The organism is Clostridium sp. DFI.5.61 (assembly GCF_024462915.1).
Lineage (GTDB): Bacteria > Bacillota > Clostridia > Oscillospirales > Oscillospiraceae > Lawsonibacter > Lawsonibacter asaccharolyticus.
This window is the reverse complement of the sequence record NZ_JANGBZ010000011.1, coordinates 1-57,122: the sequence shown is the minus strand read 5'-3', so window position 1 is coordinate 57,122 and position 57,122 is coordinate 1. Positions and strand designations below refer to the sequence as shown.

The window sequence follows — 57,122 nt, the reverse complement described above, 5'->3', positions numbered from 1 at the left end:
ACAAAGTTTTGGAGGTCCATAACTTCGATGCCAAGACTTTCTGCGAGGAAATCGGCCGGGAGGCATGGGGGTATATTGATTTTGAGTCGCCTCTTACCCAGGAGCAGGCCGACAACTATGAACTGATCGCCCCTGGCGTTGGCTGTACAGGCTGTGTCAATGAGACGGCAAGCCGCGATATGGACTGCTGCTGGAACTGCAGCAGGAACCGGCGTTCCAAGAAAGACCTGTATAGGCGCAGGCCAGCAGGGGGATGCAGTCGTGATCGACTATGCAAAGATCCTCACGGAACTGGAAGAAGAACGGGCCGCCTGCCAGTACGTATACGGCGGCATGATCCCGGCGTTCTATACGCAGGCGCTTCACAGGGCCATTGAAGCCGTCAAGGAATGCCAGGACTGCGCGGCGGAGGCCGGGCGCATGGCTAAGGAGGTATCCCGGCATGACATGGCGTGACGAAATCGACATGGAGATCCGCCGGCAGGCCATACGGCTCTACCCGGACTGTGCCGCCCTGTTTGAACTGCCCCGCAGAGTCTACGCACAGATCATGCAGGACAACAGCATGAGGAGAAAGCCCTACCGGGTGAGCGAGGTGAAGATCAGGAAGATCATTGCTACAATGCCAGAATTTCAGTGAGAGGGTGGAGCGCGACATGTATCAAAGAGTTTCCACTGAGGAGTTCTTCAAAGTGATAGGGCCGCTTAATGTAACCCTTGAGATCAGAGGAAATTATCCGTATAAGACCCTGTTTCGTTTGAAACAGGGTGGAAAGCTGGTCGGATTTGAGGAACACGAGAGATATTACCTGAATGTGGAGGATACCAGATCATGAACCAATATAGGGAACTTCTCCAGAAGCATCAACAGGAAGTCAACGTACTCCCAATCCGCTATGCGTTTGGAGAGCAGCAATTTCGGGAGATGATGAATGCCTGGGGCCTTGACCCGGAGAAAGACCTCGACAAAATTTACAGGCTTGGAGATGCAGGCGGTTTCTATCTGAGAACTGATGCGCGGCTTGTCTGTGATACCTTCTGCAGGCTTAAAGAAGAGCGGGAAGCCGCCATTGCAGAGGACAAGACCGGGGATGGCTTTATCTATCAGATGTTCCTCTGCGAGTTGTCCAACCACGAATACAACTATACCGAGGATGTGGAAGAAACGCTGGACGCACTTGGGTACACATGGGAGCAGATCATGGCAGATAAAAGGCTCCTGCATGGACTCAAAATGGCGCAGAAGAAGATCACAGGGCAGGGATAATGGCATGTATTGTAGTTGCCATACGGTATGGACGGAGAGACCGGTACTGTAAATGTGGTCCTGCTGATTGCCAGAACCAAAGTTATCAATCACTTTGCCGGCGAATATTTCTTTCTGAGCAATTTCTATACCTGCCGTGTGGCATTTTACGGCATGTGATTCCCATCAGTAGAAGCCGCTTTCCAAGCGGCAAAGTGTGCGGCCCCAACGACCGGGTGCAATTTCTGCACTTGGCGGCCAACCAGGCGAAGAGGCGCGGGCGTCAGATCAAGATGCGTCCAGATTGGGAGGACCGCAAACTGACCATCATGCACAACCTGCTCGTCCATAAGTTCAACGAAAACCTTGAACTGATCCCCAAACTGCTGGATACCGGCGGCGCGGTGCTGGTGGAGGGCAATACTTGGCATGATAATTATTGGGGATGCTGCAGCTGCCCCGGTGCGGAGGCAATCGCGGACGGAACAATCTGGGACGCCTGCTGATGCAGCTGCGCGCCGACTATACGGAGTCTATCAGGAGGTGAGTAAGGATGCAGTACTGTATGACAATGGAGCAGACCAGGCGCATAGCCGTTTTCTTCGACTCAGACGATGATGAGGCGGCGATAGAAAAAGCCAATCAGATATTGAAGGAAACACCATCTGAAGATTATGAATCTGGGGACAAAGAATATGATTATGCTCTTTGCAACGTGGATACCGAGAGGACCATCCTCGATTGGGATTAAAGAGTATGGACAAAGGAACGGCGAAACCAAGCTGAACATGGCTGCAGCATAATGTTTACAATGTAGAAAGGATGGATCACATGAAGCGTGGAATCAGCGTTACCCGTGATTACGACTACCATAATACCCCATGTGTTGTCATCACAAAAAAGCGTGGGAAACTGACGATCCCTGAGATTACCGATATCCTGCATTATGAAGACCAACAGCGATGGAGTGGCCGTTATGCCCTTCTCCTCGACTGTACAGAGGTAACAATGGGAGGTAACGGTTGCCTGGATATGATGGATGAACGGCCCGGAGATGCTGTGGTGCTCTACGAACTGGAGGAGGGTGAGCCCTGTCCGGTATGTAATGCCTCATTGCCGCCGTTCCAATACTGCCCCACATGCGGCAGTGCGTGGGCGGAGAACGGAACGAATATTGAAACCCACTTAGCTGACATGCAGCAGGAGGCAAGCCGGAGCATCAAAAATCCGGACGCTTCAGAGGCATCACGCTTGGCGTGGTACTGGTCGCACATCGGCTCTATTGACCTCGCCCGGCAGTTGGGCCTCATTTCAGAAAAGCGTCGGCAGGAACTCTATGAAGAGATGCGGCCGCTCAAACCGGCCATAACAGTTCCTGTGGATACAGAAGGGGTGAACAGGCATGAATAAGTCCAATGAGATCATCCAGATCACCAGTTCCGTGCTGGAGCGGTATCGCAGTTCCATCCCCCGAAAGGCATTTGCCGAGGCGATGGAGCGTGTCATTGAGTTAGTGCTGGGGCCGGGAGAATGTCCGGCAACATCAGACTGTCCCGGGCTTGTTATGCTCCGGTCGCCGAATATGGAGGTAGAGCATATGGCACAGCTGATCTGCGGTGCCTGTCCGCCGTTCCCGCTTGAGTCTGGCGATTTCACATGTGACAAGTACAATTGTAAATCGTGCTGGGAAGCCTGGCTGACAACTGGCAAACCTCCGCAAGAAGAAATGGAGGCCGTAGGGTGAAGCCATTCCAGAATACCGCTCTGCTTCGGCCGTTGACCATCGAGGAATTACGGTTGGAGGATCCGGAGTGGGTGGATGATCACACCATTACCTTCTATATCCCCTGTTGGTTCCATGTGGATTCCGTTTTTGCAGGCATTCATGTGGAAACGGATCAAAATGATGACTACATCAACCTCTACTGCATTTACGACACCCGGGTACAGAGCGTCCGTCTGTCCATGATCTATGTCAATAACAGCGCAAAGAATGGGGAGCAGGACTTTGAACTTGAGGTGGAGATCGATGCGACAACTTCGAAACTCCTTCTGAATCAGGCTGTTGAATGGCTCCAGGCAGAAAAAGCGTATTGAGAACTCAGTTTTTGCCTGGACCATAGATGCAACCAGTGCTGTGCGGAGTATAGGGATATCTCCATGCTCCGCACAGCATTCAGGATATTCCGAATAACCAGATTTGGGAGAAATCAGACCATGTACAACGAGAAAACAAAGAAGATGAGGTATGTGCTTAAAATCGGCCAGCTGACCACCACCTACGACAACTTTGACGATTTTGTCGAGGCTCTCCGTGAGGAGGCCGAGGACCGCGAATTCAATCGGCATATCGACCTCTACGTCAAAGTCACCAATTTATTGTAATGTTGGATAGGCGTTTTCTGCCATCGCAGAGATATCCGTTGACAATGAAAAAAGGAGGGAAATCTTTTATGATTCTCAGCCCCAAATGGCAACAGACCTATGAAGAAGCTCTGCAGGCCATGAAAGATACTACTTACTCCCAATATTCCCTTGCGGATGTATCTACTCACCATCATACAGAGGAACTGTTAGAAGCCGCGCTCCGTAACAACCGGTGCAGTCTGCGCGATATTCCTGTGGAAAAACGCACACTGAGGCTTTGTCATGTTGCGCTTGAGTGTTGCCACTCGATAAATGTTCAGTATATTCCAAAGAAATATTTTGATTATAATTTTTCGTTAAAAGCGGCTAGTTACTGCCCCGCCACATTGAGTACGATTCTCTATTTCTTCCGCGATGGGCGGTGGAAGGAACCCTACACAGCAGAAGACATACGTATCATTGCAGAGGCAGCCTGTCCGGTTGGTCTTGGACAAGTCCGTCTCAACCAATTCCGCAATAAAGAACAAGAGTTGAATGGGCGCACATTCGAACGATATTGCTCTGACGAATACGGATTTGTACATCGGGCTCATTCACATATCATCCGGCAGGCTTTGGAACTTTACCTCCACGATGCTGAAAATAAAAAGCATTTGACAACGGAGGCCCCTCTTGCAATCGGTGGATAATCCGGCTATAATAAAATTATATAGTATCCGTTGTTTACCACAGGTGAACATAGTAGCCGTGTTTCAAAACTCCCAGGGATCATGTGATCTTTGGGAGTTTTTTGTTTTCGGCCATATATAGGCCGTCCATATGGATCAGGCCAATCAGGCACCAAGCGCATGGATCAAGAACAGATCCATGCGTTTGTTTTTATATAGTCCCAAGCAGAACACTGAAAAATTTATAGGAGATGTATTACAATGTTGAAAATGCTGAATGCACACAACGCGATGCGAACTGTTCTTGAAAACCGTCGAATTACGCTGGAGTTGGCGCTCCGGCAACTGGCGCAAACGGTGGGCGGCCAGGCTCCTGATCAAGAGGAAATTGCCGCATTCTTTCATGATTTCATGGATGGGTACTGGGATGCCTTTGAAGAGGCGACTTCCCATGATTCCGATGATCTGAGAGAAATCGACAGACAGATCCTACAACTGCAGGAAGAAATCTCGCGGGCTTTGGGGCCGGAACATCAGGATGTGCTCAGCCAGTATGAATGCCTTGCAAACAGCCGTATGACCAAGGAGTTGGACCATGCTTTTTTAATTGGCTACCAGACCGCCATCAGGCTCCTTTTAATGGGTGTCCTGCCATTGCCGGCTCTTGTAGCCGATAATAGCACAGGCGAAGAAAACGGGAGGTGCAACGACAATAAAACCTGATTGGATTATCCACTACATTCTCAGTGAGAGGCCGAGCAGCCATACGCATGGTCTCAACCGATACGGCAGTTTGGAACTGGAACTTAATTTGCCCGTAGTGCAGAAAAAAGCGGCCATGATACTCAATCTGGTGGGTATAGAGATTGCGGAAAAAGGAAAGCGATACCATTCTGGTGACCGGGAGGATGATGTGTTCACACTTCCGTGCTATCTGTTCGAAACAAGTCCCGCAGTGCCGGATGCTTACTTTAAGCGTGTGCTGCGGGTTCTGATCTGCGATCCGGACGGGAAATATCCCTGGGAGGATGGGTGTGATCCCGGCTACGCCGCACAACTCAGCGGCGGCGAGAAACGGGAAATGGCGCGGATATACCAGCAACGGTATTGCCAGATACAGAACTGATAACGATGAGCAAACCGTATGTAATCCAACAAATATATTTGGGGCTGGGCGTGTGATAGTGCATCCCAGTCCCGAGCCTTTTATTAGGGAGGAGTCCATGAATCATAACAAAGAATTTACCAGTCTACTCGCGCAGACTGCTGAAATCACCCGCGGCAGGATCCACAGGCGTGAGGTCTATCGGGATTTTATCGACTACTGCGCATTAAACATTTCTGTTCAGACTGACCACGTACATCAGGAACGGAAGACATCCTTGGACAAACTGCTGAAGCGGTATAAGGAAGAAGAACGGACCGCGTTTGCACACACATTTCGGGAACTCGCTCACACTGTTGTAAGGAATGTGGAAGGTGGCATCTATGAGGATCTGCTGGGCTCGACTTACTGTGAGTTCGGCGCAGACAATCGCGCACTAAAGCAGGATTTCACTCCGCAGGATGTGGCAAGGCTGCTGGCGAAAATCACAACCATCGGCAACCATTATGAACTGCCCTCTGAGGGGTTCTTTACACTAAATGACCCTAACAGCGGTAGTGGGATATTGTTGCTTGCAGCGGTGGAAGAAGCAATAAGAAATGGGCTCAATCCATCCGAGCAGCTTGTCATTCAGGCATCTGATTGTGACATTGCCTGTGCGCAAATGACCTACATCCACCTTTCGCTCTATGGGATTCCCGCTGTTGTTGTCCAAGGGGATTGCATCTCCATGAAAGAATATAGCCGCTGGTACACGCCAGTCTATCTCTGGAGAAAATGGGTATGGCGTGCTCCAATGTCCTTTGGCACCAGAAGGAACCCAAGTGATGAACAACTCAAAATGTTGACGGAGCCGATGTATGCGCAATGCCGGAAACTGGATCAGTTTTTCAGGAAGGAGGTGAGCCAGCGTGGAGCATGAACTTGTTTTTTGGCTGGAAGTTTCCTTTCAGAACGGGCCACCGCGCATCGAGGCTGTCCAGGCCCGGGATAAACTTGACGCGCATAGGGCGGTTGCTCAAAAGTATGGGGCGCAGTATGCAGGATCTGGCATCCTGGGGAATACACCGCAGAGCAAATTGATCTATATCGCATCACCCTATGCCGGGGACATCGCGGGGAACACACAGTTTGCTATTCAGTGCTGCCAATTTGCCATCCAACGGGGTTATACGCCAGTCGCCTCCCATCTCATCTACCCGCAGATACTTGACGATACGATCCCAGAGCAGCGGGAACTGGGTCTCACATTAGGATATCACCTTTTGGCGGCCTGCAGCGAGATGTGGGTCTGCGGAGAGCGTATCAGCGACGGCATGGCAAAAGAAATCCACCATGCGGAGAGGCTGGGAATTAACATCCGGTATATCCGAAAAATTGAGGAAAGTTGAGGGGGAATAGGAAATGAGCGAGCGATTTGCAGAACAACATGGGGCCCAAGGCGGACGCACCACCGGAGTGAATCGCTGTGCGTCTTCCGGCACAGAGCGCCAAGGTCAACTGGCTACGATCCGGGAGGTCCTGGAACTGCTCCGGAACGGCGGCGCAGACTTCACGGATCTGGAACCAATTCGGACACGGTATCGACAGCAGTTTGGCGATGAACGGTGTCAGGTCTGTCCTGTCTGCCATAATGGCTATCTGGGCGTTGTGTTCCTGCCCGTACAAGAGGGCACACTCTGTCTGCCGTATGACGCTGTTACCAGCGATATGATGGAGCAGTTTGTGCTGGATGAAGCGCATCTGCTGGACTGTGAGGAGTGCGGCCAACTCTTACAAGAACTGAACACCCAGTATGCTTCCCTCTCTACAGAACTAGAGACAATTCATGCAAAATTAAAGGGGGACACCTCGGGCAGGAAGGAAAAGAGTCATCTGGAGTCTGTTTTGGAAGAAGTAAATAAATATGTGTTTGAGGCAGGCCACTGTGTCTCCGTTCAGAGGCCAATCAACGACATAAGCAGAGAACTGGTGCAGGCGATGGCAGAGGCGTATGAGACGCCAGTTTATCTTGGGACCTATGAGAGCGACCAACTGACTCCCTACACAGGCCAGCAGATCTGCAATTTCCAATACAACTTCTGCGTGCCTGTAGACAGCAAGGAGTTAAAATGCCGGCTCCGCTTCGGGATTCATAGCGCAATGGAATTCGAGGGTTTCTATCAGCTGCTGATATCCCTGGGCGGCCATATCTTATTTTGGCGGTAGAACAAATTGGGCGGTCCACCGAACATTCGGTGGGCCGCCTATCAGCGTACCGCAAAAGAGGTGTCCGTATAACTGAGAAGCACCGGAACATGGTTTGCGGTATTGTCGGTGACGGTTGGAAACCAACACCGGATAGTACGAAAGGGCGGTGCAGAGAACCGGTGAGCAAAGCTGCTTTAATACGAACCGCTGTCATGTTCGACGCAGAGGCATTTCTTTAGACTGAAAAAAGGAGAGATACTGTGCAAAAATTAACGATCCTAAAAAAGGTACGAGGTGTTATGACTCGGTTCGAACCTTTGACAGAGGAATTCATTTCAGCACAGTCTGAGGATGGATTAACCTACTCAGAATTATCTGCTGTGCTTTCCTCCTATGGACTGGATATCAGGAAGGTGGTCCATGACCCAACAAGACAAATATTCAACACCTATTACGCAGACTACGATCAAGGCAAATATGCAGCTATTTTTCTGCAGCGTCAATACATCCAAGATACTGGGCAGGCAGAGTTACGCGCCTTGACCAAGTATGGTGGGATCTGCCCTGAACTAGCAGCTGGAGAATGGAAGAGTTTTTATTTGAAATGCGTACCGATGGTCATGCTGATTTATGACTTTCAGCGGAGATACCGCGATATTCCTCGGGAGCAGGTGTTTTCCATCTGGCATGATATTTATAAGCGAATTGACTATGCGAATGATATGTGGCCGCCGGAGGTGTTGGAATATGTGTTTCAATACGCACCGCCCACTCCGCTGCCTCGGCCTGATGCAGACGGCCGTATCACAATCTACCGCGGCATGGGCACACAGTCTCTGCCGCCCGAGCGGGCGATCTCTTGGAGCAGTCACCCGGGAAATGCACTCTGGTTTGCCAATCGTTCTGGGCAGGGGACCCGCATTGCAGTAGCCCATGTCAAATCAGAACAGATTATCGCCTATTTTCCTGGGTATTCAATGGAAAATGAGGTGGTTGTTCTGCCGGGTACCATATCGGACTATGGGTATGAGGATATGATCCCTGCCGCAAAAGAGACTGTCCCTCAAATTCTGGCCCCAACACTGGCGGAGTTTCAGTATTATGGAAAGCAGGCACGGTTGCTGGGCTACCAAGAGGAGGCATTATTCCAAGTTCATGGCCTGAAGCATATCCTGCGGGTGCTGCTGCTCTCGCTTATTTACATTCACAATGCAGGGGATCCTTTGAGCGAGGCGGACCGGCAAATCCTGATTTATTTCAGCCTACTCCATGACATCGGACGGACAACGGATGACCGGGATGATAGCCATGGGGAACAGTCTGTTGCTCTGATCCGTAAAAAGGGAATCCGCTTGCGTGGAATTCGGTTAAGTCGAAAAGAATACCGAATCGCGGAACTGGTGATCACCCACCACTGCCACGATGACATCACTGGTGTTGCGGCGATTATGTCTGAGCCTGGACTCTCACGTAAGGAGAAAGAGCGGGTGATTCACCTATACTACATCTGCAAGGATATGGATGGTTTGGATCGTGTTCGGTTCAATGGTTTGGACTATCGTATGCTGCGCACAGCGTATGCCAAGCGGCTGCCGCTGGTCGCTGGCTGTCTGCTGGAAGAAGATATTCTGGCGGCGTTGGATATGGAGATACCAGAGTCGTAAATAGGAATAGCGCGGGGGTCCGAACAGGTCCCCCGCGCTATTTTTGCGTTCATTTGGTGCAAATACAAATGATTGCAAACCGGCCTCAATCGCATACCGTATGATAAAAGGCTTCGATCTCTTGGAGATCAGTGGTGCGGCGATGGATAGGCAGCGAGTTCCAAGTAATATCGTGGTATCGCTCCGGCTGGGTGTCCCTGAGACGGCTGTCGATGATGGACACGATCCCGGTGTCGCTGAAATTACGGATCAGTCTGCCGATTCCCTGCTTGAGTTTAATAATCATTTCTGGAACCCGGACATCCATCATGGCGTCCTTGGCAATGGAGGCCTTATACTCAATAATAGGATCGGGTACCGGGAATGGCAGGCGGAAGATGACAAGATTGGATAGACTCTTGCCCTCAATGCTGATTCCCTCCCAATAGGCCCCAGTCCCCAGAAGGACAGAATTAACATCATTTCGGAACGCCTGCAGAACACGTTCTTGGGAGGCACCGTTTTGCTGAATGAGAATTTTGTATGGAAGATTTCTGCTTTGAAGCGCTGCATAGACTTCTTCCATATCCGTCTTGGCGGTAAACAGCACCAGAGCCTTCCCCTGAGATATATTAAGGACCTGAATAAGCCGCTCAACACCCTTCTCAATGAACGCCTCATGATCCCGCGTTGGGTGGGGCAGATCATCGCAGAAATAGATCATGGCATGCTCATCATAGGGGTAAGGAGAAGGATGGGGCTCAGACAAGATACCAGTTCGGCCCACAGGAAATCCGGTGTTGTGCAGGAAGTAGGCGTATTGATTTTCTAATGGCCCGCCTACTGCTGAAGTCAGTGTGGCAGAGGTCAGGATGACTCGGATTTTACTGCTGAAATAGAGTTTTTTCAGAATGTCTTTGGTGTTTTTGGGGCAGAAAGACAAATCCGCGGTCTGGCCTCGGCGTTCCAGCCACAATAACTGCCTGTCAAAATCTGACGCCAGTTCTTTGAATGACTGTGTAGCGGCGTCCAACTCGTCGGCGCCAGATGAACTGTCACCTCTGCGATAATCCCTGCTGCCAAAGACCTGGACGGAACTGGACAATTTTTGCAGTTGCCTGGAAACTGCTCGGATTAAGTCAACTGCACCATCCTCATCGCGGAAAAAGAAACGGTCGGCATATTTCATGTCACGGGCCGGCTGCGTAATCTGCATACGCATCTGCGAGTTCAAGTTGCTATAAAGGGCACGAACGGAACAGACCACATCATCCGCGTCCTCAAGGATAAATTCCCGCTCCTCGCCTCGAACTGATTTTACTGCGGAATTGATTGCGTGGATCAACTGGCGCTCCCCAAACCGCTCTGTGGTTGCGCTTCGCACCTTATCCTCCAGATTGTGGGCCTCGTCAACCACCACAAACTGAACCAGATCGCTTAGCAGGCCACCTTGGTCACGGCTCCGCTTGAATAGGTGCGCCGTCAACAAATCCTGATTGCACAGGATAATACCGTTTGTAAATTTCAGTTCGTCACGGAGTCTGGCATATTGACACTGCGATGAGAACGGGCAACCAAGACAGGCACGGCGGCTGTATCGTACAATATTGATTTTCTCCCAGACATTGGCTGGGATCGGGGGAGAGAAAGCGCGACGGTCTTGGCAGCCCTCAACAATCTTCTGTTTCAGCCGAGCAAACTGCTGGCCTTCCGGGGAAGCAAAATAATCGTTGGCCCGCAGTTGACAGACATAGTGTGTTTGGCCTTTGGCCAAAAGCACATCGGGTGTGACATTGAGCATAGGACTAAGCCTCTTTATGTCATCCATCAACTGTTCCTGCAGTGCGATTGTAGATGTGGCAATGATAACTGGGAGGCCTGTTTTCTTATTATATAGAAGCAAAGGAACCAGGTACGCGAATGACTTCCCAATCCCTACACCAGCTTCAACTGCGAAGTGGTAATTTCCGCGGACGGCGTCCAAAATTGCAAACGCCATATCCTGCTGGCCTTCCCGGGCTTCCAGTCCATATTTATCTGGAGCCTCATCCCAGAAAAAAGCTGACACGAATTCACTGATTTCGTAGATAATAGAGTCCCATTTCTGCTTTTGATTCTCATTTGTACGGAAGATAGAAAGATAACTCACAGGCAGGTTTCCTCTCTGCGCCCAATTGACATGAAACTATTATAGCACAATTTGAAAAGAATGAAAGTGGCGATTCTCTTTAGGCGTTGCAGACAGAGACGGGCATCCTTGGCAAAATTCGCCATCCAATGATGTAAATATGCTTGCTGCATGGCGACATAAAAAGAGCGGGGGCCGACTGGCACCCCGCTTAGCAATTTAGGCCGATGCAATGTAAATGCAGAATTCTGGTCACAATACCCGTATCACAAATTTTATTGGGACCCGTCGTGAGTGTTTTGGGGCTTGTTGAATCGCGTACATCTACAGTGACCGTATGGGTCACTGGTCCTAAGCCAGTAACTATCGACTTGGACAATGCGGCCGCAATTCCGACACAAGCACTTCCACCGGACATCGTGGCTTCGAATGTGCGGATTTGTCACACGCCCGATGACAAGGAGATACCCAAATTCCTGACCAGTCAGGTCATACTTGACTGGAGACTGAGAGCAACCGCAGGACTTTGTTTTCCCATTGCGAAGGCTGGAAGATAAAACAGAAACCGTATTACCACACTTACATTGGCAAATCCATTTTATGCGGCTGCCGGGTGCCGTTTCATCCCTGCGTAGCACTTTCAGGCGTCCAAAAGTTTGACCTGTCAGATCAATCAGGGAGGGGGAGCGCTGGTGTTTGAGACAGCCACATGACCTTGTGCCGTTAGGCCGCATGAGGCGGGTGGATGATACAGTTGTCAAATTACCACACTCACATTGGCACAGCCACGTTGGGCGTCCGGCCTTCTGATCTTCTACTCTTTTGATAACTGTCAATTTCCCGAATGTTTGGCCGGTAAGATCCTTGAATTTTCCCATGGTTCTACCTCTTTGTTCGTAGAATGGAATGTGGATATAGATGAGAGGCGCAGACTTGATTCGGTATCTATGCCACAGAGATCTGGCGGGTCATAGAGATTCTGCATGATTATCACCCTGGTTATAACTGCCGTAATAGACAGTGTCTTCCTCTGTGGAGCAATAGACGCCGATGCACAATTCCTGCCCCAGTTCTTTTTCAGGATTGTGTTCAACGAAGCAGACTCGCTCGTTTTCACCATCTGCTTGCACGAGGTCAATGTTGATGCAAGGGTATTCGTCCTCAGAGCATATTTTGACCTGGAGTACAGTGCCATTTGGCATGATAAGAGTGTCTGCGGGGGTCTTGGCTGTTTCCGCTACCGGCTCAAACGCAACCGGGATAAAACTGGCGGCAGAACAAAGGAAAAATTGGTTTTCCAACTGTACTACGTCGCCCACGGACAGACTGCGGCTGGTCATCGGATTTGGGCGGTCATCTCGGTTATAGAGACAATAGAACTGCTCTAAGATATAGGATGTGCGCAATTGAGGCTCCTTGGGTAGCATACCGCGGATCTCAATCTCTCCGCTGAACACAGGCATATAATACTGTGACGGGACAGGACCGGAGAAGGGCTGCTCACAGTCATACATCTTTATAAGTAGCCCGTGCTCGTGCAGAGAAGCAAACGGTGCCTGGAAAAGCGCGATTTGAACATGCTCCACTGATTCAGAAATGTCACCAGTCTGGCCCGCGCTATATGGAAATTCAGGCGTAGAACAACCAGTTTCCTGCCGCTCAGCCAAGCAACTGCGACAGATATCGCCACCGATAAAATCACTGGATGCCTGATAATGACCAGATCCCTCAGGATGCTCCCAGGTTAGCATAGCACCACAGATTTTGCAAAATACAATGTTTGGGCCTTTTGTGATGTTTTCCATTATAAATCAAACCTCCAATTTTGATTGTGCGCATGTATTTTCGTCAGTTATCGGTGTTTTTGCAAGCATATTCGTTTTTTCGCGCACGGGCCGTATCCCAATAAGGCAGATATTTCACACCGCTCAGCGTCAAATAGAAGCAGTTGCTGGTAAGACCATCGTCGATCTCTACAATTTCCCCTATTTTGACCATGACCCCCAAAAGTTCAGATGCACCTTTTCGCTTCGCCATGGAAAAGAATGCTGAAGGAGTCAAGTTTACTGTCCCAGATAACCGCACGGCGTACTGGTACCCGTCGGGAGGCGATTTGCGTTTGAGTAGGGTGTGCAAGTACCATGTGTTTGCGTCCTTGAAATCATAAACACGAAATTCACATGGCTTTTTTAGTTTTGGACACCAATTTGGCGGGTAGATTTTGGGATCTTTTTTCTTAAACATACGGTATTTCTTTCCGGCTGTGCAATACTGCTGACCAAACTGCAGCACGATATACCCTTCCTGACGGGGTTCGCCCTTGAGATAAGTCAACCGATGCGGGCACCTTGAACAGTGGAATCTCTGAATCCCTTTTGTACCCATATTAGACACCGCCTTTATTGTCTTTCTGCTTTTCAGAAGGACCGGAGGTGCCATGATTGCATTCCGGCGTTGGAAAAGGAACTCCTACAGCGAGTTTTTTCGTGTCATAGAGGTAGATGGGCTGGATCACCCAGTCCCAATTACCCGCAGAACCAGCATTGAGCCAGGCAGAGGATCGGGAGGCTTCAAACTCGTTGCTGCTGATTTGACCGTTGCCGTTATCAAAGGCGGTCAGCACATCGTCATACTCCAAGCGGCCGTGGGTACATAAGTCCTGCAACATGGACTCAATGGCCTGCCGCTGGGTTGGATAAAGAGACGGCTGTAAGAATTCCCGGTCACTGACACATTGCAACTGATAAAAGATCAGGCAGCACTCGCCGGGGACCCAACCATTCGGCTGACGCATATAGTGTTCCAGTCTGACATGGGGATCTTTGCCGTTCAGGCATGTACCAAAGATGGAGAAACCGAGGCGGTTGGGCAGGAAGGCTTTGTTATTGCTGCTGACCGCGTAGGTGCGGTCGAGTTGTGTATAACTGGGATTTTCGAACGGACCAAAGTCAGAGAACGTGATCAGCCCATCCAGATGATATCGTGGATGATTTGCCTCATGTGCGGAAAAAATCTGCGCCAAGTCGAGATATTTCATGGTACCAGTCCTTTCATTTTTAGATGATCTGAGGCTTTTATAATGAACGGGCCTTGCGGCCCGGAGCAAAGGGAATGCTTCCGAGCCGGAAGCAAATCTATATAAAAAAGTGAGCAGGGATAGGGATATCCCGCTCACTTTGTTGCCAGTGTTGGCAAAAAACAAAAATGCCATCGCCCCCAGGGTGATGGCATGGATGAAACACGGTGTACTTTGCCATATGGCACAGATACTGATATTTATAATATAACGCATTCAAGCACAAAAAGCAATCCTCGCTCGATATGGAGAGGTAATCGGATAAGGCTTGCATTTCATCTTGTGGTCAGGTATAATAATGCCATAAAGTATCCGTTGACTGTATCTACAGTCATCAGTAGTCGTGTTTCAAAGCGCCTAAAGGCAGACTTGCCTTTGGGCGCTTTTTTATATATATGGGCCTTCGGGCCACAAGGAGGGGCGCCGAGGTGCGTCCCTCTTTTCATTTCTTGTGAGGGGGGGTGAATGATTTGGAAACTGAGCCGAACGCAGTGAAAGGCAAAAAGCAGTCAGATAAAACTATCTTTGTCGTGGTCGAAGACGGGCGTGTCCAAGAAGTATACGCCTGTGCATCCTTGACCGGTGTCGAGGTTGAGATTCTGGACAAGGATGATGCCAAGGTATCTGAAGATGCCGCATGGCGCTCCACGCTCCAGCGCATCGCTGAGGTAGCGGAGCAATACACACAAATCTATTGATGAGGGATCAGGGAAAGCCTGCACAGAACAGGAGTTCCTACAGATGTTGGCTGATGCCGGCATCGAAGCCCGAACAGTCGGAGACCATACAGAGCACAATCATTGCGGGAGTATCCGAGTAGCGGATGCTCCCGCAGTCTATTAGTAAGGAGAATGGCTATGGATATCAGAGCATTGTTGAAGCAGGGCAGTTCGCTGGAAGAATTGGAGCAGTCTCTATTGGATTTGGACTCGGAATTTGACTTCAAATGCCGCCATTGCGGCAAGTGTTGTAAAAACCAAGATACCGTTTTGTTTACTGCCCGAGATATCTACAATATCGCAAAGAAACTTGGTAAGACCACAGAGCATGTCATCCAGGAGTGCGGAGAGGTATCGATTGGATATTCGTCCCGGATTCCGCTGGTCCATATGGTGCCAATTGGCCCGCAACGTCGTTGTCCATTGCTACGGGATGATGGACGCTGCAGTGTCCATGACTGCAAGCCTACAGCCTGCGCACTGTTTCCTGTAGGGCGTGTCGCATCCATTGAAGGTGTTTTGGACAAAAACATGGAGGTCACAAAAGATTGCGTCAAGGTTCGCTATGTGCTCAATGACTTTAATTGTGGGTCAGCAAAAAGGCATAACACAATCCGCAGTTGGTTGGCTAGGTTTCAGATACCGGAAGAGGATGATTTTTTCCTTGAATGGACAGTAGTAACCGCAAATCTAAGTGTGATGGTGAATAAAATGGAAAATCTCCATTTTCCATCGAGAACGCTTGAGATGGTGTGGAACATCATCTTTAGCCTTCTCTATGTTAACTATGACACGGGAAAAGAGTTTATGCCCCAGTTTGAATCGGCAGCGGAACAGCTCAACGCACTGTGCAGAAAATTTTGGAGTTTGGAAGCGGAAGAAACTGAGGACAGTTCCATCGACAAACCGAAAATGCCGGATTTATTATAAAATGGAAACGAGTGATCTGATATGGAGAATGACAGCAAAACCATGTCCGCAGATAATTGGGGTCAAATCATTCGAAAAGATGCAAGAGGTTGCTTTGTGGAGATCAAAAATGACTGTTTCCATCTGGAAAAAGTCCATCTGCAATTTGTATCCTATGATACGTCACTGCCGAAAGGTAGCCGATACACCAGTAATATCAATATCTACATTGATGTGCCAGAATTTCTCGCATTGACTCAGGAGGCTGCCTCCGGCACCCTGCATATGCGGATGCAGCAATATAAGCAGGAAAAAAAGCAGGAGCCGCTATATGAACATCTGGGCGGCACCTCGGCAAAACAGCTGGCCAAGTACGGCAAATCTCGGTCAGACGGGAAGAGCCTGTCCCGGGTCGTAAAACTGACGATCTCAAGCAAGTCCGACTACTTTCTCACTGCGGATAGCGGACCAGGGGAGGAGAACAAAACCGGACTGATTGTCCCCAAGTTTGGGGCAAACCCTGAACAGCATGTTTCTGTGATCCTCAGTTGGCGCCAGCTCAACGAACTACTGCTGACCACGGCGGAGCACTACCGCGCCTGGCTCTCTGCCAAATACACTGCGGAGTGGGGGGCAATCCATGGGCCACGGATCAATGAGCGAGAGAAAAAGTCGTCTGGACGGTCAAAAGCACAGGCACCGCCGCAGCCAGCACAAGACTCTGCATCGAGGAAACCACCGGAGCAGCCGGTGCCGCCGGCACAGCCACCTCAGTCGGTACAGCCAGCACGGCAAGTAGGATTTGCGAGTGTATTTGGCAGTATTTATGGCAGTGGAACTGGCAAGTCTGGCGCGGGTGACAGGCGGATGTTTTGATGTTATAATCATAATATCTACTCCTATGTTAAGCGACGGACAGCGATTACGCTGGAAATCAAATTGGAAGAAGGAGTCGGTATTATGAAATTCTGTCCCTATTGCGGCGCTTCCCTTGTAGGAGGCGCCGCCTCTTTTTGCGCCGAGTGCGGTAAACAAATCCCAGTACATGGGGCAAAAAGCACATCCATGCCTCCGCTTCGGAAACATCGCTCTATAGGAGCAGAAAAGCGGCAGGGCTCCCACCCCGCATCGAAGCACCCACCAAAACAGAAAAAGAACCCTATGGATATCAACTATGATGGGTACTATAACGATGTCAAGCCCATTGACGCTGGGCAGCAAAGAGACCGTTTGGATCCGGAGTTGATTAAGAAGGTCATCTTATTGGTGGCAGGGGCGCTTGGAGTCATCCTGCTGGCCATTGCATTTATGGCACTGTTGTAAAAAGGACCCCACTCTTGTGTAATAGGGCAAACGCAAATAAAGATGGGGTGAATAACATGATGTACTTATCCAAGGGATTAGCCGTTCAGAAATCAACCGAAGAATTTCGAGTGTCCCACTGCGGAAAAGTTTTTGCTTTGGGGCCGGAGATGGCGAGACTATGGACAAATGCCCAGCAGGCACCCAAGGAGGTGCCTGCCGGGAAAGAGAACTACATCCGGAGATTGGAGCAGTCCGGCTTGGCCGCCACCACGAAGGAGCGGGGGGATCTGGCACATTACCGGCTCCTGTCCGGCTGTATTATCTGTCCGGAACTCGATTCGGATACCAAACCAGTACAGACGGGTTATGACGGTCGCATTTGGACTTGGATTGAACAGGCAGGACTGCGGCTGACCGCCAGCGAATTGATCCGGCTGGAGGAGCAGGGCACAAAGCCGGTGCCTGCGCTGCTGGGAGAACAGGGCCGCCAGGAACTCACTGAGCAAATCTATTCTTCTAAAGAGTTGATCTGGGATGGAACGCTTGAATCAGAGATGGAATGGTCCCCGGCACGGGACGCCCTTGTGATGTCGTTGCTCCGTCTCCTGCGCATGGGCAGGCTTTTTTTGGTGTAGAGGAGGAAATGGGTGTGAAACAGGATGCTTGTAATATCCCACTTGCACTTCAGCACCAGATGCTGATACAGGCGGCGCTTTCTGTGCTGACACTTGTGTTGGCTGCCCTGGCGATGCTTTTCTTTTCCATAACAGTCTCCGTACCGTTCCTGTTGTGTGCGGTTTTACTGGCATTCAGTGCCTTCCGACTTTATAACATCGGGCGACGCGGGCAGTATCTTGTGCTCGAAGGCACGGTGTTGAAGTTAGAGCGTACGCCGTTGCGTCTGCGGCCTAAGGCGATGTTGATGGAAGTCGAGGGGAAAGCTCTGCTGGTCGTACTTCGCAACCGGCATATCTCAGTGCGAGAGGGAGATGCACTAACTCTTTATATTGCAGATACCGCGCCGCTTTATGAGTGGCGTGGTATCCATCGGCTGCATTCCTATCTGGCCGTTGTGCCAGCGATACGGGGAAAGGTGACGTAACAGGTATGATCTATCATATCTTCAACTACCGCATCCAGGGGAAGTGGTACCGGGATAGCGCCACCTATTCAGAAGCACAGTTTGAGCGGATCATGGAGGCATTGGACTGGAAACTGCCGGTCCATATGCAGATATACCACTATGGGAGTCCTGACCGAAAATACTACGATCTGACGAATGCGATAGTAGTCAAGCGGCCGGTTCTTTCGCTTGATCCAATGGCTTTAGCGGTTTCTCCACAGGAAAAACGTACTTCTGTATATGATAAGCAGCGGGAAATCAGTTGGCCGGTGGTTCACAGGCTGGGGCGTTTTCTGATTTGCCAGCCTGACGATGATTGGCCAAGGTTTTGCTATGCCGATGGAGATCGGTTCAGTCTGATTACCCCGATGGATATTACTCCGGTGTCTATCAAGGAAGCGATGGAATTTGTTCGCCAGAACCATCGCCACTGTTCCGCCCCGCAAGGGCATAAATTCTCCATCGGCCTAGTTGCCGGCGACGGAGCGAGAATTGGCGTTGCCATTGCCAGTATTCCAAAGGCAAGAGCGCTAAACGATGGACGTACATTAGAGTTGAATCGAATATGTTGTGACCCTGTGTACCGCCACGCCGCCAGCAAACTCTGCGCAGCTACCATTCGTGTAGGGAAGGAGATGGGATACCATCGGTTTGTGACCTATACGCTGCCGCAGGAATCAGGAAGCAGTTTGCGGGCAGTCGGGTTTCTGCGGGATGGGCTCACATCGGCCCGGCCATTGGGGTGGAATTGCCGTAACCGCCCGCGGCGAACTCCTGAAAAGTATCCCACAGGCGTGAAGATTCGATGGATTCTGGAAACAGGATAGAGGAACATGCGCGGGAGAATATTGACCTTTACTATTTGCCGTGATATAATCAAGTCAATAGTAACCGTGTTTTCGTTGAGAAATCAAAGTTCCCGTGTTGCACAGTGCCAGATAGCGCGATTGCGCTGTTTGGCACTTTTTTGTTTTCTACCCGTAAAACACGGGTTTGAAATAAAATCGTTTGAATGCAGGGCATGACCTGCGGAAAGGAGAAAAAACACCATGATGAAGATCTTTATTTCAGATGCCGTTGTGTCCAAAGGATATGACGGCGCACCGGCGATCCGCTTCTTCAATAGCGAGAACGGCGGCGAGTTTGCTGTTTTCCAAGTCGGAAACCGCAAATATGATAGCCGTGAGGAGAACAATCACCGGTGGGTCAACCTGAAGATCAAGGCTTTTGGTGAGATCTGTGAACGCATCAAAAAGATGAAACTCAAAGAAGGATCGGTCGTCACAATATTTGGTGACTATGACGAGGAGCGCTGGACAGACAAGGAAAGCAAGGAAAAACGCTCCAGTCCGGTTATCAATTTGGATGACATCCAGTATTCCTACAGTGGAAGCGGCCAGAAAAAAGGGCAGAACGGCGGAGCGCAGGATGGAACCGGACAAGGCACGCAGCAGGACTACCCAACTGGGCAGTCCCAGCCGTCATCCTATCCTGCAACTGGACAGTCTCAACCGCCGGCGGCCCCTCCTGCTTCGTCTGGTGCCATGCCTCAAGGCTTTACGGGCTACGAGAGTTTCAGTGGCGGGAACAATCCCTATTTCCCAGGCTGAGTATGCAACTGGCAGAGCCAATAAAATATAACTATAAGCGTCAAAGAGCGCACATGAAGTCGGAACCATCCACTCCATGTGCGCTCTTTTTTGCATTTTAGGAGGGGTGGGGCTGAATAACCGGTTATTTCGGAAGAAAAGCGCAAAGAGCAAAGCCAAGAAACTGGAGATGGTTCTGCGCCGGCTGACCCGCGGTACAATGACTGTGGAGCAGACACGGCAATTGCAGTCCGTTCTGGGATACAGACGGCAGTATCAGATGCAGGTATGCTCCTCTAAACAGACTTTCAGGAGTGCGGTAGCTCCATCTCAAGACGTTGAGGAGAAAAAGATGGTTCTTACACTCTTGGATGGCAAAGAGACCACTGAAAATGCGCTGCTGGCAACACTCGTCTGTCGGCAAGTCCTAGGGAAGATAGAGAGCACGGTATATTTCTATCTGCCAAAACAGAAGGAGGTAATGCGGGATGACCCGCGAGCAAAAGAAGCAAAAGAGAAATGAGGTGCTGACGATCATGGGGCTGATGGCGCTGCTGGTATTTACCACCCGGCTGTGGCCGATTCTGCTGTTGATGATGATCGGCGTATTTGCCTATGCGCTATGGCTGCTGTTCCATCTGGAAAAGCAACCCGAACCGCCATCGCCGCTGCTTTTGGGTCTGCCTGCACCAGTTTCGGAGGAAACGGTACTGGCCGACGCATTTTCGCTACTGCAGAGGCGGATCACTGAGCAGATCGTTGCCCGGTACCCTGACGCCAAATGGATTTGGGCAGCAGCAGATGCCCGGGAGCGTTTTGAAAAGGGCGGAGAACTGATTATCCTGCTCAACCGCGCCGGAGGCTATCGAATGGCAATGGTTCTGGTAAACCACTTGCAGTTTTGCGGCCTTGACTATACGGCAGCGGAGCAAACGCCACCGCCTGTACCTGAGACAGAACTGGAATCAGAGGAGGATGATGCGCCGAAGCCACGGCAGGAAACTGTAGATTATGGACTCTTAGCATTTGAATGGGTGGACGCAAATCTGCAAAATCTGAATGCACAGTGCAATGAGGTAATTGCGCAAGGCAAAGACACCTTCCGCATTTTTGCCAGCCAACTGCCCCACGGTGATAGTTGGCCGCTCATCTGCAAGGAATTGCTGCGCAACGGATTTGCCTCAGCTGAGCCTCTGGCGGATGGCATTCAGGTACAAATCAAAATAAAATAAGGAGCGTGATCTCAATGAGTTCAAAACTGTTTTCCTTTTCCAGACCCTTACCCGAGCCTTTTGATAAGGTCAAGCGGAAGGTCAAGGTATCCTCCAAGTATGGAGATGGGACGGAGTCCACGCTCTGCTGCACTGTGGCTAAGGCGGTCTTGGCCTATTTCAAGTGTAAGTATGGCGTAGAACCCGGCGCCGTTGGGCTCTGCGGTTCCAAAGGCGTGGCGGAATATAAGTCTGATTCCGGCCCTGATGACTACCATTTGGCCGTCTACGAGCCTGCTTCTGGCTCCGTCCTTGCCAGTCTCTATAACAAGGATACGGAGATGATCGAAACCTACGCTATTCGGAATAATGGTCGGGATGGCGCGGCGGTTCTCATGGCGATGCTCCCGGCCCTGATGGTGGATGACGAGTTCAAAGAGCACCTGATGGAACTCGAAAAACAATATCAACTGGGATTCCCTGATATCAATCAGTCGACGAATGATCTGGCCATTCTCTGTGATAACGCCTACCGGCGGGTCAGCGATAGCAGTTGCGGTGCGCATCTGCCGGTCAATATCGACGGGTCGGGGAACCTGATGCGGGTTTCCACTACTCATATTGATGCGGGGAACTTCCGGCCGGACAGCGTGCTGGCTGGTATGTTCACAATTCTGGCCACTTCCAGCGCTCCCGTAAAATTGGAGATTAAGGAGGCCACGCCGCACAGCGATTTCATTGGCAAATATGTCTTGAATCCGGCACGCATTCTTACGCCTCATGAACAGGCGCTTGTACCTGTTTTGGAGCCTTGGTATGTGTTGCCGGAGGAGGTCATTACGATCTGTAAACACGCGAAAGCATCTACTGGGCGGTCGTTGCCCATGCGAAACTTCCTGCTGCGCGGCCCTGCTGGTACAGGAAAGACAGAGGGGGCCCGGGCAATTGCGGCCGGGCTGAACCTGCCGTATATGAAGTACACCTGCTCTGCCGGCACGGAGATATTTGACCTTGTCGGACAGGTGTTTCCTGACACAGATGGACCTTCTACTGGCGATGCTGACTTGGACCAACAGCGGGAACAGCTCAAAGAGATGGGCGGAATTACCTATGAGAATGTGAAAAAACTCATGGGGTTGCCCGATTTGGATGACATGGACTATGACCCCGCCGGCACATACCAGAAACTCTCCGGCATGGAAAAGCCCGATGCAACGTCACAGGACTGTATGAGCCTTGTTATGGAGATGGTCACCAATAAACTGCAACAACTGTGCAAAGTGCAGCCGGAGTCATCCGACGGCAGGCAGACCTTTACCTACATCGAAACGGACTTCATCCGTGCGCTCAAGCATGGATATTTAGTAGAACTGCAGGAGCCCACCACGATTATTCAGCCTGGTGTGTTGGTTGGCCTCAACTCTCTTTTAGAGCAAAAAGGGTCCATTACCCTGCCAACCGGCGAGGTGATCCATCGTCATCCGGACGCAGTGGTTGTGGTGACTACCAATGTCAGTTACGAGGGCTGCCGCGGCGTAAACCAATCGGTTCTTGACCGCATGAATCTCACTCAGGATATCGAATTGCCGGAGCCGGAAATCATGGCGCAGCGCGCCATGAGCATTACCGGCTGTGAAGATGATGTCCTGGTCGGACGCATGGTACAGGTGGTATGCGATATGGCCGACTATTGCCGGAAAAATGGGATCTCAGACGGCAATTGTGGTATGCGCAGTCTCATCGACTGGATCATGAGTACAGAGATTACAGGGGACCCCTATACCTCGGCGCGCTATACCATCGTGAGCAAGGCCACATCGGATGAAGAAGACCGGTCCGCACTGCTTACCACTGTGTTGGAGCCGATTTTCGCACCCAAACAAAAGAAGGCAGTTTGATCGAAAGAAAAAAGGAAAGGAGGACCGCTACTCTTGGCAAGAGTGAGTCATAAGAAAATCAAGCAGTTGATTGCACAGAAGCAGTCGAAAATCACTGACCGCCAGTTTTTTACCTCGCGTATCCTGGCCAATCACTTCGCGGATATTGCCGCCGCACAGACACGGCGGTACGGCTATCGGCGCAGGGTAAAGTGCAGCATCATCTGGAAGCCCAAGAATCCGAGCCTGGCCTGTACGGATAATGCCCTGATCCAGATCAATGCCGGCAATCCTCAGGTGACACGGCAGAAGGGGCGGCAGGCGCGGTACGAACAAGTCTGCGGACTATTCGCCCATGAACTTGGGCATGTACTCTATACGGACTTTCTTGCATCGCAGTCCTATCACAGTTTTCAAGAGATCGGCAGGTGGTTCCCGGAGAATCCGCCCCTGCGAAATGCTGCAGAGCGAGATGCGGAAGCGGATTTGTTAGCCTACCAGAAAGCAGATCCAAAGAATGTCGGCCTGTTGGGGAGAATATCCCATGACATCCTGAACGTCCTGGAGGATGGCTATATCGAAAATCGGATGCTGATGGACTACCCCGGCATCTTGGGCAGCAGTCTGCGGGCGTGGCGCAAAAACAGACTCGAAAATTTTCCTACCATTGAGGATATGATCGACCGCGAGGAGGATGGCGGGCATATCTGGATGACCATCCGAAACGCCATGTTATCCTATATGCTCTGGGGTGAACTCAAGTATGGTGGGACGCCACTTTCTGATGAGCGTATACAGGTGGTGTTCTCTCTTCTGAGCGAGTTGGATACGGCTTTGGCCAGCCGGGACTACAAGGACAGATGCCGCACTGCCAATCTGATCCTGATCCGGTGCTGGTCCTATATCAAGGACTTCATGGAGTTCTGTAAGGACCAGGCAGAAGACACCGCGCCTGGCGGCAGTGGTTCCGGAGATTCTGATAACCTGCTGAGCAAACTCCTCTCTTCTCTCATGGGGGGCAGTGAGGAGGGATCCGGCGACACGGCCCCGGTGGATGCTGGCAGCACATCGTCCAGTCCTGGCGGAACAGCGACTGGTCAGCAGCGCGCTGCAACTGCAGCGTTAGCCGCCAGTTCCAACGACAGTGAGGAAAACGAAGGCGAGGATGCCCAAACTGGCTCTGGCGCTGGCGAAGAACCTGAGTCCGAGGAGGAAACAGAGACTTCGGCCGGCGGCGCAGCAGGGGAAACAGACGACAGTGATCAGAGCGCGGGCGACGAGACGGCAGTACAGTTGGGCGGCGGTCCAACACCCTCACACCAGAAGGTATCAGACCAGGAAGGCGGTCGCATCCCTCTACAGGAAACCAGCGAGGTGTCCGCTCCAGAGGGCGGTACCTCAGAGCGGGATGACGACTATGAGGGTTCAGGCTATACGGGAGCAGCTGCTGATATTGAGAGGCTGCTCAACCGTATCGCCGAGGACAGCGTTACCACTGACTTAGAGCGCCAGCGTACTGAGGAACTGACGGAACTCGCTCAGAGCATCTCCTATGGGGATATCCACGATGGCGTCAATAAGACGGTACACCGCATTGCTTCTGTCAGCGATGACATGAAAGAGAAGTACCAGTCCATTGCCGGTGAATTGCTGCACATTTCCAGGCAATTACAAAAGTCCGTCTTGCAGCAGATGCAGGACAGCCGGCGTGGGGGAAAACAGACAAGTTTGCTGATGGGACGGCGTTTGGACTCTCACGCACTGTTCCGGACAGATTCACGTGTGTTCTATAAAAATGCGCTCCCCAACGAAATGCCTGCGCTGTGCGTAGGACTGCTGTTGGACGAGTCTGGTAGCATGTCCTGGAATGATCGGGCCACCTATGCCAGATCAACAGCAATCATTCTGTACGATTTCTGTCAGGCACTGGGCATTCCCATCACCGTGTATGGACATTCCACCTCCGACCGCGTTGATTTATACTCCTATGCGGAGTTTGAGGCCATTGATCGGGATGACCGGTACCGGATGATGGATATTTCGGCTCGGGGCAGCAACCGCGACGGAGCAGCGCTTCGCTATGTGGCGGAAAAACTAGTGCGTCGGCCAGAGGATATCAAGTTGCTGATGTTGGTGTCTGATGGACAACCCGCAGATTATAATTACTATGGGACCGCAGCAGAGGAAGATCTGCGCGGGATCAAGCATGAGTACCAGCGCAAAGGGATTATCTTCGTTGCGGCGGCCATTGGGGCAGACAAGGAGAACATCGAGCGCATCTACGGCGATGCTTATTTGGACATCACCGACCTCACAAAACTGCCGATCAAATTGGCCGGCATCATTAAGCAGTTTATCCGCTTTTAACCACAGTAAGGAGTGGGCTGCATAACGTAGCGCTCCTTAACCTTACTTTATGCAGGAGGTGCAGTAAAATGATGGCTGAAAAGGAAATGCGCAATCAATTCAGGTCTGCCATCACGGCCGCCACAGTCTGTTGCCGCATGCCGGTGAGCGATGAAACAAGCAGCATCACACAATACTTGAAGTCGCTGCTGGACACGGCACTCGACGGTGCCGGGCTCTATGCGGATGTGATGCCGCTCCCATACCAGCCGTGTAGCAAACTACCAGTTGTGATTGCGTTGGACGGAAAAAATCCGCGGCTGCTTTGGTATTACAAAGGGATGTCTACACCGGCGCTGGCAGATGAACTGTATTGGCTGTTCTGCGATCTTCCGCTGGTCACTGGGCAAATTTCTGCGTAATTTACACGGCTGAAACGGCCAATAGCAAGGAACAATCAAATCTGTTTACAACAGTTGCAGGGCAAGGCCTTTCCAGGCCTTGCCCTGCCCATTTAAGGAAGGAGCGTCAACATGGATGCCATTACTAGAAATAACATCTTTATAGAGAATATGGAACTGATCAACCGGACAATGCACCGTCATCGGCTGTTGCTGTTTGCACTGCATCTGGACCGCGACGATGTCTATCAGGAACTGGCTATTGCCGCACTGCGGGCCATCGAATCTTTCGACCCCAGTCGGTCCAATTCTATCAAAGTCCATATCTGGGCAAAACTGCAGTACGCTATTTTGGACATTAAGGAGAGGCACAAGCCGCATGGCTTAGCTGCGTTTGACCGTTTTGGCACCAGTGTCTGGTCGCTGGAACTGGCAGAGGAATATGGATTCTCTTTAGTAGAGGCATCTTTCGAGGAGCAGCAGGATAGTGAACTGCACCTGCGGCAGGCGCTGTCCCGGCTAGAGCCTCAAGAGCGGCAAGCCATCGTTCTCTATCTGGACGGCAAAAGACCGGTGAGAAGGGCTGAGAAATGCAGTTTTCAGACGGCGCTGGACAAACTGCGGGACTACTATCTTGCTGTGCAGTATGCACCACAAGCCAATCAGTGATGAGGGTATAGAAAGATGAGTTATTACACAACAGGTTCGGGCTCTATCATGTTGCGGATTCCTTCCGATACCGCACGGCGACAGTTATACGATGATTTGCTGGGCAGATATGACCGGCTCTGCAGCGAGGAAATGAGCCAATGTGGTGAGCAGATGGCAAAAAGTGTCCAAGGAGAATATCAAAGGCGAAAATGCCAAATGAAACGCTACGATGATCCGCTTTGGTGGCTGACAACCGTGTTGAACGATGTCGGCTTTGTCGAACTTGAGCGTGGCATGGAGACGGACGATTTCTTCATCGAAATGACCTATAGCGGTAACTATGACGAGCGTACGGTTATGGATGTGTTGGACATGCTTGTGCCCTATACGCAAGAAGGCTGCATTTCCTATATCGGTGAAGACAATACTTACTGGCGACACCAATTTGTTGATGGAGTGTGGGTTAAACTGCGTGGGCAGATTTGTTATGAGACACCCGAACAATGCCGCTGCCAGACCTTCCCGCAAACACACGCTAACCTAGAGCGGTTGATTTCTGAAATCAGGCGTCATGCGATCTATGATAACAGGCCTTATGAGAAGAAAGCTCGTGTGTTGTTGGAAGCGTATGATCAAATGGATCCTGACGGCGTATTGCTGGCTCTGACAGGCCGCAGGCTTTATGAGCATGAGGCTGCCGCAGGTCTCTGGAAGGAGGACAAACAGGAGGATAAACCGTGAGGAGGTGTGTCAATGATCCCGCCTGGGCTGTTTCCACAGCCCAGGCGACCGGTATGTGCGAGGCCTGTCTCGGCTGCACAGCCCAGGCGCAAAAAGAGGAGAAAGACCGGTGGAATCTTGGCTTTTTCTGTATGGGAAATGGGATCACTGTCTGCAACCGGGTGGGGGTAGGCAGTGAGTGGCCTATGGTGGCGCATATCCGGTATAACCGTGAGGTAAACCTCTACTGTTGGGTCCCGGATACTGAGTTAGAGAGAATTCGGCACATGGCCGCCACAACGGAGCATATCGACAACGGCGAGTTGTATAGCCCGGAGACTACGCCGCCGCCTATTGAACCGCAGGAGGTAGTTGTCATCAAAAATTATTAAATTAAGGAGGTTGCTCAAATGAAGAGCGAAACAAATCCTAAGACTGTGATGCTGAAGGATTACATCATTGATATGGATAGCGTATCAGCGAAAGTCACCATTGACTATGAGGTTGTGCTCGAAAACAACACTGATTTCATCGTCAAGCGGCGAACACTGAAGACCGACCGTGAACTGGTGGTTTTGGTCAGCAAAGGCATCTTCTACATCAAAGATTGCAAAACCGATCATGTTGACCCGCTCACAGAGACCAACCTGTCTTCCTTCCTGCGGGACCTGAAGGAGAGGTGTATCACACTCCATCAGGTGCATTGGCTCCACACGGTATTCCGTGAGTCTGTAGACTTCATTATGAATGTGATCACCGATGAGAAACTGATGGATATGTGTCGCCACAATGTGCTGGTGAGTACACATTACCCGCACTGGTATGTGCCGTTTTGGGAGCAGAACAGCAAGCTTTTCATGCGCCTATATAACATGTTCCCCAATATGTCTGACCGGAAAAAATATCAGCCAAGCATTCCGGTCATTTTCTGGATCGAGCGGCATCACGGCGCGAACGAGGCGATGTACTTCGCTGAGAAATTGGTTCAGTCCGGCATTACAGAACTGAATTTTTCCAGTCACTACACCAACTACTATGATAACAACGCGATATCATCCAAGGAGATAGTATCATTTAAGACAATCATGGAATCTCCCTACAACATTAACCTGCGCCGGTTTATCGACTATATCCTATTTGATCTATATGCCCAGGGCTACTCCTCAGTGGAACGCACGTTTTTCAAAGAGTATATGGATTATCTGCAGATGCAGCAGGGCTTTTACGGGAAAGTCAAGGAGAAATACCCGGCGCATTTCAAAACAGAGCACGATATTATGGCCCTGAAAGTCAATCAGGCGAAACTGATCGCTACATGCGAAAACTTTTCTGAACAAAGCGAGGCGATCAAGGATCTGGCCTACACTGGGAGCAAATACAGTATTGTGATTCCCACTAAACCTGAGGAACTGGCAGAAGAAGGTATCAATCTAAGTCACTGTGTCGGACAGTATATCGAACGTGTGGCCAATGGTGAGTGCCATATCCTGTTCCTGCGGTACCGCGATATTCCGGAAGAGTCGCTAGTCACTCTGCAATTAAGCGGCAAGCAAATTTGCCAGGCTCAAGGTATGAACCGGCGTCCGCTCACCACTCAGGAATACCGTTTTCTCAAACAGTGGGGGCGGGAAAAGGAAATTGAGATTGCTGTATGAGCAGCAAATAAACTTTGAATACGAAAGCGAGAAATGGTTATGAAAGCAATCAGCATCGGCTCTCGGTATGAGATTTACGATGACACACTCAAGGCCTATGACGGCCTCCCGGCCCAGACCTATACGGTCTGTTTTAGCCAAATGACGGGCTTTTTCCTGAAGGTGCGTCCGGACCTTGTGGTCAAGGAACCGGTCTATGGCGTTCACCCGGAAAAAGCGGAGAAAGTGCTCCGGTCCTTCAAGGTATTCCAACGGAACCTGGGCGTGATCCTGAGCGGCGATAAGGGCATCGGCAAATCACTCTTCGCACGCCTCCTGTCTGCCAAAGCTGTGGAGGCGGGATACCCAGTTATCATTGTCGATCAGGCTTTCCCGGGCATTGCGTCTTACATTGAGTCCATTGAACAGGAGGTTGTATTCCTGTTTGACGAGTTTGACAAAACCTTTGGTAGCAATCATGATTCCGATCCACAATCCACATTTCTGAGCCTGTTTGACGGCACATCGCAGGGGAAAAAACTCTTTATTATCACCTGCAACAGCCTGCATGGGCTCAATGACTATATGGTGAACCGGCCGGGCCGCTTCCATTATCACTTCCGCTTCGGCTATCCTACGGGGGAAGAGATCCGGCAGTATCTTACGGATAAACTAGACGGTCAATACCAGAACGAGATTGAGAAGGTAATTCGTTTCTCCAACAAAGTTTCCCTGAACTATGACTGCCTGCGATCCATTGCATTTGAACTTCGCTCCGGTGAGTCGTTTGAAGCCGCCATTCAGGACTTGAATATCATCAACACCCATGACGAGCAGTATAATCTCACGCTTTACCTCAAGGATGGAGGCATTGTGTCTGCAGAAAATCAGCGCCTTGACCTGTTCAGCAGGGATACTAAGTGTGTCTATATGCGAGATATGAAAGGGCGCTATGCGGTTGAAGTTGAATTTGATATTTCGGAGAGTATTTACGACCCCAGCCGTAATTCCACTGTATTGCCGGGAGAAGCCATCATCGTACATGATGATCCCGAAGATAACGCTGAAAAACAGGATTATGTCCCGGATTACATGACAATTACCCGTGCGGTGGGGCGCAATATTCACTATCTGACGGCTTGATATAGCCGCATGGAGAGAGGAGCAGGGGATTCCCTGCTCCCTTTCCCTATTCAAAATGAATAGTCTGCAATAAAAAGTCGACAGGAGGCACAAGAAAGTGAAGCAGGAAAAACCGATGTGCTGGTGCTGCGTGTGGCGGGATATTACTGGACCCGACAACGATCCGACGCTGGGGTGCGGACATACTTCCGCACAAATCCGACGCAGATTTGAAGGCTCATCAACAGCCGAGTACTGCAAGGAGTATCTGGAGGATGACCCTGAATTGAAACTCAAGATTGACCGCATTACCAGAGAGACACTGATGAAGAACATCCACCAGTTGGTTGTGACCGATGGACACTATGCCGCGGCGGAGGCCATTGTGGACTACTTCAACCCGGAACGGTACGATACTCCGCAGGAGATCAGCTGCGATGACTTTTATTTCATTGCCCAGGTGAACTGGGGCGGAAATGAGGGGATCTATCTCGACTGCTATGCTGTTGGGCGTATCCGCCCGGATGGGCCGCAGAAGGACTGGCATCTTGGCACCTACAAGACGCTGGAGACTTCTTTAACAGCTATGCAGACCTTGGGTGCCCTGGGCGGTGCGCTGACCTACTATGCGCGGGAATACATCTGGAAGAATAATACGCTGTTTCTCAGTGAGCAGGAACTGCGCGCCAGGAAACTCAAAGAAACACAAAGAGCCATTCAGAAGGAGGACCAAAAATGAGTTATAGTACATGGCATAACTACGGATACGGGATTCGTGTGGACGATATCAAGGAGCAGAGCGTAGAGCGGCTGCAGGCGCTGCTGAAACTGGCGCCGGAACTGGATCAGAAGATTCGTGCCTGGTTATCGGAGTTAGATATTGCAGAACCAGACTGGGATGACTATATGGATTTTGACCAGGTCTACTATCTGGGCCTTGCCACGATTTTACAGCAGGTCATTGAGGAGGCGGAAGGCCTACGTCTGACTGCCTGTGATGATTCCAGTGGTGCGACTTATCTCATCTATCAGCCCTGCTACCCCTGGGAAATCACAGATAGAGAACGAGATCTGACCGAGGAAAGCCTGGTCCAGATGTTCAGCCGTTATGTCAACGTTTTGTCCGATGAACCGATTGAGGTCGGTTCGCAAGATGTGAAAAACGGCGGTTGATATAGGCCGCTGTAACAGGGAATCAAGGAGAATGGAGCGATATTATGCGCAATAAAAAGAATGACGCAAATGGGTTTTATCTCTGTATTTCGGATCTGGTGGTCGACGGTGTGCTGATGTGTACTGCCGGGAAAAGATACAGAATCCAGGATGCCGAGTCTGGTCCTGGGGAAGCACCGGCAGAAGTGGCAGGATACTGCGACATCTTTGGATGTGAAAATAGCGGAGTGTGTATGGCAACATGGCTGGATGTCGGAGAACACTTCCGGACAGATGATGAACGGTAAGACCGGAACTCGCGGTGGTCGGGATATTCTCGCGCAGGAAGAACTGTTTGTCTCTGATGAGATAGAGTATCCGGCCCCTAAAGGTTTAGCCAAGACTGTACAACAGGAAAAAGCAAGCAGCTGCTGCGATGCAGACACAGAGCGGGTATCTGCGCTGCGTCTCTACTGTAAAAAAGGAGGAAATCATGACATTCAAAGAACGGTTCCAGGCTAGAGAGTGTTCCTTCAACATGATCGAAGATTGGATTGAACTCTGGCATACGTGGGACATCAAGATGGCGCTTCCAGCCTTCTTAGGCCTATCAGAGGAAGAATACGGCGTTCTGCTGGTCGAAGGCTATGATGCGTTGGCCCGTCGGCTGAATACAGATGCGGAAACCCACTATATGGCAGTCCATTTGGAATGGGAAGACCTGGAGAATCAATTAAATGAACTGATTCGGTCACTGTTGTCCGCCGCATATACGGTTCATATGAAACGAAGCGATTTTTATTACTGGGATATAGTCCTTCACAAAAACGGTGAGATCAGCGAGAAAGACAGCGAATATATCTGTGAACGCCTTGATTTGAGGGACATTAGCACAGACCATTTTCTGTATAGTGACAGCATTGACCAGAACCAGGCCTGCGGCCTGCTGGAAAAGTTGTTTGGCCGTGAGATCGTGTCCAGCCATGCGGATGACGAGGGAGTTTGGTTTTTCCATAAGCCGCTCTACGCCTCAAGCCGGAGCTGGGTTGCCCAGCACGTCGGCCGCTTTGAACAGCGGTTAAACATGGAGATTGGGAACAGGCACTATCCGGCAACAACTGCGGAAACCGCTGCACACCAGTTATATGGATTTGTGACGGCACTGAAAGAACTGGGTATGGTAAGAGAGCATGAATATCCCATAACGCTCGACCATTTTACCAAGCGTCCCAATAGCCAACCGGATCAGGCAAATAGTTAAATGAATCGGGCGCAAGGGGGCTTCCTTTGCGCCCAATCCGTCTAAGAACAAGATAAGGAGAGATCAGTTGTGAAATGTAGATTTTGTGATGGGCAGGTATTTGTGGGCCATCAGGTCTGCCATCTGGATATTCTAGTGGATGATTCCGGTGCATTTCTTGATAATATGCCCGGCGGTGCCGAGGCATCCATCTATGAAAGCAACACACCTTTTGGACCATTTCAGTGCTGCGGCTGCGGCGCTGTCTACGATGAGCTGAAAGATGGACAAAAGGAAACGTCCGGTCCCATCGAAGGATGGAAATGGCCTGGAGATAGCCCGGAAGACGCAGATATAAAGGGGCTCATCGTTCTGACGATGATCCGGGAGCGGCCCTGTGAAAACGAGATCTGGGCCGATAACCTGTTTGTCCTCGTTGAAAAAGAGGCATTCCAGGAAAGCAACTCCCAATTTGTCTCCACTGAAACATTTGTGATGCAGACCCTGCGCAGTCGGGTCCAAACCTGGCTGGCGACCCCGGATGGATGGCGGAGCAACTGCTGTGCATCCAGAGATTATAACTGGGGGGATCTGATCAATGACCTGCCTTCTGAGCATATCCAGGTATTTTTCACTCGGGATGAAGCCAAAGACTATGACATTTTGGACTCCGTCAGTGTGCGCGTAGCCCAGGATGAATTGCTGGCTCCTGATAATGTGCCGGCGTCTCTTGTGCTGGTATATAGAGACGGCCACACCGACATTTTGGGGGTTGTTGTGGATTTTCAGGACGGGAGCATCTCCTCCAACAACTTTTTCAAGGAAACGGAAGTTGTGGAGGGCTATATCCAAATGGCAGATGGTAGCAGGTTAAACTGCGATCCAGAAAACGATTTTCGGTCTATTGCGGAAGTGTGAGGATGCAGTACGGCTATGATCCGAGGCTATTTGACATCTCTCGGATCCCAACCTGGGATGGGTTTGTTCAGGCGTGGAAAATATCATTATTAAAGCCCAGCACAACTGCGTGTCCGACCGTAGGACCTACGGCGGCCGTTTCATCCCCATCGTCCATGAATATGTTCTGCTGCTGCGGAAAGAAACGCCGCTAGTCATCCCATTTTTGATGACCTACCGTGTGAATAGCGATATTCGGGATATGCCCGGCGCCACATGGCGGGATATCATTGCCGACATACTGGAAGATTGCAATGGCCGCGCACCGCTGGAAGAGATTTACCGGCGTGTGGAAGGACATAAGCGGGCGCAGAGCCAGCAGTGGTGGAAGGAAAAGGTGCGGCAGACCCTGCAGATCAATCCCCGAACCTTCGAAAAGGCAGATCGTGGCATATGGTGTTTAGTTAAACACGCATGAACCGGCAGAAATACAACAACGAAGAGTGGAGGTTTTATATCAATGGAGTATTTTGAATTGCGAAATAAACTCTTTTTCCCTGTGAGGCGGAAACTGATCAACGACTATCAAATGGGGACGCTAGACTTCGAAAGATGCGAACAGTTAGTGAACGATCTCATTCTAAAAATTGGACAGTATATGGACACTGGGGTGCCGCAAGACGAGAGTATGGCGATTGTATTTGCGGAATTTCAAGACACGATTCAGGAACTGCGGCCACTGACAAAGGGATATGAAATCACTTGTGATACAAACGAGCAATTTCACATACCCCACGCACTCTATGTCTGTGTGTTTAGAGATTTGGTAGGGACAGAATTTGCAGATGAAAGTTATGCTACAAAATTGGCTGAACGTGACGGGGTCAAACTCATATTCGGGATGCCACAAGTGCCGGATGGGCTTTACTTGGATACCGAACAGAACCGTGAGATCATCCAGAAATACTTAGCACACAAGACGCCTACAACAGGGCGATCAGACTCTATTGATGAAGCGGCAGGGAGAAGGTGCACAATAAAAAGCAAGGAAGAACTCCTCATTGAGGAAGCAAATGCACTGGATTCTCTCTTCATGAGCATGAAAATCGAAGATATCAGTATTGAAATAAGGGATAATCAACTTGTTGCCTTTGATTCTGACGGGAACAAGTGGGTGGAAAATGAAATCTTCGACTTTGCGCTGAACGAGTGCCTTACTTTTGGCGCTGATGGGCATCTAATTGACGGCTATTGTATCAATGAAGAACTCTTGGATCAAATCCTACACTATGCGGCTCAAAGAGATGTCAAAATCGAGAGGATACCCTTGTAATTGTGGCAGATATGAAGATGAGAAAATGAAACTAAGTCACAGAAGGCCGATATCATTAGGAGGCTTCGGATGAAAAGAGAACTGTCGATTAAAGACGAACTGCGTGCAATCCAGTCCGGAGAACTTACATGCAGCCCGGAGAAACTGGCTGCATGTGCCGCATACTGCCGGAAACGGCTTGATATGCTGCGCAGGTCACTGGAAAGTCAGTCGGTTCCAGCGGCTTACATTGAGCAGGTGCAAGCCAATATCCATAGTTTTTCTGATTTTCTTGGTTGGGCGGAGGCGCAAAAGCCGGACACGGGTATTTCAGCCTATAGTGCTGAGCCGAAGAAGTCTTAACAGGGTAGTGTATGCGCAGGCGTGGTTATAAGCGTGTTGACGAAAAGGTCTGAGAATGATATAATTCAACTATACAGTATCAGAGCCATGCCGAAGGCGTGCATAGTTTACAGTGTTCCAAAGTGCCATTTGCAGAAATGCAGATGGCACTTTTTTTGTTTTTTGGCCATTTCATTATCGGCATAGACAGCGTTCCCAAAAGGGAACGCTGTTTTTGCATATCAGGAAGTTCCGGCTACAAAAAGAAAGGAGAACAAAACCATGGTGAAATCTTGTTGTGACAGCTATCACACCCAGTTCAGCGCATTCCCGGACATGCTCAGTTACCACGAGAAGATCCGAACTGACAGCCGCTGGGAGCGCACCGAGGTCAAAAATCTGGAGGTGGCGGCGCTGGATAAGGCATCGCCCCTGTTCAACGACACGACCAGTTTCGATTCCTCTGTCTCCCGTGATGCAATCGAGGACACGGCAGAGAATCTGAAATTGGCCATCAAAGTCAAGGACAAATTCTTCCCGCTGCGCGATACCGCTTATAAGAGCCTGCTGGACCGGGCGAAAGTCGGCGGTTCTGCACTACCCAAACTCCCGCGTGAAAAACTTGCGGAGTTGATCAATTCCTGCCTGGCGCTCCATAAGGACAGCGCCCTGTTGCTCGTCCGCGATGAGAAGGTCTCGGCCGCTCATTCCGGAGATACCCGTGACTACTCCGTGTTGGAGATCGATCAGTTACTGGACGGCTTACAGAGCAAGATGGACGAGCGGTTCCCGGGCAACCAGTTTTCCGGCGGTTATGTAGATCATTCCATTACAAGCGCCTCATGGACACTGCCTGACCAAAAGACAGAGTTGCTGGATACCTACACAAAATTGTTGGCGGCAGAGGGGAAGACCGCTATGGCCGCCAAGTTGATGCCTGGTATCCGCTTTTCTACATCGGACACCGGGGTGGCCTCGGCAAAGGTTTCGGCGTTGCTGGTGGGGTTACAGTACCCCATCCATATTGGCGGTATGATTTCCGTGGAACACCGCCGGCAGTCCAAGGTCCCTGACTTCGTGGAGAGCCTTGATATGCTGTTCGCTCAGTTTGGGGACTCGGTTGCCAGATTGAGCGGCCTGCTGTCTATCCACCTAGATCACCCGGTCAATGCCATGACGGCCATCTGCAAACGCCTAGCGCTGCCGAAAAAGGCGGCGATGGAGGCCATCGACATGTTCGAGATGGCGATTGGGGAAGACAGCGCCACTGCCCATGATGTGTTTGTAGCCATGCAGGAAATCCCCTTTATCCTCAAGACCCAGGGGACGCCGGAGAGCAAACTGTTGGCCCTGCAGGAAAATATGGCCCGGGCACTCACGCTCAAATGGCGTGACTATGACTATGCCCGGGAGGTGAAGTGGTAATGGCTGCACCTAATATTCTGTGCGACTGCACAGGTATGTCGAGAACGCGATGGCTGGAATGCAGGGCGCACGGTCCTAAGGGAGATATTGAGTATACCGTTGGCGGCAGCGATGTTGCCGTTATCTTCGGTTTGTCGCCGTGGACGACACCCCTGGAACTTTGGATGATCAAAAAGGGGCGCATGAAGCCGAAGCCGCCCCCGAACCCCGACCAACTGGCTATGGGACATATGTTGGAGCCGATTGCAGCGTACTTTTACGCCAGGAGGACGGGTAATGTCGTCACGGATGACAACTATCTCTATCAGCATGCTTATCTGAAATACGCTCTCGCCAATATTGACCGGCGCTACACGCGGAAGAATGACGGCGAAGGCGGTGTTTTGGAGTGCAAATCCCTGACATATCACAAGGCAGAAGACTGGGCTGACGGAGCTATCCCAATCTACTACGAAATTCAGCTTCGCTACTATCTTGCGGTATTGGATGAAAAGCACGGGGCTTTCGCGGCGCTTTGGGGCAACAACCCGGAGCACGACTTGGCCATGCCCCACATCGAGCGGGAACAGGGCAAAGAGGATATCATTTTTGAGAAGTTGGACCGGTGGATCTGGAGTTTGCGTCATGATCAGCCTCCGACTATGGAGGATGTGAAGCCGAAGCTGGCTATGGAGGCCCTGGCGCGAATTTACGGTGCCAGTCAAAAAGGACTGCCCACAATTGAATTTCCGCAAAAATTTGAATCACGTCTGCGGAAAATCGCGAGTCTTCAAGCGGAAAATGTGGAGTTAAAAAGTGCAATCAAGAAAAATGAGGAGGCTATAAAAGCACACAGCGTGCGAGTTGCAGAACTGATGAAGAATCATGAGCATGGGATCCTTACCACAACCACGGATAAGCTGTTAGTGGATTTTGTGACCGAGGTAACCAAGCGCGTGAGCTCGGACTATCTCAAAAAAGAACATCCGGACATCTATCAAGAGGCGCTGAAAGCATCAAAGAGCCGCAAGGTCAAGGTGACCATCCAGCCTGTATGACGATGGGCGGCGCAGGGTGTGCTTATGTGTAGAGCAGCCCTGCGCTTATACAAAAAACGGGCAAGGCCGTCTTTACGGAGCAAAATATGTCTTTTGGATCGGGGTATTCTGTGAGAGGATTTCAAGATACTCCGATTCCGCTATAAGGAGGAATCAATTCATGAAATGCAGTTTCAGCCGCCTGCTCTACCCGAAGACAGTGGAGGAGGCGCGGGACGGCAGTTATATGATCGCACTGTTCAGGCCCCATGAAAAGGTACTGGACGCACAAGGAAACAGACTTTCCAGCATCAAGGTGGTGGGGCACTACCTGCCTACCGTTTCTAGTGTAAAGGTCGATATGGCTGGACATTGGAAGAAAGATGCCAGATACGGACTTCAGTTTGAGATGGAGTCTTATGAGGAACTGGTTGAATCCAGTAAGGCCGGGATTGTGTCCTACCTCTCGTCGGGGATGATACCTGGCATCGGGAAAAAATTGGCCGAAAGAATCTACGATACTTTCGGGGAGCAGTCCCTGGAGGTATTAGACCGTGATCCTACACGGATCGAGGAGGTATCCGGCATCAGTCAAAAGAAAAGAGACCAGTTCTGTGACGCCTATATGGAAACCCGCAGCGCCCGCAAATTGATCAATATGCTTGCCCCCTTTGATATCAGCGCGATGCAGGCCATCCATCTGAGGAGGCAACTGGGTCTCGATGCGCAGACATTACTGGCTCAGTTTCCATACATGGTATTTGAGCGTGATCTGATTGATTTTGAAACAGCAGACAGGCTGGCGCAGGCCAACGGGATCCCGATGGATGCGCCGGAACGGCTGGATGCCGGCTTGCTCTGTACGCTGAAACAAGCAGAATCCAGCGGGCATCTGTCCATGCACAAGGAACGCCTTGTGCAGAGGGCGGTCAATTTACTCCGCGCACCGGCAGTGACGTGGAAGGCTGTTGCCCAGCGGGCATTTGAAATGCTCAAAGACAATCGGCTTGCGATTTACCGCGACCATGTCTATCGCCCTATCATAGCACAGGCTGAGAACGATGTGGCTGTACAGGTCTGCGAGATGCTGCACCGGGACAAATTGCCCTATATGGGCGACCTGGATGACGAGATTGATGCCCAGCAGAAAGAGATGGGGTTCACCTTCGCTCAGGAGCAGAGGAACGCCATCAAGACTTCGCTGACATCGCCGATTTGCATCATTTCCGGAGGTCCGGGTACGGGGAAGACCTCCATCCAGCGGGCAATTCTCAATATCTATCACGCGGCATTTCCCAATGCCGCTGTTGTCTGCTGTGCACCGACCGGGCGTGCGGCGCGGCGTATGGAACAGAGCACTGGCTTTGCAGCATCTACGGTACATAAGGCGCTGAACCTACAGGCGGGTGAAATCCACGAACTGAGAGAGCCTGAAACCCTGAAGGCAGATCTGGTCCTTGTCGACGAAGTCAGCATGATGGATATGATAACCACATGGCACCTATTTGCCGCACTGCCACCCGGCTGCCGCTTGATTCTGGTGGGAGATGCAGATCAACTTCCCTCCGTCGGGCCGGGTGCCGTACTCCACGAACTGCTGGGCTGCGGGAAGCTACCTTCGGTCATCCTGGACAAGGTGTTTCGCCAGAGTGAGGGCAGCATCGTAGCGGAGAATGCACAGCGTATCCGGCACGGCAATGAGCGATTGGACTTAGGGGACGATTTTCAGTTCTGGGCCTCGGCAGATGTGTCACAGTCAGCACAATGGCTGGAGCGTCTCTACATGAATGAGATCGCTCGGCACGGCGTGGACAATGTGGCGCTTTTGACCCCGTTCCGTAAAAAGTCCGAAACTGGCGTTCAGAGTATGAACGCGGCCCTGCACGATATTGCCAACCCACCCTCACCGGAAAAGGCGGAACTGGAAATCGGGCAGAGGACCTTTCGCGTGGGTGACAAAGTGATGCAGATGAAAAACCGGGATTTTGCCAGTAATGGTGATATCGGATATATCCGAACCATCGTCCGGGATGCAGACGGTTTTTTGGTAGAAGTGGATTTTGGGGATGACCGTATTGTGGCCTATGAGGATTTGGAGTCTCTCCGCCAACTGGAACTGGCTTATGCCACCACCATCCACAAATCTCAGGGCGCAGAATATTCCTCCGTGCTTATCAGTGTCCAGAACATACACGGGAGAATGCTGAATCGTGCGTTGTTCTACACGGCGGAAACCCGCGCCAAGATCCGCGTTATCGTTGTGGGAGACTGGGAGGCTGTTGTGCGTGCAATCAATACGACGGATACTGACCGCAGAAATACGGCACTGGCTGAACGGATCAACGAATTGATAAAAGAATAGAGGGAGGACCAGACAGATGGCCACAGTCCTGGAAAATTACTATGCGCTCCGAGGCGAACTGGAGCAGCGCATGGCACAGGCACCCATTAACGCAGTCGACCTGTGGTATTACGGCGAAATTGTGTACCGGGTCGGCGTGTTGGAGACATGTCAGATGTACCTGCGCAGTGCGCCTGTTTCGATGAATACCCCCGAACTGCTGGGGCATTACCAGATGATGGACGCCTATGTGCAGAGTCTTGCGTTGGAACGTCGCTATGGGCCGGACCGCGGTCCGGATACACAGAAAGAGCGGGAAGCCGCTCAGAGTAACCTGGGACGTGTGATCCAAGACTACCGTAAGCGATTTTCAGCGTTTTCGCCTACGGCTGCCATGGCATACAAGAAAGAAATTAACCGGGTTATTACAACACTGCTGCCGGCATGGCTGCAGTTTCGGAACACATTCGTACCGATTAAAAAGGCTAAGGAGGGTAATGCATCATGAAAGACGAGAAACAGGCAGCACTGGCAGCCATTCAGCAGATCAATGCGGTGGATGGTTTTGATCCCTCGCCGTTGGCAGTGGAATACGCCGACCTCAATACCCATGAAAAGCGCCTTCGCCTGCCGGTTATGGGACAACTCGCGTGGTTCTGGCTCAAGCATCCGGAAGGCCGTGTCGCTGTCACGGTGACTCCAGCCAAGGAGTGCTTCATAGCCACAGCACGGATTTATGCCAATTATACCAATCCATCAGATCAGTATTTGGCGGAGGCCACAGCGTCACGAGGTTATTTGCCGGACAAGCCGACGGTTTCCCCGCGGGAATGGGCACAGACAGCAGCAATCGGCCGGGCGTTGCAGTACGCTGGCTTTGGACTCCAGTTCGCTGCGGCCGGCGACGCCTTTGATATGCCAGCAGTGGATGAACTGAGCGGCATCGTCTGGAGCGGGGAAGAATCTCCGCAGGATTTGCCAGAGCCTGGAGGGGCCTCCGCGAATATGCATATGACAATGCCGATGCCCACACCAGCCGCCCAGCCGCCGGTAGATCCATTGGAGAAAGCAATGAGTACACCCTGTCCTATCAGCAAATACAGCGGCAAGACGCTTGGGGATGTACTGAGGGAGGATCCAAAAGCCCTCGTGTGGGTAGCGAATAAATTTCAGGGCGATCCTGAGATCTCTGCGGCCGCAAAACTCATTTGCGAACAGTCCATGGAGGAGAGCGCCTGAATAAACATGGGGGACGGTCGCCACCAGACCGTCCCCCGGAGAGGAGCTTTCCATGGAACTTCGCTATCAAATGACGGATATTCTGCCGCTGCTCCCAATCCCACAGCCTCCAAATGGAAAGAGTGCCTACAATATCCCGTGCCCATTATGCGACCGTGCAGGTTCAAGGGAGAAGCATCTGAACATCAATCTCAAGCGGAATGTGTATCGGTGTCCCAAGTGCGGACAATTCCAGGGTGGTGTCTTCGATCTCTATGCCTACTACATGGGCATCCCGCGGGAGAAGGTCTTGGAGGACCTTACAGCGAGACTGCAGAGAGACATCAGCTATCCCGCAGGGAAAGCGGCTACCAGAAAGAAACTGCAGCCTCCGCCGATGAAGCCCCAGGCAAGCCTTGCGCCGCTGGAGGAACGGGACCGGGTCTATCGTGCTTTGCTCAACCGGCTCACCCTGGCGCCGGACCACCGTGAAAATCTCCTCAGCCGCGGTTTGACCGACGAAGCCATTGAACGGCTGGGCTATAAGTCTACGCCTGTTGTGGGGTTCCATGCACTGGCCCAGTCCTTGCTGGACGAGGGATATACGCTGTTTGGCGTCCCTGGATTTTATCGGGACAAGGATGGGCGATGGACAATGGCTGTGTGGCGTAGGGGGATTCTGATTCCGGGAACCTACTTTGGGAAGATACAAGGTTTTCAAATTCGCCTTGATCATAAAATGAAAAAGGGCGGTAAGTTCCTGACCTTTTCCAGTAGGGACGAGCTGGACGGAGCCATGGGTGAGAACTGGTGCCATATGGTCGGGCCGGTTCGAGAGAGGATTCTTCTGATTGAAGGATATATGAAAGCGGACATCGTCAACCACTTTACAGGCCAAACGATGTTGGCTATTCCAGGGGTGACCTCGTTGCAACATTTGGAGTCAGCCCTCAGGGATCTGATTCCCATGGGAGTCCGTCATATCATGACCTGCTTCGATATGGACTATCTGAAAAACTGGCATGTGGAAAGTGCCTATCAGAACCTTGTTGAACTGTTGGCCAAGCAGAATGTCACATTTGGAACCTATTTGTGGGTTCCGGATTACAACGGATTGGATGATTACATCTGGGAGTTTTGCATGAATAAGGGCAATCCTCCAAAGTAACAGAAGTGGACAGCGGGACATGCGCAGCATGTCCCGCTGTTTTTACGCATTTTGTTGTAAAAACGCATTTTCATTTGTGTAATAACATATCAGAAAGACTAAGGAGTGATTTCTCATGCTATTTCCAGTTGATCATGGCAACTCGTCTATCAAAACCGTCAATTTCGTGTTTTCCTCCGGACTGGCCGATTATCCGATCCGTCCACCCGTTGATACGGACATTCTGGAATATGGCGGCAAGTATTGGACGCTGTCCGGCAAACGCATCTCTTATATGCGGGACAAGACGAAAGATGACCGATATTTTATCCTGACCCTTTTTGCCATTGCGAAGGAACTGCAGAAGAGCGATACTATGAGCCCAATGGTGGAAACGGATCTGGCCGTAGGATTGCCCCCGGAGCATTATGCGCTGCGGCAGCGGTTTGCAGAGTATTTTAAGCGCGGCACAGTGAACTTTGTCTTTAACGGAACACCGGTCTGCCTCGTGATCCGGCATGTGCTGGTCTATCCTCAGGCTTATGCAGCGGTCGTACCGCAGGCAGCCCGCCTGAAGGAGATCCCGCGCACTTTCATTATTGATATTGGAGGCTTTACCACAGACGTTATGTTGCTTCGCAATTCTGTACCTGACATGCAGTTCTGCCGCAGTTTGGAGATGGGAGTGATTCATATGTCCAACGATATTATCGGCAGGGTGAATGCTATGTATGATATGAAGATTGAGGATGACCACATCGTGGATATCATCCAAGGGCGGTCCACGACCCTATCCGCTGAGGTGCAGGAGGTTGTATTTGCCACGGTACGCAGTTATGCCAATGGAATTCTGGATAAACTGCGTGAACTGCAGGTAGACCTACGAGCCAATCCGGCCATTTTTATCGGAGGCGGGTCCATTCTATTCCAAAACTTCATTGAGGAGTCCTCCCAAGTGGCTCAGGCGGATTTTGTGCTGGATTCTAAAGCCAATGCCATTGGCTATGGAATGCTGGCTACGGCGCAGTTGCGGCGGATGACACAGCAGAATCACGGAGGGGAGTTCTTTGCGGAGGGATGATAAGTTCCGATTTTCTCTCGGATGGAGCCGGGATACTGCGGAAAAGATTGCAGTCGGAGATTTACTGGAAAGATTGAAGAACCGCAAAAGTGATCTGGTCGTCCAAGCTGTCTGGGAGTACATTGGGAATCACCCCGAGGTAATGACGGAAGATGCAAAAATCGTGATTTCAGTTCATTCAACGCCCACAGATGAACAGACATTTGCAAAAATCCAAAGTATGATAGACGCCTCGTTGGAAAAACTGAAAACTACCTTAAAACTCCAACTTGAACAGGGCCAGCCGGAAGATGCCAGCGGGCCAAGCGAGAAAGATCTGGATGATATGCTCAAAAATCTGGATATATTCAATCTGTGAGAACAGTCCCCACTCCATACCTTGAATGGGGTGGGGACTGTTTTGAGGCCGGTACCATTGGGGCGGCATGGGTAAGATAAAAAGGGGAAGTGCAATAAAAAGACACGCCCCCTCAGGAATGCACCGTTCCTGAGGGGGCGTGTCTTTTTGTTTATAGGGGAAGTTGTGAACTTCGGATGCTGTCCCCTCTCGGCAAAGCAGGCAAAACAACTAGCCAAGACGGTATATGTACAGTTGAGACAGTCTAAATGCCTAGAACCCGTTCCAGATTTGGTGACCGCAGTATTCAAAGGTTTGTGCGTCATCACAATCAGCGGGAGTGAGGTCGATGATCCGCTTGCGGGAGCGGGAGAGGAAGACCCGGTTTTTGATTTTGCTCATTGGCTGCCATTTGGCCAGCATATTGTCAAAATTGACTACTGAGGCATAGTCCGCCGGGAAGTTGTTTTTTATGTGATGAAAGAAATAGTTGCGGTGGAAAGGGCAGATCAGGCAGGCGCTGGCCTTGCTGTCCAGGCCCCACTCATCCAGATTATAGGCGTAGCAGTCCTTTCGTTCCCAACCCATCTCGATAAGCGGAAATCGGTTTTGAAACATAGCGTGTCGGCTGGGAAAGGAACGATGAGCCTCTTCACTGGAAAAGCCAATGTGGAGTTCATGGGTGCCGATATCCTCTGGGCGAAGCCGCTGATAGGGCCGGTAGCCCAGAAGTTCATATCGGACAAACTTTTGGATCATCAAAACCTTGTAGTCCACGGTGCAGGAGCGGCGGGCGATCCGTCCTGCTTTTCCCTGCTCGTCTAATGTCCAGAACGGCATGGCTGAAACCCTCTGCCGCCCGAACCGCTGCATATAGTCCTGATACAGATTACTCTGGAGAATGTAAAAAGGAATGTTGCAATCAACGCAGGCGCGTTCAATAAAACGCACTTGATCCGCTACCCAGGCAGGCTCACAGCCAAGATCACAATAGATGATGGCATCATAGCGGGGTACCTGCGGGTGTACGACCTTACTTCTGGTCTGGTCGCAGGAGATCAGGGCCAGGGCGGTACTCTGCATCCCCGCACCACAGCTTAGAATGTTCAAACGGAATACCTCCTTCTAAAAGGAAATGCGGGGAACCGCCCGTTTAGGTGGTTCCCCGCTGAGTGTTATTGGAGCAGAAGCCTATTGATTTGGGTCAGGCGCACCACATCAAAATTGATCATGACGCCTCATGTGATATCCTGCCCCTGTGTTTTAGACAGATGGTAGGAGTAACAGATATAACCGCCATCCCCATACCCGGAATTGGATACAACGCCATGTGGAATAACACCGGCATAGTGGTCTGTATGTAAGGTCTGGTTGCAACAGCTGTTGTACCACGCTTCCAGTGCATCTTCGCTGGGTATCTGGCCTGCATCAGCACCGGCACGGTAGAACGGCTTGTCGAACACACCGGCTTGGCCGCTGTCTACGCCAACCTTGAAGAGTTCCTCCCGTGCAATTAACTGGTTTTTGGGTGGGCAATGCTGATGGAACGCGGCCAGATAGGCTACTGCCGCATCGTGCTTCCCTTCATGGAAAAAGCCAATCTCTGCCTCCCAAATCCCCGGCTGGGCATTGGGAACGATGCCCATGCACCAGGTACCGGGCGCGTAACAGGGATCGGAAATAATCAATTTAGGCTGTGTCACCTCGAAAGTGCCGAGTTTGAATTTTTGTAATGTCCGCATTATTTAGACCTCGCTCTTGCTAATTTTATTGTTGCCTCTTTAGGGTCAACGGGTACTGCTGCCAGTGGCGTGAATGGCCGGAATATCCGCGGTATCTCCAACATGCGGCGGCTTGCTCTGGATTGCAGCCAGCAACTTGGAAAGTAGTTCGGGCAGTTTCATACTGTTGCGGCTGCCTTTATGGTAGCGGTAACTCCATTGACCACTCTGTGGGGAATATCGAATACTGTGTAGCGTATTGATAATCCAGCCCTGTGTTTTTAGAGGAACTGAAATCCCATGCTCCCGAAAAAGCTGCATGATCAGAGACTTGCCGTTGATATCTTGATTTACAACTTCTTTTCCGGCTAAAATGTTTTGCTCCGCCTCTCGGATGGCGGAGGTATAGCGGTCTTGTAACTCTTGTTCACGCTGACGCGCCTGGGCTTCCAGTTCTGCCTCTCGCAGTTTGGCTTGCCGTTGGCGCTCTGCCCAAATGGGAGCGTTGTGTGCCTCAGCCTCTTCGCGCCGCCCCAAGAGGTTGGCAAAGCCAAGATCGGCCCAGCGATCTGGAGCCGCCATACTCTGGTTGAAGACCCGTTCAATCTCAGCCCGGATACCGTGTTCCAGCGTGGACAGCCACTTCAGGACTTCCGCCAGCCGGCTCCGCTGGTCGATGCCCACCATAAAGCCGTCGCAGGGGATAAAGATCGTCGGCCATGAATCACGCTTATTTTCCAAGGTGTAAAGCTCGATGCCGTTTTCATTGTAAAAACGGTAGTAGTAGTGCCTTTTACCCATCAAGTCCTTGGAAAAAACACGGTTTTCATCCCTCTCCTTTGGCGGGAATATATCCTTTTTCTTCTCGTTCGGGCGGGTGTAGCGGGGAGAGAGGCCGGTACGGCCCAAACTGTTTGTAATCTGTTTTTCGATTGATTCCAGACCGCCGTGCCGTTCCATAAAGCCTGATAGGTCCTGTGACTGCTGCAAATTACAAAGGCACAAACCTGTCCTGCCTTCATAGATAGCTCCCTTATATTGGAACAGATCCAAGCCAAACTCGTTTTGAAACGACTTGGCTTCCTGTATCGGGGAAAAGGCACCATCCCGGAAGATGTAACAGACGGCAGAGTGTTTTTCATTCATATTTGAATCACCTTATCGTATGTCACTTTTACTGCAATCATATTTGTCATTTGTCGCTCCTTCAATTTTGATTTGTGTCTTTCACCATCATCTCGCGGGCTGCAATATAGCAGATGATGCTATAAATTTTTTTGGTAATGCTGTCCTCTGCCCTGCCTTTGACGAGCTGGGTGTCGATGAACATCGGAGAAATCGTACACCGGGTCTCGATGAAGTATTTTTCGGAATTTTTCAGTGGGAACTTGCCTAGCCTCATGTAGACCTCTCCGCTTGTGTTCTGTCCATGTGGTGTGATATTGCTGTTTCTGAGGCAGCCTACATAGTGTTCCTGGCTGTACACACAGCCATATTCGTCCACGTCCGAAGCCTGATAGCCCCCCACCTCGCTCATCATATCTGCGGCCAGTTCCTCTGCAGACCGACTTGTGATAAAATACCGCTCCGGGAATGGGAGCGCCTGAATCCCCCAGAACTGATGGATGCTCCTGTTGAACATCCGCTCCAGTAAGGATTTCAGTTCGTCTTTCAGCGTATCATATGTAAGGTCCCAAAGTTGGATGGAAGACGGAACGCCAACTCCTTTTTCGAGGTAGTTCAAATAGTGAACCGTTGACCGACTGGATGTTTCCTCCTCAGAGCCAGAGAAATCAGGGAATCCAGTCTTGCTCTCTATTAGCTGTACCTCCACGTCTGGGTAAGCGCCATTGGTGATAAAGAGCTGGAATGCTGGGCTTGTGCGGAAACCATCATGATTTCTCGGCCCCCTGCCAAGAGACTCTATCATCTCTTTTGGAAGGTCAATCCCATCGTAGGCATTCCGGGTCTTCTCAACCGCAGCTTCATCCTGTGGTGTGGTTTCCTCCTTGATGACTGCCTGAACTGCCTTGAACATCCGGTTTATCTTGCAGTCCTTGCAGTCTTCCAGGAACGGCATAGCCCCTCTCATGCAAAAGGCACAGAAGGTTTGCTTAGCTTCGGCCATTTTCTCATAATAGGCGGTACTGATTGTCTTCATATACAATCTCCTTTTTTGAGCCGGAACTGGATGCTCCAATCCCGGCTTGTGTAGCGGATTACCGGATGACCTCGTAGAGCATCATGGTATCCAGATTGAACATGGACATGATCCGGGTGACTGTAGGCCTATGACAGCGGTCGCAAATCTGATTTTCAAACACCATCCTTAGCCCCTCCCTCACAGTCCAGAGTTCGCCCTGAGATGGCAGTCTCATCATGGCCGCCGTCGTACCGCTCCGGGGTGTTAATTTGCTCGGCGAAGGTGAAATACTTCTCCATCTGCCGGTCGAGCAGTCTGTCGATCTGTTGCCGGAATTCTGCGTTTACCTTCTTTTCTGCACTGAGGTAGTCGACGAACTCCTTGAATTCACCAAATGCCTCCAGATAGCCGGCAAGGAAAGCCGCATCTTGAGCCTGGGCCTGGATCCCTGCCTGGGAAGCGGCCCGCCGCAGGTCTGAGACTAGGGCAGCGGACTCTGGCCGGCGCTCCAGCGCCCCCCAAATCCGGTCAGAGTAGTCATGGCCCCTCCGGAATTGGGGCCTCATTCCACCAAACTGCAAAGCATAGATACTGGCGGCATACAGATAGGCGTGTTCAGGATCTCGCCTATCATCGGTGTCGTAGACTTGAATGTTGAGCGGCTCCAAAAGGGTGGAGTAGACCTCGTTGACCAGTCCGCCATCCATCTCGATAATTAAAGTAGCCACGTTTGTTCCTCCTCGATTGACTTAAATAGTTTTTTTCAGGATGATAACCCCCATTACCTGTTCCAGGCCTTGTTCATTGAGCCAGGCATCCAGAGCAGTTTGGGCCTCTTGACGTAGAGCCTCTGTCCTCTCCGCAAGTTGATCCTCAACTTGTTCTCGGTTTGGAACCTCTTCGCTGACGAAAGCGACGCCAATCCAATTGGTATTCATTCCGGATCACCGTGTTTCGATGCTCTCTGCCGTGTCGGGATTCTTTCGAGTGATTGCATGACTTTTCATCTCCTTTTTGATTTTTGCGGTGTTCCGCTGCAGGGATATCTATATAAAAAAACGTGTGGAACCCAGAATAGTCCACACGCTTTTGCCCAGGATGGGCGAGATCTGTTTAAGAGGGGCATTCGTTTGTCCAGAAAACAAAAAAGCGCCCAAAGGTCAGAAAGACCTCTGGACGCTATGCAACACGGAAACTAAGACTGCCTTAGGCTGCCGCAGATACTATGTGAGCATATTATAGCGTTTCCTTTGAGAAAAAACAAGCATTAAAAATCACCACCCGCCGGTGGCAGCTGATGTTCTGAAACATATCGGGTTCACGATTCCCAAGCCGTGGAGCAGGAAGAAAGGCCATGTGGCATTTTACGTTGGTGACTCAGTTCGAAAATCCCTTGCAAACAATCCGTAGGTGCGGTATAATACTGACATAAAGTATCCGAAATCGCCCTGGCGATTACAGTATTCTGTGTTTCAAAGCGTCTGAAGGCATGTTGCCTTTGGACGCTTTTTACGTTTTGCCAAAAAAAGATATGTCTGCGCAGCCTAGTTACAGTACCAATGCGTGAAATTGCGTCTGAGGAACATCTTCAGGCGCTTTTTTCTTTGTCTGCCGCCATGCAGTATGTGGCGGCGACCATATTTCTCTCAGGTACCGCAGGCATCTACTGCGTGAATACCACAAATCAAGAAAAAGGAGGGAGTCAATGATCACAACAGGACAAGCGTACAGACACGGTGCGCCGGTGCATGACTGCCCGGTACCGCACACAAAAATGGCCGCCGTATCAGCGGTGGCACAGAGAAAGGAGAGAACATAGTTATGAGCAGTCATGACAAGGAACAAAGCCACTGCGACGCCTATGAGAAGATCCTCGACTTAGATCTTTTTAATGCACTTCTGGCCCTTGTGGTCAAGATGTCCGACAACAAGGACGCTATGCTGGAGTACTCGCGTTTTATCAGTCAGAAGTCCCTATGGGCTTCCAGGTGCAACGACCCGGGGGCCTATTTTGCCCAGCATGAACTTCGCTATATCGGCGAGATTACGGAGCGATTCGAGGAACGCATCGGCTCCAGACCAGAAATATTCCGTGCGCTGGCGCTGGCTCTTGGATTTGCCCTGCCATTTCTCACAGACTCCATGTTTGTTGGGACTCAGCGAGAAGACTTCATACGTAGGCTGGATAAAGAGGCTGGGAACGACCTGTATCTGCAGGGAGCCCGCTACCTCCTGACCACCGACCCGATGGAGCGTAAGCAGTTACGGTCCCAACTGGCTGGCGATACGTATCAACGGACGGAGGATGCTATGTTTGTCCTCTCCCTATTTGACCCTCAGGAAGATGAGTTTCCTGCAATGCGCCCCCAGATCGCTCGGTTGTGGGGCGTTGATCGGACCATACCGCTGCTCGGCAATGGCCGTATGCTGGACTGGCTTCTATGCAACTATAAGCCGGTCATCGCCGAGTGCAGGAAGAAAGACAATGCAGTCCTGCGGGCGTTGCTGAAGTTGCCCGGCCAGTTCTGCAAGGAGGGCTCCGCTCTGTACAAGACGTTGATCGACTCAGGATATAGTACGCTGGAGATCAGGTATGCCAACTCCTGGATGATTTGGCCCTGCCAAAATCCAGTTGGGCTTAATCCCAACGGCATTCCTGCTGAGAAGGCGGCTGCCCAATTTTGTATCGCTGCACTCAATCAGGACGAGGAGCTGCCGGACGAGGCTTTCACCCACATGGAGAGACTCTACTCCATGTATCGTAAATTTCACATCCGTTACGAAGGGCATGAGGGGATATGGCCTGCTGTCTCCACACAGGTCAATCCGACCAACCCTAAAACAGTATTGTGGATGATCCAGAAAGCCAATTTACAGTTCTCTTATCGGTTCGATGTATTTGATCCGCAATGGGATATCTTGGCAGAACAGTTGGAGCCACTGGATTACCGGAATCTCTTCATTGAACAGGTCGACCGTCTGGAGGCGCCCGACAAAAAGGAGATCCGTCGGTATATGGAGCGTTATCAGGAACTGACGGGCTTGGACTATATGGAGGCGTTTCAACAAGAGAATGGCTGGTATAACAAGAATTTCGCGTTGCTTGTGGATGCTGACACCATTGATTTATGGTCCTTTTTTCAGTCACACCTCAATTATGAGTCGGAGCCGAAAGAAAAACAGGCGTTGTGCTATGTGCAGGAATATACCGCAGGTTCTCGGACCAGGAAGGCGTTTGACTTTAATAAGAAGTTATTAGAAACATACGATGTGACTGAGTATCCAGACCTGTTCGAGAGTCATTCGGGCTTCCACCGCGATTATATGAAATCTATCCGCTATTACTATAGCGATCTCGGCAAACTGGATTTTAAGCGGGACTTTCTGTCTTCGGACGAACAGCGTCAACTTTTTGAGTGGATCGATACCTCACAATTCTGTCTTGAACCACAAAGTTATTATAACTTTGTGGAAGCGGCACTATGGAATGACTGTGTCCGTGCGCTCTATGATAAAGAGACGCTCCGGGAAGTTCTGAAAGCCCTGATCGCAACACGTTACAATATTCATAGTGTGAACAGTTTGAAACAGGATTTGTATACGCAGGAAGAGCTGGATGCAGAGAAAGAGCAGCAACAGGCAGAGTGGGAGCGGATCAGACAGGAGCGCCGGGCTAACTCGCTTGCCACAAAAAAGGAGAGATTGGATGCCAAGTTTGATGGGAGTGTTCAATCGCTGAAGGATTTTTTGGATAGCTATTACAGTGTAGAGGATCGCAGAGATGCCTTGAGCCTGATTGATGAGCCCCTGCATCTTGCCGCCTCCCAATTTAGTTATCCCATAACATCAGAGCAGGCCGGTGTGTTGCTCTATTTATGCGGAAGAGCTATTGATACGGATGCCATCCCACGAAAAACGCTGTACTCTCTTATAGAAATTGTTATCAAGGAGGAGCGTGCAAATGCTACAAACTGTTAACCGTATTAAAGCGCTGGAGCGCATGAGTACCTGTGGCTTGAGCAAAAAGCATACACATCAGTATAGTGTTCCCACACTGCTCACAACCTGCGAACGGATTGAAGAGCAAGGTTTAACAGGACTACTTTCCTCTGTTTTGCCCGAACGTATCCAGCAAGAACTGATCTGCAACGAACAATTTGCAGGCTACTACAAGAAACTGGTGGATTGTAAAGTGCCCCACCATTTCATCAATGACTGGCTGGAGTCTGCGGATCGTTTCGGGGAATCTCTGATGGGGCGTTATACCGTTGAACAGATGGTTCAAATGTACGGCTCCGGGGTCAACGGCTCCTGCTGTCAATACGAGTGTCTGAAGTATTTCGAACACGACTTAGCGGATGAAGCATTGTGGCCCGCATTGGTAGATAACCTGAACGCTTTCTATGCGCAGAACGCCGTGACTTTATCCGATTTGAAACCGCAGGAGCGGGAGATGCTGAAGCTCCCTTATTTTGCCTCTTTCATCGATGTTTCCGGACGTACCATTTCAACCAGCCTCTCTGTGCTTTCCTCCAATGAGACGATGCGGGCGGTCCTGGATTTCCTGTTCCGTGAACAAGTGGAGCATTCTTTCACAGAGGATGAGTTGACTTCGCTCTCCCATCTGGAGGCTAAGGATCTTGAACTTGTGCGCCAGACATACTCCAATCTGGGTTCTGACCCTGGATGGATGGAGCGGTTTCTGGACTGGTGGCTCTCTAACCACGGTCTGCGCCATGATCTGCAGTGGTTCGCTCAACGGCGCGAGCCACTTACAGACGAGGAAAAGCATCAGGTGCTGGATACCTGGGTCGGATACTTGAACGCCCTGTATTCCGGGAGTTTGGAGGTGCCTTTTGCATCCATCAGACCCATTCAGTACGATGTACTGATCTACGCCATCGCCCACAAGAAGAAACGGTTTCTCCACATGGTTTCGGAGCATTTTGAGGACTTCTGCAAACTAGGTCGGGAATCCTTCCTGCTGGAAGAGAGTTTCTACACCCGCTGCAATTTGAATGCGCTGAACGGCAAGGATTTCCTCGCGTGCGCTGGCGAGGCCGGACAGAGGAACAACCTTGATCTGCTGGAACAGAGGGAGTATACTTTTCAGGAACTCAAATTGCTGTGCTATGCCAAGCCGGTCTACATCCAGTTCTATGGGATGCTGGCGGATATCGGCGTGGATCGGAAACTCGTTGTTATGCGGGAACTGCTCAAGGGAGATCTGTTGAACATGCAGATTGCTGAGGAGGACCTGTGTGGCCTGGCCGCGCTTCTGTCCCAGAAACCGCTGAGTGTGTGGCGACAGAAAGAGTTGGGCCATATTGCCGGCCTGTCCGCCACTGACGCTGTGCGCGTCCTGCTGGTCTATGACAAGATCAAGTTATTGATCCCTGAACTACTCACCTGGGAAGATGCACTCTTTGCCAGCCGGAACGCAGATCGGATGCGAGGCTATCAGAGCTGGACTCAGATGCGCAACGATCTCATTTATGTGGATCAAGACTGGGTTGCATTGGCGAAAGAATTGGAACTTGACGAGAAATTCCTTCAAGACAATGAGCAACACATCGTCCGCTTCATTATGGGGGAGGGGGCGGAGATGACCCGGCTCTATTATGAGTACACTGAGAATAAGGAGGCATTCCGCCGTATCATCCTGGCAGAACTGATGGGCGAATTTAAAACACTCAAATACTATCCCAATGACCTGAATAGGGAAATCAGTTTCCCAACCACAAAACAGCAGCAGTTGCTTTGGCAGACGAACACCGCTATGGAGACCTACGGCATTCTGGTGGAGGAAGTGGATGATTACTACTCTACCCTGCGTCTGGGGAGGTTGCCATACTCCACATGCTTATCTTATGTGGATGGTCAATACCGGGAATGCCTGCTCTCCAGTTTTGACTCAAATAAGAAAATCCTACTAGCCAAGAAGAATGGTAAGGTCATAGGGCGGGCTGTGATCCGGCTGACCAAGGGCCGGGATTATCTGCGAGATGATGTCGATGCTCCGACCTTGGAGTTCGCCGATCTGACTAAACCACCCGAGAAACGATATGAGGATGAGCGGCCTGCAGACCAGCTGACCCTGTTCTTGGAGCGTCCCTACTTCAAGAATGCGAATTACTCGGAAACCGCTGTTATCAAACAGATGTTTATCTCTCTGGTACGGAAGAAGGCGATGCAGATGCTGGCTACCCCAGTCTTGGCGATTTGCTATGAAGAGCAGTGCGCTGCATCTGACTTTGTGCGGATGAGGTACGCCCTCTACATTTCCAAGTCCAAAGGCGGCGCCCAGTATCTGGACTCGTTGGACGGACAAGTGAAAGTCTCACGGGAGGGTTCCTTTAAGGCGTTCCCGTTCCTTGTGCTGCCAAGCAACGAGATGGCGGCTATATCCTGATTAGTACAGTATCTCAATCAACCAGAAAACGGGGGATGTGAAGCGAATACGCTCCAGATCCCCCGTTTTTTCTTGGGCAGAAGCGATGATATAAAAATGATGCTTCAAGTTTCGAACAGAATGTCGGAGTCAACTTTACTGACATCGGCATTATAGTGATTGTTTCTAAAGAGGATTAAGCAGGTGCGGGGGCCTTCTGTACCGGCTTCCTTTCTGTTTCGGTGTTTACTGAAATCGTGCCCGCGCACATTCTGGAGAAATATAGGAGTCGCCACCACACCTTGAAATAGGTTGGTGGCGGCTTTTTCTATGGCAAATTTCTTTCTCTGAAACGGGGAATGAGGAGAAGACACCAAGATCTTCAGGGAAGGCATCCTGCTGCACCTTGACAAATAGGCGGTATGCGCCTCATATGCGGCAACGGGTACATTGCGAATATGGAGAGCCGTACAAGCAGACTGGGCCGTGATCCCAAATTTGGAAAGGAGGCAGGGGGGAGCCGGATGTTGTGTGCAGACAAGCTGTGGCGGCTTGGAGGCCATGACCCATATTCGTTGATCATGATACACCACTTCGGCTGTGATCCGAGCGGTAACCAATCCGCCGCAGGTTACGGGAAGTGCCAATAGCTCGGGGAGTAAGTCTCGCGGAGCGGCTTAGCCAGCCGCCGCCCGTTGCTTTTTGGATTCAGACAGAAAGGGAGATGAAACATGGAAAAACAAGAGGTTCCCATTTGGGAAAAGGCAAATTTGACGATAGATGAAGCGGCTGCCTACTTCGGGATCGGAACCAACAAATTGCGGGAGATAACCAGCAACCCAGATTGCGAGTTTGTGATTCGGGTCGGGGCTAAGCGGTTGATCAAACGAAAAAAATTCGAGAGATACTTGGAAGACGTGGATACAGTGTAACCAATTTTGGATGGAAGCCGGGATGCAGCGGATGCTGTATCCCGGCTTTGCAACAGGGAAATTACAGAAAACTTATTGAAAACATGGGATGTTCATATTATTATATATGTGTGTGGGCATTCTCTTGGAAGGAGGATATTGTGTCCGACAAAAGACGCGATTCCAAGGGGCGTCTCCTGAAACAAGGGGAACGACAACGAGAGGATGGCAAATACGAGTATAGGTACTATGATGAAAAAGGAGGTAGGCACAGCGTATATAGTTGGAGACTGGTCGACACAGATAGGATCCCGCCTGGGAAACGAGACGCTGAATCACTGCGTTCAATGGAAAAGCGAATCCGAAGAGATCTGGAAGATGGAATCAAAACACACGAAGCAGACCGGACGACGCTGAATTACCATTATGATAGATATATTGCGCAGAAGATTGAGATCAAGGAGTCTACCAGAGAAAACTATAAATACATGTATGATAAGTATGTACGGGAAGAAATCGGACAGATGAAGTTGTCGAATATCAAATATAGTGATATCAAGAAGTTTTATTTGTCCTTGATTCACGACAAGGGATTCAAACCAAACAGTATGGAAGTCATACACACAATTCTTCATCCGGTTTTTTCTACAGCAGTTCGAGACGGCATCATTCGGTTGAATCCGACCGATGGCGTAATGAACGAAATCAAAAGGACCCATAACTGGGAGAAGCCGAAAAGAAAAGCCTTGACAGAAGCGCAACAATCTGCTTTTATTAGTTATGTTTCTTCATCGCCGACTTACAGGCATTGGCTGTCGGTATTTACAGTGTTGCTGGGGACAGGCTGCAGGATCGGCGAAGTGGTGGGGCTGCGCTGGCAGGATTGTGACTTTTCGCAGGGAATTATATCCATTAACCACAATCTTGTGTACCGCAAACGGGAAAGCACCGGAAAAGTTGGATTTCATGTGAACACACCGAAAACGAGAGCGGGAATCAGGATAATCCCGATGCTCGCAGAAGTAAAGCACGCGCTCCTGCAGGAACGGTTGCGCCAGATGGAAGAGGGCTTCAATGATTGTGTCATTGACGGCTATTCGGGCTTTATTTTCTCGACACGCTATGGAGATGTACTTAACCCACATTGTGTTAACCGAGCGATTGAGCGTATCTGCAGGGATTATAATGCCGAGGAAAAGCAAAAGGCCAAAATGGAAAAACGGTGTCCAGAGCTGCTGCCACATTTTTCTTGCCACAATTTAAGACACACTTTCTGCACCAGATTCTGTGAAAATGAACGTGACCTGAAAGTTATACAGGAGATTATGGGACATGCAGATATCACGACGACGATGAATGTTTATAATGAGGCAACCAAGGAAAAGAAAGTAGCAAGTTTTGCGAATCTGGAGGGCAAAATCCGAATCAGTTGATTTACCCCCATTTTTACCCCCATTGGTGATGAAACGGTAGAAACTTATACCAAGTTATAAATCCAAAAGTTCGAGAGGACACCTCAAAATGCGGAATACAGAAACTTATAACACTTTGCAGAAGCCGGAAATTCTATTCCCCACGATGAAGCCCCTGGAAAAAAATGATGGTGCGAACACGAAGAGTGAAGGGGAAAATCAAGCTGTTGTAACTCGTAATGTGTCCACAAATAGCGCACGTATTGATCTTTCAAAGGTGAAGATTGAACCTTTGTTTGAGGAGTTTGTGGATTTTGAAACTTTTGCAAAATCCGATTTTCGTGTGGTGAAAATCGAATCCTGTGAAGCGGTCGAAAAGTCTAAAAAGTTGCTGAAGTTCACATTAAATGACGGAACTGAGCGCAAACGGACTATTTTAAGTGGCATTCACACTTATTATACTCCTGAAGAATTGGTGGGTAAAACCTGCGTTGCAATCACGAATTTGCCCACTAGAATGATGATGGGAATTCCGTCTGAGGGAATGCTGATCTCTGCTGTGTACGAGTATGACGGACACGAAGGGTTGAATTTGCTCATGTTAGATGATGCGATTCCTGCCGGTGCTAAATTGTACTAAAATGACATGATTTTCTGTGTTGCCACAGTATTACCACACTTGCCGAAAATACCACACGGGATGTGGGGGAGTGTGATGAGAGAGCTGACTGATTAGGCTGGCGAAGGCACCCAAGTGTTATATTGGGGGATGATCGCAAATGCGGTCTAATAGGGGATGTTTGCCCTAAAATAATCAAACGATATAGGGAGTCGGCGTTGGTCCGGCTCCCTTATTTTTTGCTGGGGAAGGTATAAAAATTTTGGTATGCTACGATTTATCTCATAAGATCAGAAGAAATATCAGCTCTATGTATAAAACAAGGGTGCAGAGTAAGCGTCAAATATAATATGAGATAAAAAGAACGAGAGCAGCCAATACTTTGTC

Annotated in this window: 66 protein-coding genes and 1 pseudogene (1 of these 67 running past the window's edge); 57 read left to right on the top strand and 10 right to left on the bottom strand. The window is 50.5% G+C overall.

Going from position 1 to position 57,122, the window contains the following annotated elements; genetic code table 11:
* The 18 genes and pseudogenes from NE584_RS19860 to NE584_RS19850 all read left to right on the top strand — a co-directional run.
* Positions 1 to 119 (top strand): annotated as a pseudogene (locus NE584_RS19860) (hypothetical protein) (its annotated part extends 61 nt beyond the left edge of the window); the annotation flags it as partial.
* Between the two features lie 142 nt (positions 120 to 261).
* Positions 262 to 456: a hypothetical protein gene (locus tag NE584_RS19855; protein WP_050624386.1), complete on the top strand. Its 195-nt coding sequence runs from the start codon at positions 262 to 264 to the stop codon at positions 454 to 456.
* Complete coding sequence (locus NE584_RS07755; protein WP_055179984.1) at positions 443 to 640, top strand: hypothetical protein; 198 nt, start codon at positions 443 to 445, stop codon at positions 638 to 640. Before NE584_RS19855 ends, NE584_RS07755 begins: the two co-directional genes overlap by 14 nt.
* Before the next feature lie 16 nt (positions 641 to 656).
* Positions 657 to 836 carry a hypothetical protein gene (locus NE584_RS07750; protein ID WP_050624388.1) on the top strand — a complete coding sequence of 60 codons (180 nt, stop codon included), beginning with the start codon at positions 657 to 659 and terminating at the stop codon, positions 834 to 836.
* On the top strand, positions 833 to 1,267 hold the full coding sequence (locus NE584_RS07745) for a hypothetical protein (protein WP_055179989.1): 435 nt from the start codon (positions 833 to 835) through the stop codon (positions 1,265 to 1,267). The genes NE584_RS07750 and NE584_RS07745 overlap by 4 nt, the downstream gene beginning before the upstream one ends.
* Entirely contained in the window at positions 1,267 to 1,752 is a 486-nt protein-coding gene (locus NE584_RS07740; protein ID WP_081032407.1) for an NADAR family protein, read from the top strand. Before NE584_RS07745 ends, NE584_RS07740 begins: the two co-directional genes overlap by 1 nt.
* A 59-nt stretch (positions 1,753 to 1,811) precedes the next feature.
* On the top strand, positions 1,812 to 1,997 hold the full coding sequence (locus NE584_RS07735; protein ID WP_147577073.1) for a hypothetical protein: 186 nt from the start codon (positions 1,812 to 1,814) through the stop codon (positions 1,995 to 1,997).
* 80 nt (positions 1,998 to 2,077) lie between these two features.
* The gene (locus NE584_RS07730) at positions 2,078 to 2,656 is read left to right on the top strand and encodes a hypothetical protein (protein WP_055179992.1); all 579 of its coding nucleotides are present in this window, start codon (positions 2,078 to 2,080) and stop codon (positions 2,654 to 2,656) included.
* A complete protein-coding gene (locus NE584_RS07725) occupies positions 2,649 to 2,990 on the top strand; it encodes a hypothetical protein (protein WP_055179993.1) in 342 nt (113 codons plus the stop codon). Before NE584_RS07730 ends, NE584_RS07725 begins: the two co-directional genes overlap by 8 nt.
* On the top strand, positions 2,987 to 3,343 hold the full coding sequence (locus NE584_RS07720; RefSeq protein ID WP_055179995.1) for a hypothetical protein: 357 nt from the start codon (positions 2,987 to 2,989) through the stop codon (positions 3,341 to 3,343). The genes NE584_RS07725 and NE584_RS07720 overlap by 4 nt, the downstream gene beginning before the upstream one ends.
* Before the next feature lie 120 nt (positions 3,344 to 3,463).
* The gene (locus tag NE584_RS07715) at positions 3,464 to 3,631 is read left to right on the top strand and encodes a hypothetical protein (protein ID WP_162598996.1); all 168 of its coding nucleotides are present in this window, start codon (positions 3,464 to 3,466) and stop codon (positions 3,629 to 3,631) included.
* Between the two features lie 68 nt (positions 3,632 to 3,699).
* Positions 3,700 to 4,302: a hypothetical protein gene (locus NE584_RS07710; protein ID WP_055179997.1), complete on the top strand. Its 603-nt coding sequence runs from the start codon at positions 3,700 to 3,702 to the stop codon at positions 4,300 to 4,302.
* Between the two features lie 240 nt (positions 4,303 to 4,542).
* The gene (locus NE584_RS07705) at positions 4,543 to 5,004 is read left to right on the top strand and encodes a hypothetical protein (RefSeq protein WP_055179999.1); all 462 of its coding nucleotides are present in this window, start codon (positions 4,543 to 4,545) and stop codon (positions 5,002 to 5,004) included.
* The gene (locus NE584_RS07700) at positions 4,955 to 5,407 is read left to right on the top strand and encodes a DUF4262 domain-containing protein (protein ID WP_110441011.1); all 453 of its coding nucleotides are present in this window, start codon (positions 4,955 to 4,957) and stop codon (positions 5,405 to 5,407) included. The genes NE584_RS07705 and NE584_RS07700 overlap by 50 nt, the downstream gene beginning before the upstream one ends.
* 97 nt (positions 5,408 to 5,504) lie before the next feature.
* Positions 5,505 to 6,308 (top strand): hypothetical protein, encoded by an 804-nt coding sequence (locus NE584_RS07695; protein WP_055180003.1) that lies wholly within the window; start codon positions 5,505 to 5,507, stop codon positions 6,306 to 6,308.
* Positions 6,298 to 6,777 (top strand): DUF4406 domain-containing protein, encoded by a 480-nt coding sequence (locus tag NE584_RS07690; protein ID WP_055180005.1) that lies wholly within the window; start codon positions 6,298 to 6,300, stop codon positions 6,775 to 6,777. The genes NE584_RS07695 and NE584_RS07690 overlap by 11 nt, the downstream gene beginning before the upstream one ends.
* Before the next feature lie 13 nt (positions 6,778 to 6,790).
* Positions 6,791 to 7,594 (top strand): hypothetical protein, encoded by an 804-nt coding sequence (locus tag NE584_RS07685; RefSeq protein WP_055180007.1) that lies wholly within the window; start codon positions 6,791 to 6,793, stop codon positions 7,592 to 7,594.
* A 242-nt stretch (positions 7,595 to 7,836) separates the two neighbouring features.
* Positions 7,837 to 9,240, top strand: coding sequence for an HD domain-containing protein (locus tag NE584_RS19850; protein WP_055180009.1), 1,404 nt, complete (start codon positions 7,837 to 7,839; stop codon positions 9,238 to 9,240).
* Between the two features lie 85 nt (positions 9,241 to 9,325).
* On the opposite strand, the gene NE584_RS07675 is transcribed toward NE584_RS19850, so the two are convergent.
* The 4 genes from NE584_RS07675 to NE584_RS07660 all read right to left on the bottom strand — a co-directional run bounded on the left by NE584_RS07675 (position 9,326) and on the right by NE584_RS07660 (position 14,384).
* The gene (locus NE584_RS07675; protein WP_081032408.1) at positions 9,326 to 11,368 is read right to left on the bottom strand and encodes an ATP-dependent DNA helicase; all 2,043 of its coding nucleotides are present in this window, start codon (positions 11,366 to 11,368) and stop codon (positions 9,326 to 9,328) included.
* A gap of 947 nt (positions 11,369 to 12,315) precedes the next feature.
* Positions 12,316 to 13,152: a hypothetical protein gene (locus tag NE584_RS07670; protein ID WP_145996908.1), complete on the bottom strand. Its 837-nt coding sequence runs from the start codon at positions 13,150 to 13,152 to the stop codon at positions 12,316 to 12,318.
* Positions 13,153 to 13,195: 43 nt separating this feature from the next.
* Entirely contained in the window at positions 13,196 to 13,681 is a 486-nt protein-coding gene (locus tag NE584_RS07665) for a hypothetical protein (RefSeq protein ID WP_145996907.1), read from the bottom strand.
* Positions 13,682 to 13,733: 52 nt separating this feature from the next.
* Entirely contained in the window at positions 13,734 to 14,384 is a 651-nt protein-coding gene (locus NE584_RS07660; protein ID WP_055180017.1) for a hypothetical protein, read from the bottom strand.
* A 509-nt stretch (positions 14,385 to 14,893) separates the two neighbouring features.
* Here NE584_RS07660 and NE584_RS07655 point away from each other — a divergent pair.
* The 34 genes from NE584_RS07655 to NE584_RS07490 all read left to right on the top strand — a co-directional run bounded on the left by NE584_RS07655 (position 14,894) and on the right by NE584_RS07490 (position 43,559).
* Positions 14,894 to 15,121, top strand: coding sequence for a hypothetical protein (locus NE584_RS07655; protein ID WP_055180019.1), 228 nt, complete (start codon positions 14,894 to 14,896; stop codon positions 15,119 to 15,121).
* Positions 15,122 to 15,280: 159 nt separating this feature from the next.
* Positions 15,281 to 16,072: a YkgJ family cysteine cluster protein gene (locus tag NE584_RS07650; protein WP_055180021.1), complete on the top strand. Its 792-nt coding sequence runs from the start codon at positions 15,281 to 15,283 to the stop codon at positions 16,070 to 16,072.
* Between the two features lie 21 nt (positions 16,073 to 16,093).
* Positions 16,094 to 16,927, top strand: coding sequence for a hypothetical protein (locus NE584_RS07645; protein WP_101693834.1), 834 nt, complete (start codon positions 16,094 to 16,096; stop codon positions 16,925 to 16,927).
* A gap of 84 nt (positions 16,928 to 17,011) precedes the next feature.
* The gene (locus NE584_RS07640) at positions 17,012 to 17,374 is read left to right on the top strand and encodes a zinc ribbon domain-containing protein (protein WP_145996906.1); all 363 of its coding nucleotides are present in this window, start codon (positions 17,012 to 17,014) and stop codon (positions 17,372 to 17,374) included.
* Positions 17,375 to 17,430: 56 nt separating this feature from the next.
* Positions 17,431 to 17,991, top strand: coding sequence for a hypothetical protein (locus NE584_RS07635; protein ID WP_055180025.1), 561 nt, complete (start codon positions 17,431 to 17,433; stop codon positions 17,989 to 17,991).
* Positions 17,992 to 18,005: 14 nt separating this feature from the next.
* Positions 18,006 to 18,458, top strand: a complete 453-nt coding sequence (locus tag NE584_RS07630; RefSeq protein ID WP_055180026.1) for a hypothetical protein — start codon at positions 18,006 to 18,008, stop codon at positions 18,456 to 18,458.
* A gap of 5 nt (positions 18,459 to 18,463) precedes the next feature.
* Positions 18,464 to 19,306: an XF1762 family protein gene (locus tag NE584_RS07625; protein WP_050624411.1), complete on the top strand. Its 843-nt coding sequence runs from the start codon at positions 18,464 to 18,466 to the stop codon at positions 19,304 to 19,306.
* Positions 19,307 to 19,528: 222 nt separating this feature from the next.
* Positions 19,529 to 20,089 carry a single-stranded DNA-binding protein gene (locus tag NE584_RS07620; RefSeq protein WP_055180028.1) on the top strand — a complete coding sequence of 187 codons (561 nt, stop codon included), beginning with the start codon at positions 19,529 to 19,531 and terminating at the stop codon, positions 20,087 to 20,089.
* 106 nt (positions 20,090 to 20,195) lie between these two features.
* Complete coding sequence (locus tag NE584_RS07615; RefSeq protein ID WP_050624413.1) at positions 20,196 to 20,591, top strand: hypothetical protein; 396 nt, start codon at positions 20,196 to 20,198, stop codon at positions 20,589 to 20,591.
* Complete coding sequence (locus tag NE584_RS07610; protein WP_055180030.1) at positions 20,557 to 21,300, top strand: hypothetical protein; 744 nt, start codon at positions 20,557 to 20,559, stop codon at positions 21,298 to 21,300. Before NE584_RS07615 ends, NE584_RS07610 begins: the two co-directional genes overlap by 35 nt.
* 14 nt (positions 21,301 to 21,314) lie before the next feature.
* Positions 21,315 to 23,177: a hypothetical protein gene (locus NE584_RS07605; RefSeq protein WP_055180032.1), complete on the top strand. Its 1,863-nt coding sequence runs from the start codon at positions 21,315 to 21,317 to the stop codon at positions 23,175 to 23,177.
* A gap of 42 nt (positions 23,178 to 23,219) precedes the next feature.
* Positions 23,220 to 25,523: a hypothetical protein gene (locus tag NE584_RS07600; RefSeq protein ID WP_055180124.1), complete on the top strand. Its 2,304-nt coding sequence runs from the start codon at positions 23,220 to 23,222 to the stop codon at positions 25,521 to 25,523.
* A 68-nt stretch (positions 25,524 to 25,591) separates the two neighbouring features.
* Positions 25,592 to 25,924 carry a hypothetical protein gene (locus tag NE584_RS07595; RefSeq protein ID WP_055180034.1) on the top strand — a complete coding sequence of 111 codons (333 nt, stop codon included), beginning with the start codon at positions 25,592 to 25,594 and terminating at the stop codon, positions 25,922 to 25,924.
* Between the two features lie 111 nt (positions 25,925 to 26,035).
* The gene (locus NE584_RS07590) at positions 26,036 to 26,572 is read left to right on the top strand and encodes a sigma factor (RefSeq protein WP_055180036.1); all 537 of its coding nucleotides are present in this window, start codon (positions 26,036 to 26,038) and stop codon (positions 26,570 to 26,572) included.
* 15 nt (positions 26,573 to 26,587) lie between these two features.
* On the top strand, positions 26,588 to 27,295 hold the full coding sequence (locus NE584_RS07585; RefSeq protein WP_050624418.1) for a hypothetical protein: 708 nt from the start codon (positions 26,588 to 26,590) through the stop codon (positions 27,293 to 27,295).
* Positions 27,292 to 27,666, top strand: a complete 375-nt coding sequence (locus NE584_RS07580; protein WP_055180038.1) for a hypothetical protein — start codon at positions 27,292 to 27,294, stop codon at positions 27,664 to 27,666. The genes NE584_RS07585 and NE584_RS07580 overlap by 4 nt, the downstream gene beginning before the upstream one ends.
* A gap of 18 nt (positions 27,667 to 27,684) precedes the next feature.
* Entirely contained in the window at positions 27,685 to 28,929 is a 1,245-nt protein-coding gene (locus tag NE584_RS07575) for a PcfJ domain-containing protein (protein WP_055180041.1), read from the top strand.
* A 39-nt stretch (positions 28,930 to 28,968) separates the two neighbouring features.
* The gene (locus tag NE584_RS07570) at positions 28,969 to 30,051 is read left to right on the top strand and encodes an AAA family ATPase (protein WP_050625470.1); all 1,083 of its coding nucleotides are present in this window, start codon (positions 28,969 to 28,971) and stop codon (positions 30,049 to 30,051) included.
* Between the two features lie 97 nt (positions 30,052 to 30,148).
* Complete coding sequence (locus NE584_RS07565; RefSeq protein ID WP_145996904.1) at positions 30,149 to 30,769, top strand: hypothetical protein; 621 nt, start codon at positions 30,149 to 30,151, stop codon at positions 30,767 to 30,769.
* A complete protein-coding gene (locus tag NE584_RS07560; protein WP_055180046.1) occupies positions 30,766 to 31,203 on the top strand; it encodes a hypothetical protein in 438 nt (145 codons plus the stop codon). Before NE584_RS07565 ends, NE584_RS07560 begins: the two co-directional genes overlap by 4 nt.
* A 44-nt stretch (positions 31,204 to 31,247) precedes the next feature.
* The gene (locus NE584_RS07555) at positions 31,248 to 31,490 is read left to right on the top strand and encodes a hypothetical protein (protein ID WP_050624423.1); all 243 of its coding nucleotides are present in this window, start codon (positions 31,248 to 31,250) and stop codon (positions 31,488 to 31,490) included.
* A 185-nt stretch (positions 31,491 to 31,675) separates the two neighbouring features.
* Positions 31,676 to 32,443: a hypothetical protein gene (locus NE584_RS07550; RefSeq protein WP_055180049.1), complete on the top strand. Its 768-nt coding sequence runs from the start codon at positions 31,676 to 31,678 to the stop codon at positions 32,441 to 32,443.
* A gap of 102 nt (positions 32,444 to 32,545) precedes the next feature.
* On the top strand, positions 32,546 to 33,340 hold the full coding sequence (locus NE584_RS07545) for a hypothetical protein (RefSeq protein WP_256182566.1): 795 nt from the start codon (positions 32,546 to 32,548) through the stop codon (positions 33,338 to 33,340).
* Positions 33,341 to 33,413: 73 nt separating this feature from the next.
* The gene (locus NE584_RS07540) at positions 33,414 to 33,797 is read left to right on the top strand and encodes a hypothetical protein (protein ID WP_055180053.1); all 384 of its coding nucleotides are present in this window, start codon (positions 33,414 to 33,416) and stop codon (positions 33,795 to 33,797) included.
* 42 nt (positions 33,798 to 33,839) lie between these two features.
* Positions 33,840 to 34,652, top strand: a complete 813-nt coding sequence (locus NE584_RS07535; RefSeq protein ID WP_055180056.1) for a hypothetical protein — start codon at positions 33,840 to 33,842, stop codon at positions 34,650 to 34,652.
* A gap of 69 nt (positions 34,653 to 34,721) precedes the next feature.
* Positions 34,722 to 34,994, top strand: a complete 273-nt coding sequence (locus NE584_RS07530; protein WP_050624428.1) for a hypothetical protein — start codon at positions 34,722 to 34,724, stop codon at positions 34,992 to 34,994.
* A 261-nt stretch (positions 34,995 to 35,255) separates the two neighbouring features.
* Positions 35,256 to 36,398 carry a hypothetical protein gene (locus NE584_RS07525; RefSeq protein WP_055180058.1) on the top strand — a complete coding sequence of 381 codons (1,143 nt, stop codon included), beginning with the start codon at positions 35,256 to 35,258 and terminating at the stop codon, positions 36,396 to 36,398.
* Positions 36,398 to 37,435: a YqaJ viral recombinase family protein gene (locus tag NE584_RS07520; RefSeq protein ID WP_055180060.1), complete on the top strand. Its 1,038-nt coding sequence runs from the start codon at positions 36,398 to 36,400 to the stop codon at positions 37,433 to 37,435. Before NE584_RS07525 ends, NE584_RS07520 begins: the two co-directional genes overlap by 1 nt.
* A 160-nt stretch (positions 37,436 to 37,595) precedes the next feature.
* Positions 37,596 to 39,776 carry an ATP-dependent RecD-like DNA helicase gene (locus NE584_RS07515; protein WP_055180062.1) on the top strand — a complete coding sequence of 727 codons (2,181 nt, stop codon included), beginning with the start codon at positions 37,596 to 37,598 and terminating at the stop codon, positions 39,774 to 39,776.
* A gap of 16 nt (positions 39,777 to 39,792) precedes the next feature.
* The gene (locus NE584_RS07510; protein ID WP_050624432.1) at positions 39,793 to 40,263 is read left to right on the top strand and encodes a hypothetical protein; all 471 of its coding nucleotides are present in this window, start codon (positions 39,793 to 39,795) and stop codon (positions 40,261 to 40,263) included.
* On the top strand, positions 40,260 to 40,994 hold the full coding sequence (locus NE584_RS07505; RefSeq protein ID WP_050624433.1) for a hypothetical protein: 735 nt from the start codon (positions 40,260 to 40,262) through the stop codon (positions 40,992 to 40,994). Before NE584_RS07510 ends, NE584_RS07505 begins: the two co-directional genes overlap by 4 nt.
* Positions 40,995 to 41,046: 52 nt before the next feature.
* Positions 41,047 to 42,141 (top strand): DUF3854 domain-containing protein, encoded by a 1,095-nt coding sequence (locus tag NE584_RS07500; RefSeq protein ID WP_050624434.1) that lies wholly within the window; start codon positions 41,047 to 41,049, stop codon positions 42,139 to 42,141.
* 115 nt (positions 42,142 to 42,256) lie between these two features.
* Positions 42,257 to 43,201 carry a ParM/StbA family protein gene (locus tag NE584_RS07495; RefSeq protein ID WP_050624435.1) on the top strand — a complete coding sequence of 315 codons (945 nt, stop codon included), beginning with the start codon at positions 42,257 to 42,259 and terminating at the stop codon, positions 43,199 to 43,201.
* The gene (locus NE584_RS07490) at positions 43,188 to 43,559 is read left to right on the top strand and encodes a hypothetical protein (protein WP_055180065.1); all 372 of its coding nucleotides are present in this window, start codon (positions 43,188 to 43,190) and stop codon (positions 43,557 to 43,559) included. Before NE584_RS07495 ends, NE584_RS07490 begins: the two co-directional genes overlap by 14 nt.
* A 252-nt stretch (positions 43,560 to 43,811) precedes the next feature.
* Here NE584_RS07490 and NE584_RS07485 read toward each other — a convergent pair whose 3' ends face one another.
* The 6 genes from NE584_RS07485 to NE584_RS07460 form a co-directional block, all read right to left on the bottom strand.
* The gene (locus NE584_RS07485; RefSeq protein ID WP_228300523.1) at positions 43,812 to 44,648 is read right to left on the bottom strand and encodes a hypothetical protein; all 837 of its coding nucleotides are present in this window, start codon (positions 44,646 to 44,648) and stop codon (positions 43,812 to 43,814) included.
* Positions 44,649 to 44,776: 128 nt separating this feature from the next.
* Positions 44,777 to 45,280: a DUF4241 domain-containing protein gene (locus NE584_RS07480; protein WP_055180067.1), complete on the bottom strand. Its 504-nt coding sequence runs from the start codon at positions 45,278 to 45,280 to the stop codon at positions 44,777 to 44,779.
* Between the two features lie 45 nt (positions 45,281 to 45,325).
* Entirely contained in the window at positions 45,326 to 46,405 is a 1,080-nt protein-coding gene (locus NE584_RS07475) for a hypothetical protein (RefSeq protein WP_178279567.1), read from the bottom strand.
* 61 nt (positions 46,406 to 46,466) lie between these two features.
* Positions 46,467 to 47,420, bottom strand: coding sequence for a hypothetical protein (locus NE584_RS07470; RefSeq protein ID WP_055180069.1), 954 nt, complete (start codon positions 47,418 to 47,420; stop codon positions 46,467 to 46,469).
* A gap of 155 nt (positions 47,421 to 47,575) precedes the next feature.
* Positions 47,576 to 48,130: a hypothetical protein gene (locus NE584_RS07465; protein ID WP_055180070.1), complete on the bottom strand. Its 555-nt coding sequence runs from the start codon at positions 48,128 to 48,130 to the stop codon at positions 47,576 to 47,578.
* Positions 48,131 to 48,151: 21 nt separating this feature from the next.
* Complete coding sequence (locus tag NE584_RS07460; RefSeq protein WP_055180072.1) at positions 48,152 to 48,340, bottom strand: hypothetical protein; 189 nt, start codon at positions 48,338 to 48,340, stop codon at positions 48,152 to 48,154.
* Between the two features lie 883 nt (positions 48,341 to 49,223).
* On the opposite strand from NE584_RS07460, the gene NE584_RS07455 reads away from it, so the two are divergent.
* The 5 genes from NE584_RS07455 to NE584_RS07435 all read left to right on the top strand — a co-directional run bounded on the left by NE584_RS07455 (position 49,224) and on the right by NE584_RS07435 (position 56,756).
* A complete protein-coding gene (locus tag NE584_RS07455; protein ID WP_055180074.1) occupies positions 49,224 to 51,380 on the top strand; it encodes a hypothetical protein in 2,157 nt (718 codons plus the stop codon).
* Positions 51,364 to 53,814, top strand: a complete 2,451-nt coding sequence (locus tag NE584_RS07450) for a hypothetical protein (RefSeq protein WP_055180076.1) — start codon at positions 51,364 to 51,366, stop codon at positions 53,812 to 53,814. Before NE584_RS07455 ends, NE584_RS07450 begins: the two co-directional genes overlap by 17 nt.
* Before the next feature lie 710 nt (positions 53,815 to 54,524).
* A complete protein-coding gene (locus NE584_RS07445; RefSeq protein ID WP_050624446.1) occupies positions 54,525 to 54,725 on the top strand; it encodes an excisionase in 201 nt (66 codons plus the stop codon).
* A 140-nt stretch (positions 54,726 to 54,865) separates the two neighbouring features.
* The gene (locus NE584_RS07440) at positions 54,866 to 56,137 is read left to right on the top strand and encodes a tyrosine-type recombinase/integrase (protein ID WP_050624447.1); all 1,272 of its coding nucleotides are present in this window, start codon (positions 54,866 to 54,868) and stop codon (positions 56,135 to 56,137) included.
* A gap of 88 nt (positions 56,138 to 56,225) precedes the next feature.
* On the top strand, positions 56,226 to 56,756 hold the full coding sequence (locus NE584_RS07435) for a hypothetical protein (protein ID WP_050624448.1): 531 nt from the start codon (positions 56,226 to 56,228) through the stop codon (positions 56,754 to 56,756).
* The last annotated feature ends 366 nt before the right edge of the window (positions 56,757 to 57,122 follow it).

Bases quoted from the DNA above. Each gene is read 5' to 3' on its own strand.
- NE584_RS07475 (WP_178279567.1), bottom strand. From the start codon at position 46,405: ATGAATGAAAAACACTCTGCCGTCTGTTACATCTTCCGGGATGGTGCC.
- NE584_RS07610 (WP_055180030.1), top strand. From the start codon at position 20,557: ATGACCCGCGAGCAAAAGAAGCAAAAGAGAAATGAGGTGCTGACGATC.
- NE584_RS07710 (WP_055179997.1), top strand. From the start codon at position 3,700: ATGATTCTCAGCCCCAAATGGCAACAGACCTATGAAGAAGCTCTGCAG.
- NE584_RS07480 (WP_055180067.1), bottom strand. From the start codon at position 45,280: ATGCGGACATTACAAAAATTCAAACTCGGCACTTTCGAGGTGACACAG.
- NE584_RS07595 (WP_055180034.1), top strand. From the start codon at position 25,592: ATGATGGCTGAAAAGGAAATGCGCAATCAATTCAGGTCTGCCATCACG.
- NE584_RS07575 (WP_055180041.1), top strand. From the start codon at position 27,685: ATGAAGAGCGAAACAAATCCTAAGACTGTGATGCTGAAGGATTACATC.
- NE584_RS07520 (WP_055180060.1), top strand. From the start codon at position 36,398: ATGGCTGCACCTAATATTCTGTGCGACTGCACAGGTATGTCGAGAACG.
- NE584_RS07515 (WP_055180062.1), top strand. From the start codon at position 37,596: ATGAAATGCAGTTTCAGCCGCCTGCTCTACCCGAAGACAGTGGAGGAG.
- NE584_RS07470 (WP_055180069.1), bottom strand. From the start codon at position 47,420: ATGAAGACAATCAGTACCGCCTATTATGAGAAAATGGCCGAAGCTAAG.
- NE584_RS07525 (WP_055180058.1), top strand. From the start codon at position 35,256: ATGGTGAAATCTTGTTGTGACAGCTATCACACCCAGTTCAGCGCATTC.
- NE584_RS07510 (WP_050624432.1), top strand. From the start codon at position 39,793: ATGGCCACAGTCCTGGAAAATTACTATGCGCTCCGAGGCGAACTGGAG.
- NE584_RS07590 (WP_055180036.1), top strand. From the start codon at position 26,036: ATGGATGCCATTACTAGAAATAACATCTTTATAGAGAATATGGAACTG.
- NE584_RS07645 (WP_101693834.1), top strand. From the start codon at position 16,094: ATGGAGAATGACAGCAAAACCATGTCCGCAGATAATTGGGGTCAAATC.
- NE584_RS07650 (WP_055180021.1), top strand. From the start codon at position 15,281: ATGGATATCAGAGCATTGTTGAAGCAGGGCAGTTCGCTGGAAGAATTG.
- NE584_RS07585 (WP_050624418.1), top strand. From the start codon at position 26,588: ATGAGTTATTACACAACAGGTTCGGGCTCTATCATGTTGCGGATTCCT.
- NE584_RS07460 (WP_055180072.1), bottom strand. From the start codon at position 48,340: ATGAATACCAATTGGATTGGCGTCGCTTTCGTCAGCGAAGAGGTTCCA.
- NE584_RS07530 (WP_050624428.1), top strand. From the start codon at position 34,722: ATGAAAAGAGAACTGTCGATTAAAGACGAACTGCGTGCAATCCAGTCC.
- NE584_RS07635 (WP_055180025.1), top strand. From the start codon at position 17,431: ATGATGTACTTATCCAAGGGATTAGCCGTTCAGAAATCAACCGAAGAA.
- NE584_RS07745 (WP_055179989.1), top strand. From the start codon at position 833: ATGAACCAATATAGGGAACTTCTCCAGAAGCATCAACAGGAAGTCAAC.
- NE584_RS07455 (WP_055180074.1), top strand. From the start codon at position 49,224: ATGAGCAGTCATGACAAGGAACAAAGCCACTGCGACGCCTATGAGAAG.
- NE584_RS07640 (WP_145996906.1), top strand. From the start codon at position 17,012: ATGAAATTCTGTCCCTATTGCGGCGCTTCCCTTGTAGGAGGCGCCGCC.
- NE584_RS07445 (WP_050624446.1), top strand. From the start codon at position 54,525: ATGGAAAAACAAGAGGTTCCCATTTGGGAAAAGGCAAATTTGACGATA.
- NE584_RS07735 (WP_147577073.1), top strand. From the start codon at position 1,812: ATGACAATGGAGCAGACCAGGCGCATAGCCGTTTTCTTCGACTCAGAC.
- NE584_RS07505 (WP_050624433.1), top strand. From the start codon at position 40,260: ATGAAAGACGAGAAACAGGCAGCACTGGCAGCCATTCAGCAGATCAAT.
- NE584_RS07535 (WP_055180056.1), top strand. From the start codon at position 33,840: ATGGAGTATTTTGAATTGCGAAATAAACTCTTTTTCCCTGTGAGGCGG.
- NE584_RS07730 (WP_055179992.1), top strand. From the start codon at position 2,078: ATGAAGCGTGGAATCAGCGTTACCCGTGATTACGACTACCATAATACC.
- NE584_RS07620 (WP_055180028.1), top strand. From the start codon at position 19,529: ATGATGAAGATCTTTATTTCAGATGCCGTTGTGTCCAAAGGATATGAC.
- NE584_RS07560 (WP_055180046.1), top strand. From the start codon at position 30,766: ATGAGTTATAGTACATGGCATAACTACGGATACGGGATTCGTGTGGAC.
- NE584_RS07570 (WP_050625470.1), top strand. From the start codon at position 28,969: ATGAAAGCAATCAGCATCGGCTCTCGGTATGAGATTTACGATGACACA.
- NE584_RS07740 (WP_081032407.1), top strand. From the start codon at position 1,267: ATGGCATGTATTGTAGTTGCCATACGGTATGGACGGAGAGACCGGTAC.
- NE584_RS07550 (WP_055180049.1), top strand. From the start codon at position 31,676: ATGACATTCAAAGAACGGTTCCAGGCTAGAGAGTGTTCCTTCAACATG.
- NE584_RS07605 (WP_055180032.1), top strand. From the start codon at position 21,315: ATGAGTTCAAAACTGTTTTCCTTTTCCAGACCCTTACCCGAGCCTTTT.
- NE584_RS07695 (WP_055180003.1), top strand. From the start codon at position 5,505: ATGAATCATAACAAAGAATTTACCAGTCTACTCGCGCAGACTGCTGAA.
- NE584_RS07555 (WP_050624423.1), top strand. From the start codon at position 31,248: ATGCGCAATAAAAAGAATGACGCAAATGGGTTTTATCTCTGTATTTCG.
- NE584_RS07755 (WP_055179984.1), top strand. From the start codon at position 443: ATGACATGGCGTGACGAAATCGACATGGAGATCCGCCGGCAGGCCATA.
- NE584_RS07435 (WP_050624448.1), top strand. From the start codon at position 56,226: ATGCGGAATACAGAAACTTATAACACTTTGCAGAAGCCGGAAATTCTA.
- NE584_RS07500 (WP_050624434.1), top strand. From the start codon at position 41,047: ATGGAACTTCGCTATCAAATGACGGATATTCTGCCGCTGCTCCCAATC.
- NE584_RS07495 (WP_050624435.1), top strand. From the start codon at position 42,257: ATGCTATTTCCAGTTGATCATGGCAACTCGTCTATCAAAACCGTCAAT.
- NE584_RS07715 (WP_162598996.1), top strand. From the start codon at position 3,464: ATGTACAACGAGAAAACAAAGAAGATGAGGTATGTGCTTAAAATCGGC.
- NE584_RS07750 (WP_050624388.1), top strand. From the start codon at position 657: ATGTATCAAAGAGTTTCCACTGAGGAGTTCTTCAAAGTGATAGGGCCG.
- NE584_RS07725 (WP_055179993.1), top strand. From the start codon at position 2,649: ATGAATAAGTCCAATGAGATCATCCAGATCACCAGTTCCGTGCTGGAG.
- NE584_RS07625 (WP_050624411.1), top strand. From the start codon at position 18,464: ATGATCTATCATATCTTCAACTACCGCATCCAGGGGAAGTGGTACCGG.
- NE584_RS07705 (WP_055179999.1), top strand. From the start codon at position 4,543: ATGTTGAAAATGCTGAATGCACACAACGCGATGCGAACTGTTCTTGAA.
- NE584_RS07685 (WP_055180007.1), top strand. From the start codon at position 6,791: ATGAGCGAGCGATTTGCAGAACAACATGGGGCCCAAGGCGGACGCACC.
- NE584_RS07450 (WP_055180076.1), top strand. From the start codon at position 51,364: ATGCTACAAACTGTTAACCGTATTAAAGCGCTGGAGCGCATGAGTACC.
- NE584_RS07660 (WP_055180017.1), bottom strand. From the start codon at position 14,384: ATGAAATATCTCGACTTGGCGCAGATTTTTTCCGCACATGAGGCAAAT.
- NE584_RS07670 (WP_145996908.1), bottom strand. From the start codon at position 13,152: ATGGAAAACATCACAAAAGGCCCAAACATTGTATTTTGCAAAATCTGT.